Source organism: Xanthomonas hydrangeae, assembly GCF_032697525.1.
Classification (GTDB): Bacteria; Pseudomonadota; Gammaproteobacteria; order Xanthomonadales; family Xanthomonadaceae; genus Xanthomonas; species Xanthomonas hydrangeae.
Window position 1 is genome coordinate 1,326,441 of the sequence record NZ_CP103836.1, and the last position, 57,671, is coordinate 1,384,111.

At 63.0% G+C, this 57,671-nt stretch carries 47 protein-coding genes and 3 pseudogenes (2 of these 50 cut by a window edge); 26 read left to right on the forward strand and 24 right to left on the reverse strand.

The annotated features are described in order from the left end of the window. The 6 genes in view from sctN to NYR97_RS05385 are tightly spaced (at most 32 nt apart) and all read right to left on the reverse strand, a layout consistent with a single transcriptional unit that may run on beyond the window. Positions 1-402: the 5' end (the start) of a type III secretion system ATPase SctN gene (gene sctN, locus NYR97_RS05360; protein WP_316696993.1), read on the reverse strand. 927 nt of this gene lie to the left of the window's left edge; 402 of the gene's 1,329 nt are visible here — the first part of the coding sequence; the start codon lies at positions 400-402; its stop codon lies off the left edge, out of view. Beyond that, the gene (sctL, locus tag NYR97_RS05365; RefSeq protein WP_316696994.1) at positions 392-1,093 is read right to left on the reverse strand and encodes a type III secretion system stator protein SctL; all 702 of its coding nucleotides are present in this window, start codon (positions 1,091-1,093) and stop codon (positions 392-394) included. The genes sctN and sctL overlap by 11 nt, the downstream gene beginning before the upstream one ends. Then, positions 1,078-1,707 carry a type III secretion protein HrpB4 gene (locus NYR97_RS05370; RefSeq protein ID WP_316696995.1) on the reverse strand — a complete coding sequence of 210 codons (630 nt, stop codon included), beginning with the start codon at positions 1,705-1,707 and terminating at the stop codon, positions 1,078-1,080. Before NYR97_RS05370 ends, sctL begins: the two co-directional genes overlap by 16 nt. A gap of 9 nt (positions 1,708-1,716) precedes the next feature. After that, positions 1,717-2,481: a type III secretion system inner membrane ring lipoprotein SctJ gene (sctJ, locus tag NYR97_RS05375; protein WP_268213972.1), complete on the reverse strand. Its 765-nt coding sequence runs from the start codon at positions 2,479-2,481 to the stop codon at positions 1,717-1,719. 19 nt (positions 2,482-2,500) lie between these two features. Next, the gene (locus NYR97_RS05380; protein ID WP_205393521.1) at positions 2,501-2,893 is read right to left on the reverse strand and encodes a type III secretion protein HrpB2; all 393 of its coding nucleotides are present in this window, start codon (positions 2,891-2,893) and stop codon (positions 2,501-2,503) included. A 32-nt stretch (positions 2,894-2,925) separates the two neighbouring features. Next, positions 2,926-3,381 carry an HrpB1 family type III secretion system apparatus protein gene (locus tag NYR97_RS05385; RefSeq protein WP_316696996.1) on the reverse strand — a complete coding sequence of 152 codons (456 nt, stop codon included), beginning with the start codon at positions 3,379-3,381 and terminating at the stop codon, positions 2,926-2,928. Positions 3,382-3,593: 212 nt separating this feature from the next. Here NYR97_RS05385 and sctU point away from each other — a divergent pair, with 212 nt between their 5' ends. The 13 genes from sctU to xopZ all read left to right on the forward strand — a co-directional run bounded on the left by sctU (position 3,594) and on the right by xopZ (position 17,598). Continuing rightward, positions 3,594-4,667 (forward strand): type III secretion system export apparatus subunit SctU, encoded by a 1,074-nt coding sequence (gene sctU, locus NYR97_RS05390; RefSeq protein WP_316696997.1) that lies wholly within the window; start codon positions 3,594-3,596, stop codon positions 4,665-4,667. Between the two features lie 8 nt (positions 4,668-4,675). Continuing rightward, complete coding sequence (locus NYR97_RS05395) at positions 4,676-6,598, forward strand: FHIPEP family type III secretion protein (RefSeq protein ID WP_316696998.1); 1,923 nt, start codon at positions 4,676-4,678, stop codon at positions 6,596-6,598. Further along, positions 6,598-7,233: a type III secretion system protein SctP gene (gene sctP, locus NYR97_RS05400; protein WP_316696999.1), complete on the forward strand. Its 636-nt coding sequence runs from the start codon at positions 6,598-6,600 to the stop codon at positions 7,231-7,233. Before NYR97_RS05395 ends, sctP begins: the two co-directional genes overlap by 1 nt. Before the next feature lie 93 nt (positions 7,234-7,326). Further along, positions 7,327-8,280 (forward strand): type III secretion system cytoplasmic ring protein SctQ, encoded by a 954-nt coding sequence (gene sctQ, locus NYR97_RS05405; RefSeq protein ID WP_316698047.1) that lies wholly within the window; start codon positions 7,327-7,329, stop codon positions 8,278-8,280. After that, positions 8,267-8,911: a type III secretion system export apparatus subunit SctR gene (gene sctR, locus NYR97_RS05410; protein ID WP_316697000.1), complete on the forward strand. Its 645-nt coding sequence runs from the start codon at positions 8,267-8,269 to the stop codon at positions 8,909-8,911. The genes sctQ and sctR overlap by 14 nt, the downstream gene beginning before the upstream one ends. A 4-nt stretch (positions 8,912-8,915) precedes the next feature. Beyond that, the gene (sctS, locus tag NYR97_RS05415) at positions 8,916-9,176 is read left to right on the forward strand and encodes a type III secretion system export apparatus subunit SctS (protein WP_005994479.1); all 261 of its coding nucleotides are present in this window, start codon (positions 8,916-8,918) and stop codon (positions 9,174-9,176) included. Then, entirely contained in the window at positions 9,173-9,988 is an 816-nt protein-coding gene (locus tag NYR97_RS05420) for a 4-hydroxyphenylacetate catabolism regulator HpaA (RefSeq protein ID WP_316697001.1), read from the forward strand. Before sctS ends, NYR97_RS05420 begins: the two co-directional genes overlap by 4 nt. Continuing rightward, the gene (gene hrpD5 / locus NYR97_RS05425) at positions 9,985-10,932 is read left to right on the forward strand and encodes an HrpD5 family protein (RefSeq protein ID WP_316697002.1); all 948 of its coding nucleotides are present in this window, start codon (positions 9,985-9,987) and stop codon (positions 10,930-10,932) included. Before NYR97_RS05420 ends, hrpD5 begins: the two co-directional genes overlap by 4 nt. 10 nt (positions 10,933-10,942) lie before the next feature. Continuing rightward, the gene (gene hrpD6, locus NYR97_RS05430) at positions 10,943-11,185 is read left to right on the forward strand and encodes an Hrp regulator HrpD6 (RefSeq protein ID WP_316697003.1); all 243 of its coding nucleotides are present in this window, start codon (positions 10,943-10,945) and stop codon (positions 11,183-11,185) included. Between the two features lie 85 nt (positions 11,186-11,270). Further along, positions 11,271-11,543, forward strand: coding sequence for an HrpE family protein (hrpE, locus tag NYR97_RS05435; protein WP_316697004.1), 273 nt, complete (start codon positions 11,271-11,273; stop codon positions 11,541-11,543). 55 nt (positions 11,544-11,598) lie between these two features. Continuing rightward, positions 11,599-12,081 carry a CesT family type III secretion system chaperone gene (locus NYR97_RS05440; RefSeq protein WP_316697005.1) on the forward strand — a complete coding sequence of 161 codons (483 nt, stop codon included), beginning with the start codon at positions 11,599-11,601 and terminating at the stop codon, positions 12,079-12,081. Between the two features lie 269 nt (positions 12,082-12,350). After that, positions 12,351-13,379, forward strand: a complete 1,029-nt coding sequence (locus tag NYR97_RS05445) for a pectate lyase (protein WP_316698050.1) — start codon at positions 12,351-12,353, stop codon at positions 13,377-13,379. Between the two features lie 256 nt (positions 13,380-13,635). Then, positions 13,636-17,598 carry a XopZ family type III secretion system effector gene (gene xopZ / locus NYR97_RS05450; protein ID WP_316697006.1) on the forward strand — a complete coding sequence of 1,321 codons (3,963 nt, stop codon included), beginning with the start codon at positions 13,636-13,638 and terminating at the stop codon, positions 17,596-17,598. 111 nt (positions 17,599-17,709) lie between these two features. Here xopZ and xopF1 read toward each other — a convergent pair whose 3' ends face one another. From xopF1 to NYR97_RS05475, 5 genes and pseudogenes are all read right to left on the reverse strand, one after another. After that, positions 17,710-19,737: a type III secretion system effector XopF1 gene (gene xopF1 / locus NYR97_RS05455; protein ID WP_316697007.1), complete on the reverse strand. Its 2,028-nt coding sequence runs from the start codon at positions 19,735-19,737 to the stop codon at positions 17,710-17,712. Beyond that, complete coding sequence (hap3, locus tag NYR97_RS05460) at positions 19,734-20,189, reverse strand: Hpa3 family type III secretion system protein (protein WP_316697008.1); 456 nt, start codon at positions 20,187-20,189, stop codon at positions 19,734-19,736. Before hap3 ends, xopF1 begins: the two co-directional genes overlap by 4 nt. 196 nt (positions 20,190-20,385) lie before the next feature. Continuing rightward, positions 20,386-20,597: pseudogene (locus NYR97_RS05465) on the reverse strand (IS5/IS1182 family transposase); the annotation flags it as partial. Between the two features lie 183 nt (positions 20,598-20,780). Next, a pseudogene (xopAD, locus tag NYR97_RS05470) lies at positions 20,781-26,038 on the reverse strand (XopAD/skwp family type III secretion system effector). Continuing rightward, complete coding sequence (locus tag NYR97_RS05475) at positions 26,035-26,391, reverse strand: hypothetical protein (protein WP_316697009.1); 357 nt, start codon at positions 26,389-26,391, stop codon at positions 26,035-26,037. The pseudogene xopAD and the gene NYR97_RS05475 overlap by 4 nt, the downstream one beginning before the upstream one ends. A 705-nt stretch (positions 26,392-27,096) precedes the next feature. Here NYR97_RS05475 and NYR97_RS05480 point away from each other — a divergent pair. Beyond that, a complete protein-coding gene (locus NYR97_RS05480; protein ID WP_425613039.1) occupies positions 27,097-27,318 on the forward strand; it encodes a transposase in 222 nt (73 codons plus the stop codon). Between the two features lie 532 nt (positions 27,319-27,850). Here the strand turns inward: NYR97_RS05480 and NYR97_RS05485 are convergent. The 4 genes and pseudogenes from NYR97_RS05485 to NYR97_RS05500 all read right to left on the reverse strand — a co-directional run bounded on the left by NYR97_RS05485 (position 27,851) and on the right by NYR97_RS05500 (position 32,673). Further along, positions 27,851-30,697, reverse strand: coding sequence for an HrpF/NolX family T3SS translocon protein (locus tag NYR97_RS05485; RefSeq protein WP_316697010.1), 2,847 nt, complete (start codon positions 30,695-30,697; stop codon positions 27,851-27,853). 494 nt (positions 30,698-31,191) lie between these two features. Next, positions 31,192-31,621, reverse strand: a pseudogene (locus NYR97_RS05490) (transposase family protein); the annotation flags it as partial. A gap of 134 nt (positions 31,622-31,755) precedes the next feature. After that, positions 31,756-32,385, reverse strand: coding sequence for a hypothetical protein (locus NYR97_RS05495; protein WP_316697011.1), 630 nt, complete (start codon positions 32,383-32,385; stop codon positions 31,756-31,758). Positions 32,386-32,460: 75 nt separating this feature from the next. Further along, positions 32,461-32,673: a hypothetical protein gene (locus tag NYR97_RS05500; protein ID WP_316697012.1), complete on the reverse strand. Its 213-nt coding sequence runs from the start codon at positions 32,671-32,673 to the stop codon at positions 32,461-32,463. Positions 32,674-33,305: 632 nt separating this feature from the next. Here NYR97_RS05500 and xopP point away from each other — a divergent pair. Then, positions 33,306-35,468, forward strand: coding sequence for a type III secretion system effector XopP (gene xopP, locus NYR97_RS05505; RefSeq protein WP_316697013.1), 2,163 nt, complete (start codon positions 33,306-33,308; stop codon positions 35,466-35,468). Between the two features lie 310 nt (positions 35,469-35,778). On the opposite strand, the gene NYR97_RS05510 is transcribed toward xopP, so the two are convergent. The 7 genes from NYR97_RS05510 to rpe form a co-directional block, all read right to left on the reverse strand. Continuing rightward, complete coding sequence (locus NYR97_RS05510) at positions 35,779-36,705, reverse strand: hypothetical protein (protein ID WP_316697014.1); 927 nt, start codon at positions 36,703-36,705, stop codon at positions 35,779-35,781. A gap of 364 nt (positions 36,706-37,069) precedes the next feature. Then, on the reverse strand, positions 37,070-37,432 hold the full coding sequence (locus NYR97_RS22405) for a tyrosine-type recombinase/integrase (RefSeq protein ID WP_425613065.1): 363 nt from the start codon (positions 37,430-37,432) through the stop codon (positions 37,070-37,072). A gap of 242 nt (positions 37,433-37,674) precedes the next feature. Then, positions 37,675-38,742, reverse strand: coding sequence for a threonine aldolase family protein (locus tag NYR97_RS05515; protein ID WP_316697015.1), 1,068 nt, complete (start codon positions 38,740-38,742; stop codon positions 37,675-37,677). Next, entirely contained in the window at positions 38,742-40,217 is a 1,476-nt protein-coding gene (gene trpE / locus NYR97_RS05520; protein ID WP_316697016.1) for an anthranilate synthase component I, read from the reverse strand. Before trpE ends, NYR97_RS05515 begins: the two co-directional genes overlap by 1 nt. 543 nt (positions 40,218-40,760) lie before the next feature. Next, complete coding sequence (gene yegS, locus NYR97_RS05525; RefSeq protein WP_316697017.1) at positions 40,761-41,690, reverse strand: lipid kinase YegS; 930 nt, start codon at positions 41,688-41,690, stop codon at positions 40,761-40,763. Positions 41,691-41,922: 232 nt separating this feature from the next. Continuing rightward, entirely contained in the window at positions 41,923-42,414 is a 492-nt protein-coding gene (locus NYR97_RS05530) for a GNAT family N-acetyltransferase (protein ID WP_316697018.1), read from the reverse strand. After that, complete coding sequence (gene rpe / locus NYR97_RS05535; RefSeq protein ID WP_104551395.1) at positions 42,411-43,082, reverse strand: ribulose-phosphate 3-epimerase; 672 nt, start codon at positions 43,080-43,082, stop codon at positions 42,411-42,413. Before rpe ends, NYR97_RS05530 begins: the two co-directional genes overlap by 4 nt. 144 nt (positions 43,083-43,226) lie before the next feature. On the opposite strand from rpe, the gene NYR97_RS05540 reads away from it, so the two are divergent. Continuing rightward, positions 43,227-44,066 carry an outer membrane protein gene (locus NYR97_RS05540; RefSeq protein ID WP_316697019.1) on the forward strand — a complete coding sequence of 280 codons (840 nt, stop codon included), beginning with the start codon at positions 43,227-43,229 and terminating at the stop codon, positions 44,064-44,066. Between the two features lie 132 nt (positions 44,067-44,198). On the opposite strand, the gene NYR97_RS05545 is transcribed toward NYR97_RS05540, so the two are convergent. After that, entirely contained in the window at positions 44,199-44,528 is a 330-nt protein-coding gene (locus NYR97_RS05545; protein ID WP_006448472.1) for a J domain-containing protein, read from the reverse strand. A gap of 206 nt (positions 44,529-44,734) precedes the next feature. Here NYR97_RS05545 and NYR97_RS05550 point away from each other — a divergent pair, with 206 nt between their 5' ends. From NYR97_RS05550 to NYR97_RS05580, 7 genes are all read left to right on the forward strand, one after another. After that, the gene (locus NYR97_RS05550) at positions 44,735-45,661 is read left to right on the forward strand and encodes a phosphoribosylaminoimidazolesuccinocarboxamide synthase (RefSeq protein ID WP_316697020.1); all 927 of its coding nucleotides are present in this window, start codon (positions 44,735-44,737) and stop codon (positions 45,659-45,661) included. Positions 45,662-45,747: 86 nt separating this feature from the next. Next, positions 45,748-46,053 carry a hypothetical protein gene (locus tag NYR97_RS05555; protein WP_316697021.1) on the forward strand — a complete coding sequence of 102 codons (306 nt, stop codon included), beginning with the start codon at positions 45,748-45,750 and terminating at the stop codon, positions 46,051-46,053. Between the two features lie 303 nt (positions 46,054-46,356). Continuing rightward, positions 46,357-46,854 (forward strand): hypothetical protein, encoded by a 498-nt coding sequence (locus NYR97_RS05560; protein ID WP_316697022.1) that lies wholly within the window; start codon positions 46,357-46,359, stop codon positions 46,852-46,854. Between the two features lie 79 nt (positions 46,855-46,933). Further along, complete coding sequence (locus NYR97_RS05565; RefSeq protein WP_316697023.1) at positions 46,934-47,497, forward strand: hypothetical protein; 564 nt, start codon at positions 46,934-46,936, stop codon at positions 47,495-47,497. 112 nt (positions 47,498-47,609) lie between these two features. Next, positions 47,610-49,340, forward strand: a complete 1,731-nt coding sequence (locus NYR97_RS05570; RefSeq protein ID WP_316697024.1) for a peptidoglycan-binding protein — start codon at positions 47,610-47,612, stop codon at positions 49,338-49,340. 431 nt (positions 49,341-49,771) lie between these two features. Continuing rightward, positions 49,772-51,367 carry a M4 family metallopeptidase gene (locus NYR97_RS05575; protein ID WP_316697025.1) on the forward strand — a complete coding sequence of 532 codons (1,596 nt, stop codon included), beginning with the start codon at positions 49,772-49,774 and terminating at the stop codon, positions 51,365-51,367. Between the two features lie 99 nt (positions 51,368-51,466). Beyond that, positions 51,467-51,952, forward strand: coding sequence for an Mpo1 family 2-hydroxy fatty acid dioxygenase (locus tag NYR97_RS05580; RefSeq protein ID WP_115037386.1), 486 nt, complete (start codon positions 51,467-51,469; stop codon positions 51,950-51,952). 15 nt (positions 51,953-51,967) lie between these two features. Here the strand turns inward: NYR97_RS05580 and NYR97_RS05585 are convergent, their stop codons facing one another. Continuing rightward, positions 51,968-52,870 carry an NAD-dependent epimerase/dehydratase family protein gene (locus NYR97_RS05585; protein WP_316697026.1) on the reverse strand — a complete coding sequence of 301 codons (903 nt, stop codon included), beginning with the start codon at positions 52,868-52,870 and terminating at the stop codon, positions 51,968-51,970. A 166-nt stretch (positions 52,871-53,036) separates the two neighbouring features. On the opposite strand from NYR97_RS05585, the gene NYR97_RS05590 reads away from it, so the two are divergent. The 3 genes in view from NYR97_RS05590 to NYR97_RS05600 are tightly spaced (each overlapping or abutting the next) and all read left to right on the forward strand, a layout consistent with a single transcriptional unit that may run on beyond the window. Next, positions 53,037-55,865, forward strand: coding sequence for a monovalent cation/H+ antiporter subunit A (locus NYR97_RS05590; protein WP_316697027.1), 2,829 nt, complete (start codon positions 53,037-53,039; stop codon positions 55,863-55,865). After that, on the forward strand, positions 55,865-56,239 hold the full coding sequence (locus NYR97_RS05595; RefSeq protein ID WP_006451720.1) for a Na+/H+ antiporter subunit C: 375 nt from the start codon (positions 55,865-55,867) through the stop codon (positions 56,237-56,239). The genes NYR97_RS05590 and NYR97_RS05595 overlap by 1 nt, the downstream gene beginning before the upstream one ends. Further along, positions 56,236-57,671 carry the 5' portion of a monovalent cation/H+ antiporter subunit D gene (locus NYR97_RS05600; RefSeq protein WP_316697028.1) on the forward strand. 109 nt of this gene lie beyond the right edge of the window, so only the first 1,436 of its 1,545 coding nucleotides appear in the window; it begins with the start codon at positions 56,236-56,238; its stop codon lies beyond the right edge, outside the window. Before NYR97_RS05595 ends, NYR97_RS05600 begins: the two co-directional genes overlap by 4 nt.

Here is a 57,671-nt window from a genome sequence, read left to right on the forward strand (position 1 = left end):
CGCCTGTGCCTGGATCTGCACCCAGCCGTCGCCGGCGACCGGCCCCCGGCCGTCCGCCGGCTCACCCAGGCCATCGAGTACGCGCCCCAGCAGCGCCTCCCCGACCGGCACCGCCAAGGGGCGCCCCAATCCGATCACGCGCGTCTCGCGCGACAAGCCCACCAGCTCGCCAAACGGCGCCAGCAAGGCGAGATGGCGGCTGAAGCCCACCACCTCGGCACGTTGCAACAGCGTGCCGTCGCGCTGGCGCAACTCGCACACCTCGCCCAGGCTGACCTGCACCCCGGCGACCTTGAGCATGGTGCCGATCACCTCGACCACCTTGCCGTAGCGACGACCGAAGGCCAGCGCAGCCAGTTCGCGCTCGAGCGTTGCCTCCAGCACCGGCATTTCAGCAGACATCCGGCACCGCCTGTGGCGCGGCCAGCACGCGGCGGATGACCCGCTGGAGGCTGCGCAGCTGATCGCGCAGATCGGTCTCGAACACGCCGGTATCCCATTCGCACACGCAGGCACCCAAGGCCAGCGTCGCATCGCCGCACAGTTCCACCGGCATGGCCCAGCCTGCGGCCGCGGCGGCCGCATCGAAGGCGCGCCGTGCGTCGTCCAGCGCCTCGGGATGCACGCTCACCCGCAGGGCTTTCGCCTCGTCCAGGGCGCCGTCCAGCGCCTGTGCGGCGCGCGCGTACAGCGCAGCGGGGTCGTGCCCGTGGAGGACCTGTTCGCAGGCGTGCGCAACGATCTTGGCCAGACGCGCGCGGGCGCGCTGCGCGGCCTCCTCGGCCGCGAAGGCATGCCGCACGCCGCGCTCGTTCCACGCGTCGAGCTGACGGCGCAGCCCGGCTGCATAGCCCAGGCGTGCACTGCGCTCGGCCTTGTCCTGGGCATCCTGGAGGATCGTCTCGGCCTGTTGTTGGGCGTCGTCGATCAGCGCCTGCGCACGCGTCTGGGCGTCCGCCAGCGTCTGCGCGCATCGCGCGTGCACCTGTGCAGTCGCTGCGTCCAGTTCCAGCACACAGGCCAATGCCTCGCGTGGGATGATCTCGCAGTCCAGGCCGACTGCCTCCGGTGTGGACCTCAGCCAAAGACGCATGGCAGCTCCGGCAACAAGGTAGGCAGCGCCTGCAGAAACGCAGCGCTCGCGCCATCTGCCGCGATGGGCACCACCTTGGCAGCACCCAACGGCAAGGACAGCGCCAGCACCTTGGCGATACAGGGGTCTGGCCAGGCACCATCGGCCTCCATTCGACGCCAGCCATCGCCGATCCATGCCGCGTGCTCGGCATCGCGCGGCAACAGCGGCACTGTCATGCCGGTGACTGCGCGATGGCGCACATGCTCAAGCACCGCCGGCCCCACCCACTGCTCGAACCAGGTCAGGCGCTCGCGTTCGATACAGCGGCGCAACGCCAGTGCGCGCGAAAACACTGCGCGGCTCATCAACACCTTGGCGAGCAGATCCGGCGCGAGCACGACCAACCGATTGGCCAGCGGATCCAGCGCCGAAACCTGCATGCGCGAGCATCCCGACCAGGCCTGGATCACGCGCACACGGCGCTGCACCGGTGCCCGTTCCCAGCCCAACGCAGCGACCGGACCCAGCCAGTGCGCCACACGCTCTGCCTCCAGCGATTGCGCCAGCTCGCGCACGGCCGCCGTCCATCGCTGAAGCCACCGTGCCGCGTTGTCGATGCGTGCCTTGTCCATCTGCCGGCCTCACCCAGCATGTTTTCTGGACAACGCGCGCAGGCGCTGCCAGCCGCCCCAGCGGCGTGCATCGGCGCTCGGCCACCAATACAGCGCTGCCGCAGCAATCGCCACGCACAGCGCCAGCGCGCATCCGGCCAGCCACGGCCACGGCCATGCGCGCGCAGGCGCCGATACAGAGAGCTGCGCATCGCTCTCCGCCCCGCCCGGCACCAGCGTGACGCTGACGTTTTCGTAGGTCAGTCCTTCCACGCTGTGCATCACCAGGGTCTTGATGCTGGGTACCAGGCTGGTCAGATCGCTGCCGACGCGAAACTTGATGAACACCGCAGCGCTGGAGGGTTTGACCGAGGTGGACAGCGGGTCGTTGTTGGGAAGCACGATCTGCACATCGGCCGCGATCACGCCATCGATATTCGACAAGGTCTGCGACAGTTGCTGCGACACGCCGTAGATGAAGCGCACGCGTTCTTCGGTGGGTGTGGAGATCAGGCCGTCTTTTTTGAACATCTCGCCGAGATTGGCGTGCCGCTCACGCGGCATGCCATGCGTGCGCAGCACGTTCAACGCGTACGCCACCTGATCGTGCGGCGCGTTGACCGCCCAGGTCTTGCCGTCATCGGGCGTGAGCTTTTCCGCATCCACACCGGCCGTCAGCAGCACGGCCAGCATGTCGTTGGCGTCGTTCTCGGTCAGCCCGGAATAGAGCTGCTGGTCGCAGCCAGACAGTAGCAGTGCGAGCAGCAACACCAGCAGATATCTGAGCTTTCGCATGCTATTGAGCTTTCGCATGCTATTGGTTCTTGAACAGCGTCTGCACGGCGTTCTTGCCCGACTGCGCCACGCCAACGCTGACATTGAGGTTGAAGCCGACCATCGTCAGCTCGTGCATCAACTTCATTTGTTGCGAGGCCATTTCCTGCAGGCCCATGGTCGGCGCCTGCATGCTGAAGGCATCGATATGCTCGGTAATGCTGCGCACGCCATCGTTCTGCACGTCGACCATGCGGCTCATCATGCTCGGCTCGCCGACACGCTGCATGGCTGGCGGCAACGGGCTGGAGGACTGCATCAGCGCCTGGAAGCGGTTGACGAGCGCCTGGTTCGGCGCCGCCGTCGGCGACACCGCTGGCGTGGACAGGCCGGTACTGGCCGTGATCGCTGGGACAGGAGGAATGAGCGTCATGACATGTTCCGCAGGCTGGGTGTGGGTCCGGATCAGGCGCGCAGATACTGGGCGTTGGGAACTTCCATCGGCGCGGCGGATTCGGCCGCCGCTTCCAGCGGCGCGGGTGCCGGGGTGTAGCGTCCTGACAGCGCCTTGACCAGGCCAACGGCGTCGGCATCGGCGTCCTCTTCGATCAGACCGTCTGCAATGCCATGCCACGACGGGTCGCCCACCGCAAACAGGCAACACGCGTACAAGGCCTTGCACAACGGCTTGGAATCGGCATCGGCCTCCAGCTCACGCAGCAGGCGCGCGCCCTCCAGATAACTGCCGCGCTTGATCGCAATCCAGGCATCGAAGGTATCCAGCGCCTTCAACTCCGGCCGCAGTACCCGCACGGCGGCCAGCACCGCTGCGGCCTCTTCGAGTTTTTCGTGGGTCAGCCCGACCGTGATCAGTTCGATCAGCCCGCTCACGACCGAACCGGGACATTCAATCTTTTCCATACCGCACCTCGTCGTTCAATGGCTGTGGACAGCATGCGTGCGTAACGTACGCGTCGGCGCCAACGAAGACTTTTCAGAAGCGAACATCGGAATACCATCGCGAACAAACAGATCGTGCTTCGTACACCCATGCATACGTTCGCCTTGGAAGCGGATCGTCCGGCGACGGCTCGCCCAGAATCGGCGTGCAGCAACAGCGGCCGGAGATCGCCATGTCGGATGAGAAGACCGAGAAGCCGACCGAAAAGAAACTGCAGGATGCGCGCAGGGATGGGGAAGTCCCGATCAGCCCGGATGTCACTGCCGCCGCGGTGCTGCTGGCCGCGCTGTTGGTGCTGAAACTGGCAGGCAGCTATTTTGTCGAACACCTGCGGACCTTGATGTCGATCGGTTTCGATTTTACCGCCAATACGCGCGATGCAACCGCCTTGCACCGTGCGCTCGGTCGCGTCGGCATCCAGGGCGTGTTGCTGACGCTGCCCTTCGTGGCGGCCTGCCTGGCCGCGGGATTGATCGGCACTTTTCTACAGACTGGGCTCAATGCCTCGCTCAAACCGGTCACGCCCAAATTCGATTCGCTTAACCCCGTCAACGGCGTCAAAAAAATCTTTTCGTTACGCAGTCTCATCAACCTGTTGAAGCTGGGCATCAAGGCGGCTGTGATCGGCGTGGTGCTGTGGTATGGCCTTCGTGCACTCATGCCGACCATCATCGGGCTCGCCTACCAACCAACGGCCGACATCGCACAGATCGGCTGGCGCGCACTGGGCATTCTGTGCGCCCTGGCGGTGCTGGTGTTCGTGCTGGTCGGCGCGGCGGATTGGAGCGTGCAGCATTGGCTGTTCATTCGCGACAAGCGCATGAGCAAGGACGAGCAGAAACGCGAACACAAGGAAAGCGAAGGCGACCCGGAAGTAAAGGGAAAACGCAAGGAATTCGCCAAGGAACTGGTCTTCGGCGACCCGCGCGAGCGTGTTGCCAAGGCCAAGGTGATGGTGGTCAACCCGACCCATTACGCCGTCGCGCTCGCCTACGAGCCGGACGGCTTCGGTCTGCCGCAGGTGGTTGCCAAGGGCGTGGACGACGGTGCGCTGGAACTGCGTGCCTATGCGCACAACCAGGGCATTCCGATCGTGGCGAATCCGCCGTTGGCGCGTGCGCTGCATGCGGTCGAACTGGGCGAAGCGGTTCCCGAATCGCTGTTCGAAACGGTGGCGGTGGTGCTGCGCTGGGTCGATGCGCTGGGCCACGACAACGATGACGGCAGCGGTCCGCTGCCCTGCTAGGAGATGGCATGCGCCTGACACGGTATTTCTCATACACCGGTGAGGTGGCGATCGCCGCCTTGGTGGTGGCGGTCATCGGCCTGATGATCCTGCCGCTGCCCACCCCGCTCATCGATACGCTGCTGGGCATCAACATCACCTTGAGCGTGGTGTTGCTGATGGTCACGATGTATGTGCCCGACTCGATCTCGCTGTCGTCATTTCCTTCATTGCTGCTGTTCACCACGCTGCTGCGGCTGTCGTTGAACATCGCATCGACTAAATCGATCCTGCTGCATGCCGAAGCCGGCCACATCATCGAGAGCTTCGGCGAGCTGGTGGTCGGCGGCAACCTGGTGGTGGGCCTGGTGGTGTTTCTGATCATCACCACGGTGCAGTTCATCGTGATCGCCAAGGGCTCCGAGCGCGTGGCGGAAGTCGGTGCGCGCTTCACCCTGGATGCGATGCCCGGCAAGCAGATGAGCATCGATGCCGACCTGCGCGGCGGCAACCTGACCGCAGACGAAGCACGCCGCAAACGCGCGCGGCTGGCCATCGAGAGTCAACTGCACGGCGGCATGGATGGCGCCATGAAATTCGTCAAGGGCGACGCCATCGCCGGCCTGGTGATCACCATGGTGAACATCCTGGCCGGCATCGTGGTGGGCGTGACCTACCACGGCATGAGCGCAGGCGAAGCGGCCAACCGCTTTGCGATCCTGTCGGTCGGCGATGCGATGGTGTCGCAGATCGCCTCGCTGCTGATCTCGGTGGCGGCCGGCGTCATGATCACCCGCGTGGCCAACGAGAACGAGGCCAAGATCAGCTCGCTCGGACTCGACATCGGCCGCCAGCTCACCAGCAATGCCCGCGCCTTGCTGGCAGCCAGCGTCCTGCTGGCCTGCTTTGCGTTCGTTCCGGGATTTCCCGCACTGCTGTTCCTGTTGCTGGCGGCGGCAGTGGGCGCAGGCGGCTATACGATCTGGCGCAAGCAGCGCGATGTCAGCGGCAGTGATCAGCCCACGCTGCCATCCACCAGCCGCAAGGGCGCCAAGGGCGATGCGCCGCATATCCGCAAAAGCGCGCCGGATTTCGCCTCGCCCCTGTCGATGCGGCTGTCGCCACAACTGGCTGCGCGGCTCGACCCGGCACTGCTGGATCAGGCGATCGAAAGCGAACGCCGGCAATTGGTGGAGCTATTGGGCCTGCCGTTTCCGGGGATCGCGATCTGGCAGAGCGAATCACTGCAGGACATGCAATACGAAGTATTGATCCACGATGTGCCGGAAACCCGCAGCGTGTTGAGCGATACGGCGGACATGCAGAAAGCGCTGGCCCAGCAGGCCATCGCGCCGCTGCATGCACGCGCGCATCTGTTCGTCGGCATCCAGGAGACGCAGTGGATGCTGGAACAGGTGGGCGCGGACTATCCCGGGCTGGTCGCAGAGGTCAACAAGGCCATGCCCGCCCAGCGCATCGCCGATGTGTTGCGGCGGCTGCTGGAGGAGCGCATCCCGGTGCGCAACATCAAGAGCATCCTGGAGAGCCTGGTGGTGTGGGGACCGAAGGAAAAGGATCTGCTGATGCTCACTGAGTATGTGCGCTGCGATCTCGGCCGCTATCTTGCGCACACCGCGACCGCAGGCACCGGGCAGCTGCCTGCGGTGATGCTCGACCACGCGGTGGAACAGCTGATCCGGCAGTCGATTCGCGCCACACCGGCCGGCAATTTTCTGGCCCTGCCACCGGAGCAGGCCAATCAGCTCGTCGAGCAGGTGGAACGCATCGTCGAAGATCAGGCGCGGCATCCACTGGCGGTGGTCGCCTCGATGGACGTGCGGCGTTATGTGCGCCGCATGATCGAGGCACGCCTGAACTGGCTGGAGGTGTATTCGTTCCAGGAACTGGGCGCAGAGGTGCAGCTGCAGCCGATCGGCAGAGTGGTGGCCTGATGCGCAAGCCACCGGTCCGCCACGTGCGCATCCTGCCGATTGCCGGCGCACCGCTGCAGCCGCACGCAGCGGCAGCACCGGCGCGTGCGACGCAACGTGTCAGCTTCATGCAACTGCGCCGACGCCTGAGCAGCGTGCCGGCCGGATTGCCGGACACGGTGTTGCCGGAGGATGGCGACGACGATCCGACGCTGCCCGAAGTGGTGGATGCTGCCAGCGACGATCATGGCCCCGCAGCGCTGCCAAGCGCACCGCCCTGCCTGGATGACGGCAGTCGTCGACAGATCGCCCGAGGCGATGACGGCGACGCACTGGGTCGGCAGATCGCCACCGAGTGGATCCGCACCCAACGCGCGCAGCTTGCCATCAACCACATCGCGCTGCGGGTGGCCGAGTTTTGCAACGCCACGCCGGTACGCGGCGCAGGTACCTGGGAGGCATGGCTGGAGATCAACCACGACATCCTGCCGAAGACCACGCTGTTCTTGCGGCTTTCGCCAGACCAGCTATCGCTTCGCTTCGACAGCGGCTCGCCGGAGACGCGCGAGGTACTTTTGAATGCAAGAAAACGTTTGGATACTGCATTGAAGGCTGCGCTCAGCGACACGCTTCAGATCAGCGTCGAGGTCGTCTAGCGCTGCATCTGCAGCAGACCAGCCATAGCGGGGGACACCGTGTTGTCAACAAAGCCGAGCCTGACGTCGCCGGCACGCGACTTGTCGCAGGCGCTGACCCACGTGCCTGCCGTGCGCGCGCAGCTGGGCAGAGTGCTCTGCGATCCGCGTGCCGCACAGCGTTGCGGCTACACCGCGCAACGCCGCGGCATCCGGGCTGCGGATGCCGCGCGCCTGCAGCTGCAATTCGACAGCGGCAGCCTGGAGTTGCGGATCGCTGCACGCGACGGCCTGGCGCTGCTGTTGAACGAAGCCGATGACGCCCTGCGTGTGGCGATCGCCGGTGTGCTGTTGAGCGATGACCTGCGCGCCCTGGCACCACTGGGACTAGGCGCTGCCGAGGTGGTCGCCTTCGAGCGCTGTACGGATGCAGTCGATCGCCTCGATATCGGCATCACCCTGGGCGGCATCGACGCGATCGCAGAAACCGCCAGCCCGCCGCTGCTTGCCGCGCTGCAAACGGCTAGCGCTGCGCCGGCTCAGCCATCGCCACTGCCGGCCTGGCTGAGCGCACTGCGGGTGACCACGCGCCTGCGTATCGGCCAGCGCACGGCAGCGGCGGCGTTGCTGCAATCGCTGCGCCCGGGTGATGTCCTGCTGCACGCGCTCGCCACGGCTCCCGTGCGCAGCGGCGAGCTGCTCTGGGGCGTCCCTGGAGGTGCGGTGTTGCGCGCTCCGGTACGCCTGACCCTGCAACAGATGATTCTGGAGACTGCCCCCACCATGCAGCACGATATGCCCGCGTCCGACTCCTCATCGCCCGCCACCGATGTGGCGGCACTGGAACTGCCCGTACAGCTGGAAGTGGACCAGCTTGCGCTGTCTCTGTCGGTCCTCTCGGGCCTGCAGCCCGGCCAGATCCTCGAGCTGTCGGTGCCGGTGGATCAGGCCGACATCCGCCTGGTCGTCTACGGCCAGACCATCGGCATCGGCAGGTTGCTGGCGGTTGGCGAACATCTCGGCGTGCAGATCCTCAGCATGTCGGAGACTGCGCATGCAGATGCCTGATGTCGGCTCGCTGCTGCTGGTGGTCATCATGCTGGGGCTTCTGCCCTTCGCAGCGATGGTGGTCACCTCCTACACCAAGATCGTGGTCGTGCTCGGCTTGCTGCGCAATGCCATCGGCGTGCAGCAGGTGCCGCCGAACATGGTGCTCAACGGCGTCGCGTTGCTGGTGTCGTGCTTTGTGATGGCGCCGGTGGGCATGGAGGCGTTCAAGGCCGCGCAGAATTACAGTCCCGGTGCCGACAACAGCCGTGTGGTGGTATTGCTCGATGCCTGCCGCGAACCGTTTCGGCAGTTCCTGCTCAAGCACACGCGCGAGCGCGAGAAGGCCTTTTTCATGCGCTCGGCGCAGCAGATCTGGCCCAAGGACAAGGCCGACACGCTCAAGCCGGACGACCTTCTTGTGCTGGCACCGGCGTTCACGCTGAGCGAGCTGACCGAAGCGTTCCGCATCGGATTCCTGCTGTATCTGGTCTTCATCGTGATTGATCTGGTGGCGGCCAATGCGTTGATGGCAATGGGTCTTTCGCAGGTGACGCCAACCAACGTGGCCATCCCGTTCAAATTGCTGTTGTTCGTGGCGCTGGATGGCTGGTCCATGCTGATCCACGGCCTGGTCCTGAGTTATCGGTGACGCCATGGACCATGACGATCTGGTGCGATTCACTTCCGAAGCCTTGTTGCTGTGCCTCAAGGTGTCGTTGCCGGTGGTCGGCGTGGCCGCAGTGGCCGGGCTGCTGATCGCCTTCATCCAGGCAGTGATGTCGCTGCAGGATGCCTCGATTTCGTTCGCGCTCAAGCTGGTGGTGGTGGTGGCTGCCATTGCAGTCACAGCGCCCTGGGGCGCCTCGGCGATCATGCAGTTCGGTCAGGCGCTGATGCAGGCGGCGTTTCCATGATCCGGCGCATTTCGCCAGGCGCTGTGCCGCCGTCGCTGCCGAGTGCGCCCGGCGCATCGCACCACCACGCCGATGCCCCGCATGCTGGCGTGCAGCCGCTGGCGGACACGGCACATCATGCACCCCGTCTGCGCCCCGCCCCGCCGCGCAAGCGGCGACGCGGCATGCGCTCGCTGGATGGCATGGACGACGAACTCGACGCCACCGAACTGGAAGAAGCCGAAGCGGCACGCGTCTCGGCGCTGCGCGGCCGGGTCAGCATCGCAGTCGCTCAGCCAGAGGGCCAGGGACAACGCCAGGATGATCAGCACGGCGAGGGCGGCAATGCGCAGGCCGACGATCCGCAGGCGGGGAGATGGCAAAGCGCTTCGCCAGTGCACCTGGACAACAGTGTGCGTGCGAGTGTCGACGGCGTTCTCGACCGCTACGCGACGACACGCGCGGCCGACCCGATGGCCAGGCGACGCGCGCTTGCCGTTGCGCTTGTCGAATTGCGCGCGATCGGCATTGCCCATCCTGCCGCAGCACAATTGACGGCCATGGTCTGGAGGTTGATGCGCGAGCATCTGCGCTCCGGCACCACGAGCACCTCTGCGGAAAACCTGCAGGCGTTACGGAAGCTTCTGGTGGAGCTGGTGCCGGCGCAACCGGAGCCATCGCCAGCGCTGCGCAATTTCCATCTACTGCTTCCGTTGGTGCTGCTCAACGCGGAAAAACCACGTAAACGCCTTGATCGTTCCAGTGCCATCACACGTCTGAACACGCTGCTGATTGAGCACCAGGAACGGACCGCTCAGGAGATTCGCGCATGACCATGCAACTTCGCGTGCTGACGGGAATCCATGCCGGCGCACGATTAGATTTGCAGCCAGGCAGCTATACGTTAGGCGCCGATCCCCAAGCCGAAATCAGGATCGAAGATTGGCCTGATTGTTCGCTCATCATCGAGGTGGATGCAGATGGTCAAGTCCGTTATCGCAGCGAAGCGTTGCCGACGACAGCGTTTGTTGCGCTGCATCCGGTGCGCTTTGGTCCGTTGGTGCTCTGCATCGGCGACGCTGCAGCCGATTGGCCGGACGATGTTGCGCTGCTGGAGCAGCTACTGTCGCCCGCCGCGACGCCGGCAGCCCCTTTGCCACGCAGGTCCAGGCGCAACGCACTGCGTGCGGTGGTGGGCGCCATGCTAGCGCTGGCCGCGGCGGCGCTGCTGCCCTCCCTGCTCCCGGCCTTTCTCTCCGATGCGGCTCCCCCGCGCAGCCAGGACAACCAGCGCAATCAGGTGCGATTCGTGCTCAAACAGCTGGGCTTGCGCGAAGCGCGCGTGGAGCAGGTCGGTACGCGCGTGCGGGTCGAGGGCCTGGTGACAAGCAGCGCGGATGCGGCACGCCTGCGCGCACAACTGCATCGGTATCAACATGCGGTCACGGTCGATGTGGTGGTGGTGGATGAGGTACTGGCAACCCTGCGCGATACCTTGGCCGACCGCGACCTGAGCGTGCGTTACGACGGCCAGGGCGTTTTTTCCATTGCCGGCAGCAGCGAAAACGCAGAGCGTGCAATCCGGCGGATCGCCGATCTACGCAGCGATCTGGGCCCGGAAATCCGCAAGCTGCACGTGGACATCGCCCAGCAGGACCCGTCCGTGAAAACGCCTGCCAACTACGACGCCGCCTTGCTCGTCGACGGACTGCATTACGTGGAGACCCCGGACGGCACCAAGCACATGACTTCCCTGCCGCAGCAAGCGGCGCCATGAGAACCGCACCATGTTCGATGCCATGACCGACACGGTCACCCAGGATATGAGCAAGATCTTGCAGACCAAGGCGCAGGATCTCTCCGGCGAGCGACTGCGCAACATCGAGGCAGCGCTGCACGCGACAGCGCAACAACTCCGTGTGCACTGGTCCGCCGCGAGCGATCAGGCTGCGCGCAACGATTTCACTGTCTTGCACGACGGCATCAACGCTGCGCGAGACATCGTCGCGCACATCGCCAGCATGCCTTGATCATCGAGTTCCTTGGCCACGTTGGTCAAGCAAAACGCGCCGACAAGCGCTCCACGTTACTTCTCTTTAGCTAAGGAGTATTTATATGTCAGTTTTACAATCGATAGGGCCGCGATTGGGCCAGGGCGGGGATCTGCTTGGATCAGACCTTTCAAGCAGATTTGACAATCACACTGCCACTCAGACCTCGGACAATCAGATGGATAGTCTGATGGGTGGCATTGGCAAATCAGCCGCAGCACAGGAGCGCATGAACAATTACCTGACCGCGAAGAAGAACGAACTTGACTTCAACGTCGCGCTCAACAAATTCATCGGCAAGGCAGGCGACAACGCGAAGCAGCTAGTTGGCCAGTAATAGGCCCTGACATGACGCAGGGCCGGTGCATGGCCCTGCGCATGTCGTACGACAGATGAGCATTACCCGATTCGAAGCGATCGTTCTACAGATGTGCGAAGCACTGGACCTGCCGGATGTGCAGGCGGTGCTCAACAATCGCGTGCTCTGGGTGGAAGGGTTTGAAGTCTATCTACACATGCCCGCAGCCCAGACCGACGATGACGCACAGCAAGCGCCGGAAGAAGAAGCGCTTTACCTACGCATCTCCTACGGCCTTGCTCCTGCTGGACGCACCCTGACGGTCTTCCGGCTGTTGCTGGAAGCCAACCTGTCGGTATATGCGCAGGACCAGGCGCAACTCGGATTGAACGATGCCGGCGTGATCGTGCTGGTCGTGCGCGTTCCGCTGGACGACGACGTCGACGGCGCCTGGATCTGCGATCTGCTCGCCCATTATGCCGAGCATGGCCGTTATTGGAACAACAACATCTTCATTGCACACGACGAAATGTTTGAAGGAATCGCAACGGGAAATTATCTGTGGCTACGTGCGTGAGATGTTCGGCTTTGCCTGCATGCCGATTGTTTTAGCCAGACATGTACGACTCCGCAGCACGCTGCCGGCGCCTTGTGCATCTCTGCGCTGTATTGCATCGCTACGCTGTCGCGCGGTTATTTCCCACCGCAGGATTTCGTTTGCCATTCATCCTCTTGCAAGGACATTCGCCAATGAATCTCGCTATTCCCTCACATACCACTGCGAGCTTACAACCGTCTTCATTTTCCCTTTCGCAGCAGCAGGCCTTGACTGCAGTGATCATGAGCATGCTGGCGTACTGCATGCAACGCATGCTCAAGGACATGCTGCAGCCACAGGATCAGCCTTCCAGTGATGGTCAGCCAACGACCAACTCCAATCCGACACCGTCTATGCCGCCATCGAACCCGCCGTGTTCCACCAACCCCGGCGGGCAACACGGCAGCGGCAGCGGTGCCGGCAATGGCAATGGCAACAACGGTGGCAACGGTGGCAACGGCAGCAACACCTCCGGAACGGGAGCCGGCAACGGCGCATCGCCCACCCACCCGGGTCACTCGGCGACGCCCACACCCACGCCCACCGACGGTGCTCACGGCACGCCAAGCCCGACCGGCACGCAGGCGCCACTGCCTCCCGGCAAGGTCGTCACCGCGCCAGCCGGCATCCAGAACAAGACCATCGTGGTGCACAAGGGCGAGGTGTTCGACGGCAAGGGCCAGCTTTACACCGGTGGCCCAGGCCTGGGCGATGGCTCCCAGAACGAGCACCAGCAGCCACTTTTCGTCGTCGAGGACGGTGGCAGCCTCTGCAACGTCCGCATGGGTGGCACCGGCGACGGTGTGCATTTCATGGCCAGCGGCAAGATGGTCAACTGCGTCAACGAGGATGTCAGCGAGGATGCGGTCACCATCGATGGCCAGGGCAACCGTGAGCACGATGCGGGGATTGCCGGCTGCAGCCCGGAAGTCAGCGGCCGGCCGAAGGTCGAAATCATCAATTGCACGTTCAAGAACGCCGCAGACAAGGTCGTGCAGGACAACGGCGCTGCCGACGTGGTGATGTCGGGCGACACCGTCAATGGTGCCGGCAAGGTGTTCCGTACCAATGGTGGACACTCCGATGTCGACTCGCACGTTCAGATCGAAAATTGCAACTTCAATCAAGTCAAGGAAGCGGTATTCCGCACCGACGCGCCCGGCGCGACGGTCAAGATTTCCAACCTGAAGACCGATGCGCCCAACGAGGTGATTGCCCCCGAGGCTTCTCAGGCGATAGGTGCAACACGTATCGGCCACAAGACCTACAGCGGCTGATCGCGCGCGCTGCACCGTCGCAGCGCGTCGATCGCGCCCGGCAGATGCATGGTTGCCGCACCTGCCGGGCGTCAGTGCCCGCCGTCGTAGGCGATGACCGCAGACCGACTATCATCGTTGCGCCGCCTGCGCGGCACGCACTGCGTCGCGGTAAGCAGACACCGCTGCCATGTGCAAACGGGCCGCTCGTCCTGTTCGGCTTTACAGCAGCGGCGAGCACAGTCGGATGCGAACCGCCACACGCGAGAGATCGACTTTGACCCGCATTCGCCCTTCCACCGTGACAGTCGGGCTGCCTGGCAACAGCCACAGCACCGCGCATGCAGGTACGCCCTCGCCGCACAAGCAGGCCCATCACCGACTGCATCAACTGGATGGGCCCGCGGCCGAGTCCGAAGCACGCGCGGCACAAATGGATGTGGCCGCACGGGTACATCGCTACACCGCAGCTGCTGCCGACACCGGACAGGGCACGCCTGCGCCGCGCGAGACAGGCAGGCTGCGCGGCGTGCGCAAGTCGTTGCAGAAGCTCGCCCGGCTCGCCGGCACGGCGGTGGGCATCGCCCGGCAGGCCACTCCCGACCACACGCGCCTGCTGCGCTACCAGGGCACGTCTGCGCAGCCTGCACCGCCCGCTCGATCGGAACCGGGCGACTGGCACGCACTGGCTCCCTTGCAGACAGCGGCATTCTCCGCCTCGCAACGACTGAGCGATGCACGGATCGCCGTGCGCAAGGCCGCAGCGCTGCAGCGCCTGGTGCAGCTGCATCTCGATCGCCTGGAGCAGGACACCGGCTTGCATGCCAGACGCGCACCGCGCCTGGCCGACCGTGCCAACGACACCCGCAAACGCCAACAGGTGCTGGCCACCTGGAACGCGCTGCTACGCAAACATATCGCCGATTGCAGCGAGCGCCTGGCGCACACCGAGCAACAGCTGCAGCAGCAACTGGACCAACTGACGGCCATGCCCGCGCCTGCGGCAAGCGATCGTCGACCGCGCCTGCGCGACATGCTCAAGCACGAAGCCGAGCTGGATCGCATCCGCAAGCTGCACGAGCACGCGCGCCATCTGTCCGCCCTGCGCGAGAAACAGCAGGCCTCGCTGCAGCGCCTGCAAGTGCGTGCCGCTAGCCTCGACACCACCCTGGCGCAGGCGCTGCAGTCTGCGCACATCGTGGCTGGCGACCTGTTCGAGACCGCTGCGCAAGCCGACGAGCTGCGTGCACTGCTGCCGGCGCTGGCGGGCCTGACGCACTCGCTCGCGCAGGAGGTCGACACCGCAGCGGCCGACGATCTGCGCGCCAGCCAGGCGCTTCGAACCGCATCGGACGCGCTGATTGCCGCGCAGATCGCGCAGACCGCATCCAGCGCAACCAATGCCGCTGCGGCCACTGCATTGCGCAAGCGCTTGTCGACATGGGCGAGCGGGCTCTCCACCACGCGTTTCGGAGACCAGGCGGTGCCTGCAGCGGGCATCGTGGCCATCGCGCTTGGCGCGCTGCGCTCGGCAGTGGCCGGTGTGCTCGGCGACAACCGTGCTGACGCGGCGGCGCTGCTGCTTGCCACCTTCGACCATGTCCACAACAGCAGCTGGAGCGCGCTGATCCCTGCCGATCCGCAACAGCACGATGCCCGACAGGGCGCGACGATGGACGAGCACACCGGGATTCCTCGCGCAGCGATCGAGGCGGCGACGACGCGCTGGCTGGAGACCCTGGCGCGCGTGCCGCGCGGCCGCCAGGTGCTCGGCCAGTTGATCCAGGCACGCCAGGAGCGTGCCGCCGACCCGGGCCGCCAGGACATCGCGCGCATCGCATTACGGGCCGATGCGCTGCTGCGTGCCACGCCTGTGGACGATGCCGCCACGCGGTGCTGGCTGAGCGGTGCGCGGCGCGCAGCCGGTGTCGCCCTGCACGCGGCCGACCCGGCGCAGGCGCTGCAGGCCTGCAGCAGCGACGAACGCGCGGCCTACCATGCGCTGCGCAACGGCTACGAGTCGCGTGCTCCCGACTCGGCGTATGCGCGCGCAAACGCCCACCTGCAGGCATTCGGCGAGGCGGTGCGCACGGCCACCTCGCCCCATCCTGCAGGCGCACACGCGAGCGCTCCCAATCCGCTGCATGCCTTGTCGGAGGGGCTGGAGGTCGCATCGGCCACCGCACTGCCGACACCGCGTCGACGCGCCAACCTGACCCTGGAGCACGCCTGCGCTGCCTTGATCGGCTACCTGGGTGCATTGCACGCCGCCCGACCGCAGGGCTGTGTGCCATCGCAGGCCGAGTTGCACTGGCAGGCGGCGGCCGAGTTGCTGCAATGGGTCGATGAGGACGTGGACCGCAGCTGCGTGGTCTTCGATGCCGCCACCCTGGCGCGCATCGCCGAATGTGCGGCGCTGCTGCACGACCACCATCAGGCACAGGCATCCAGCACCCCGGGTGGTGCAGCGGTACAGGCAACGCCACCGGAAGGATTGCGGCGTGCCTGGGAGCAGGTGCGAAGCGGCCGCTGCACCGCGCCAGCCGCGTTCGATCTGTTGCGTACCTGCCTGTCTACCGTGCGGGCGGAGCACGCAGAGCAAGCGGCGGAGCTGCAAGCAAGCGATGTTTCGCCACAGGCCGCCTTGTGGCTCGCACATGCGGATGACTGCCTGGCGCATTTCGACACCGCCATCGACAAGACCTTGCAGTTGGCGAAGCAGACCGGTGCCGGCGCCCTGACCCATCCCGAGGCGTTGCTGGACCTGCTGCGCGACATGCTCTCGCATCTGGAATGGCGCGACCGCTGGCGGATGACCTGCCAACGGACCTGGGGCGCCAATCTCGCACCGCTTTCGGCGGCAGCTGCCGTTGCAGGATCTGCGTTCGGCCTGGGCGCGCGACTGATCGCCAGCATGCAGTGCAATCGCGATGCCTCGCTGGAGTTCTACATGGGACGTACCGGCCTGTACCTGCAGATCAGTCGCCAATCCGCGACGCAGCGCCAGCTCGGTGCGGGCGTGACTGCCGGCTATGGCATCGCTGTGGACAGTGCCTACGCGGCAGCCGGCGTGTCGGCCGCCGTGGACTGGCGCTATCGGCGCGAGACCGGCGTGGAAGACGGCCTGCAGATCCGTATCCCCCGGCTGGGCAAGGGCCGCGAGCCGGCCCTGTTGCAGGCATTTTTGCGCATGCTGGAGCATCTGGTGCGCCGCGCAGCACCCGATCATCCAGAGCAGCCACACGGCGCGGACTGGATGCATGCGTTGCTGGCCGAGCATCCGGAGGCCAGCGTCGGGCTGATCGACCAGGCCGCACGTGTCAGCCAGGGCACCGAGTGCAGTGCGAACGTCAGCGTCGGCCTGCGCGCAGGCGATGCACACGGCCGCCGCGTGGGCGGCTCGCTCGGGCTGGGCGTCAGATCGCGCCAGGACCTCGGCTGGACGTCGACGACCGTGGCCGGCTACATGACCACGCACTACTGCGACGCCACTGCCGCGCGCCGGGTGGAAGCGGCCGCACGCCTGACGGCCGGCGTGCAACTCGCACTTGCCCAACATCACCGCGAAGGTGCATCGGCGACGCCTGCAGCCAGCACCACGGTCTCGGCAATCGAAGCCGGCTATGTCGCCGAAGTGAGCGCGGACGTGGCCACCGCGTTCTGCACGCTGTTCCAGTTCGGCGGCGAAATCGATGCGGCCCGCAGCGACCGCGCAACCGACTTCGCGCAATTCGCCGCGTTCGAACGCCTGGTCCGCACCCAGTGGGAGCGCTGGGCCGATTACGGCCTGGTCAAGCTGGGCAACGATGTCGACCAGACCTTGCAACCGGTGCTGGCAGAGCTGCAACTGGAGCATTTCATGCAGCAGGCCAGGCGTTTTGCCGATGGCAACGCGCTGGCCGCACTGTTTGCCGACGAGGCGTTACGCAGCGCCGCTGCGCCGTTGCTGGACGTGCACCGGGCACTTGCACTGGTGGCGCAGGACGCGGGTGACCACGCGCGTGCACTCGCCGAGCGTACGGCCTTCGATGCCTTGCTGCAGCAGCCCGCCGTGTGGGAGCCGACATTGCTGCTGGTACGCGAGAAGGCAAAACTGACCGAGGAACGCGGCGTGGACTTCATCGTCAAGCGCCAGCGCAACCGCATCGCCGAGGCCATGCGCACGGTCGGTCAATGGCCGGCGTACGAAGCGGTACCGCGCGCCGCAGTGCCCACTCCCACTCCCACTACTCGCACGTAAGCCGCGCGCCAGGCCGGCACCGGGAGCATCAGCAAGCGACAGACGCAACGGCGGCTGCGTCTGTCCTTGCAGCGTGCAATCCGCGAGCGGATCACCCGCGCGATCGATCGCTCACGGTCGGCCGCTTTCCCACTGGCGCAGTTTCTCGCTCTCGTGCAACGCATCCCTGAGCGTCGTCAACTCGGTATCCAATGTCGCGGTGAGGTCGTTGCGTGGCACTCCGCTGAACATCGCCTTCTGCCCGGCGTGCAGCGCATCGCGCACCGTGTCGATGGTCGCAATCGAGGGAGACTGCGTGCCGATTTCCGCGCGCAATGTCTCCAGGGCTTCGCGCAACCTCCTCGCCTGCGGCCCCGGTGCAGGCGCAAGCCGCTCTCCCTCTTCCAGGGCGCGCGCAATCTGCGCCGGTGTCGGCGCCGAAAACAGTGCGATCGCCGCGTCGATGGGTTCGGCCAGCGCCTGAAGCGTGCCTGCGATGGTGCGTTGATGATCGGCGGCGCTGGCGGCGCGTTCCTGATCCAGGCGCGTCGCCTGGGTGGTGTTGGCGCCGTTCTTGGCTTTGAGCGCATTCCAGACCGTATCGTTGAACAGGGTCTGCGCTGCCTGTTGCACGACCGTGGCGGTGGAGTTGGCGGCTTCGCCTGCAACGCTGCCGTTTGCGTTGCCGCCGCGCAAGGGCGCAGCGATCAGGCGGCCGGCCCCGAGCGAAGCGAAATTGGCCAGCACGTTGCTGAGCATGTGGCGGCCCAGCATATCGCGTAGCGCAGTGGTGATCGCGTTGGTGGTGCTCAAGGCCTGCCTGGCCAACGCCATGCCTTCCATTCCGGTTTCCAGCAGGTAGTTGGGGAAACGCACAGCGTCGGACCATTGCGCCGGCCGACGGGTCTTGTCCGGCAATGCCAGCGCAAACAGATTCAGCCGCTGCTGTCCGCCAAGCAGATCGGGCACGCGCATCTGGCCGGTACGCGCAACCGCCTTGCCGGTTTCGAGCATCGCCTTCTGCACGACCCCTGCCCCGCCAATGGCGAGCGCGCTCAAGCCCAGTTGGCCGGCCGGCGTGCGCGTGCCCGGGTCGTCGGAGGTCCGCCGCGCCGCGTTGAATCCCGCGTTGATCGTCGGCTTGAGCAACAAGGTGTCCAGGGATTTGTCGTCCAGGGTCGATTGCCACTGGGTGATTCCCTGGCGGAGGTCGTAGGTCTGCGCCTTGAGCTCGGGAAGCGTTGCGCTGTTGCCCTCGCCGTGCCGCGTGAAGCGTTTGCCTTCGGCAGTGATTTCCAGCAGGGCCGGCGGCGGATCGGGCACCAGGATCTTGGGGTCGATGGCCTGGAACCGCGGCAGATTGGCAACGCGCGCACGCCGATCCATCGCCGGGATCAGCAACGTATCGCTGGTATAGGACATCAGGCCCGCCACCGCGCCGGACAGCGTCGTGCTACTCAGCGTCTCCGATCCAGGCGCACGCGCGCCGTCGTAGGCTGCGCCCGCCGCGAGACCGAACGGGGTCCGCATCGAGCCGATGACGAAGGCCCTGAGACACTCGTAGGCGATCGGCCACGCCGCCTTTGCGCCTGCCGTCTTCATATCGCCGACGATCTGGTATCCGGCATCCGGCCCGAACGCGGTGATGCGCTCATCCACGCGCGCGTCCGCCCATTCCAGATACGCGGCCTGCAGTGCCTCCTGCTCCTCCGACGGCGCTGCAAATGGCAGTTTGTCCAGGCGTGCACGTATCTGCCCCTTCAAGTCAGCGGCTGTCGACGCGCTGCGCTGCGCATAGGTCGCTGCATCGGCAGGCGCGGCAGGCGCGTCCGACACATCGCTGACCGAGGACCCGGGGCTTAGCGGCGGAGTGTAAAACGCTGCATCCGTCAGCGACGAATGCGACGAATGCGAGGACTCCGAGCGATGGGATGCGCCATGCGAGGACTCGGCATGACTTGCGTCGGTGGTCACGCGACGTGAAAACGCCGCGCGACGAGCACGCAACACCGGCCCAGGAGAGCGTAAGCCCGCAAGCGGCCCGGTTGGAGGCCGCGTCTGCGGTGCTGCAACGGCCTCCTCGGCCTGCGTCGGCTGTGTGGGGGCAGGCGAGGTTACGCGGCTGCTGGAAGAGGTCCCAATGTCGCTGGTGAGCTTCATGAGGTCACCTCCGCCGCGCTGCCGGCCTGCGTCACCAGCGCGTCCAGCACCACACGGGCGACCACTTGCCCGCGCTCCAGCGCATTGGCCACGGCATCGGGCGTGCCCTCGAGCAACAGCGGGCAGACACACAGCAGCCCAAGATCAGAGAGCGTGAGCCGCCATCCGTAATGCGTCAGTAATTGTTCCTGCAGCGCCAGCAGCGCCAGCAGCGTCACCACCTCATCGCCGCCGAGCTCGCGTGCGGCCAATGGCAGGATCACTTCCGGAAACGCCGTCATTTCGCCCTGCTGCATCTGCCCGTGGACACGGCACAGCATGCCCGCAGGACCAAGGATGGTTTCGCCTTGGCCAAGTCGCTGCGCAAGCTCCTCAGGCAACCCAAGACGGACTCCCAGGCTGGTGAAAAATGTGTCGTTCGCCGCCTGAAGATTTCCTGATTCCAACGTCATCTGAGTCTCTCCGGGGAAAAATGCGATGAGTTGCCAATGCACCAGTTCGGTAGGACGCAGTGTCTGGATCGGGATACATAGCCGAGCGAGCCGCTGCGAACCACTCGCGCCGAACACGAAGTTGGAATCCTGGAAACTGCGCAATCGCGACCTGCGTCATACGTCGCGCATGAGTACGCAAACAACAGATGGTTGGCCACTGCTTGCCTCTCTTGGTCTGATGCATTTCAGGGTCGCACGCATAGTCGAACTGGGTGCAGCGATCAGCATCGCATCGACAATCATGCCCGACCGCAGGCTCTGACCCTTGCGCGCCAGATGCGCGTTGACAGTGTCCAGCGTCCGCGCGGCGCGGCCATGGGTTTCCAGCAGGCGGCGAAAGTTGAAAATCCCGGTCTCGTCGGGCAAGCATCTTCGCCAGGAAGATCTCGCGGCGGGATGATGCATGTTTGATCCCAGGTTTGGTGGTGCCCTCTGATGAGAGCACCAACGGGGTCGGCTGTAGCGCGACTTAGCCTGCTACGGAAGGCGTTCTCTGCCATGGGGCTGCTGGCGTGACATGAACCCTTGCATCCCGATGTGTGCGTACGCCTACGCCGGATTTTGCGGCGTCGGGGTGGATACCTGGGGCTTGGTGTCCACAACCGGGGCAGTCAATGCCAAGGTCGCGACGCTTTCTTCTTCCCAGTCATCAAGCTCAGTACAACCCGGCGGCGTATCCACGCGACTAAAGGCTTCCTGCGCAGGTACCTGCAGTTCGTCCTGATCTTTCGATGGAGCGCCGTGGAGCTCGTTCTGATAGCGGCGCTTGTACTGATCGTGGAAATCTTCCTTGAGCTCGAAGGTTTGGGGCGTGTGGAACTGGACTTCCCAGAGTGCGCCTTCGGGACTGCGCAGCGTGACGTTGACTGCCTTGAAGGCCTGCCGGCGCTTGGTGAATAGGTTGGTCAGCTTGACGCGCGCATGACCCTGATCGTCCAGCGAGGCCAGCACGCCACGCAAGCCATCGGTAAAGCGCACTGGCTCCAGTACCACGCTATAACGCAGTGCATCGTTCACACCTTCCACCGCTTCTTCCAAAGTCTTTTGCTTCAAAGCTATCTGCCGCTGAAGCTTTGCCACCAGCGAGCCGAGCGACTTCAGTTGATGATTTCTTCCCCTCAGTCGCCCATCATGATCTTGGGCCAGGCGCTCAAGCATCTTGGTGACCCGGGGCTCCATCTCACTGGCGCGTGCCAGAAGGGCTTTGGCTTTCAGCGCGATGTCCTCCGGTCGTACCGCACGAAGACGCTCAGCAGGTGGCGGCGGCGGGTTGATCAGGCGTGCCTGCTGCAGCGAGTTCAGCGCATCTTTCATGACGCCTGCCGCCATCGTCGGCATACGCTGCAGGAGCACCTTGGTCTGCTCAGCGTCGAAGCGCCCGTCGTGCATTGCCCGGGCGGTCGCTTTGCTATACGGCACGATACGCACCCTGTCGGCGAACGACCGTTCCGATCGTTCGCATGACTCCACGATTTTGGAGAAGAGCGCCGTACCGGTATCGGATTTGAGCGCATCTGTCCCAACTTTGATTGCCAAGGTGAACAGGTTACGCATGCTTAGCTCCGGTTCGCCGGGAATGAGACCCGGTTGCCCTTGCGGAAATTGGGCGTGTGATAGCTGGCACACCGGATAGTTGTCGAGGATGGCGTGGATACGTGATTCGGCATCAGGCGCGGCAGCGTATGCCTCGGCAAGCCGCAGGAAGGCTTCGGCAAGCGCATCGGGCAGGCGCGGCGCGTCTGTGGAGGCGGCCGAATCCGGCTCCAGCCCGAGCAGCTGCGCGTATAGCAGTTCGGCGGCTTCACGCGCTTCGCGCATGTGGGCGCGCTCGATGGCTTCATGCGCCTGGGCGCGTAGTTCCTCCAGCATCCGAGGATCTCTGGGCTCGCCGTCGAGCACCTGGCGCAAGCCATTGCGCAAATCCCGCTCGATGCCATCGTAGGTGCCGAACATCATGCTACGGGCCATCGCCTCGCGCAGTTCGTCCGGTTGCGCCATGAAGCGCGCTGCCAGGGTGCTGGCGGTGCCCGTGATCTTGCCGCCACGCTGCAGCGACATGATCTCGGACAGCCGACCGGCCTGGTAGTGACCACTGTCAGGATCGATACTGGGCGTAGCCGTCTTCGGCGGCTTGAAGGACTGCGGCTGGCCGCGCCGTTCCTCACGATTGGCCACCTCACGCGAAATCAAGGCTGCCAGCTTTGGGTAGCCCGCGTACACAAATGCGTCATCTCCGTCGGTGTCCATATTGCGCTTGCGCAACTCCGCGATTGGCAGCGCGCCGAGGCGTCCGGGCTCCACGATCTCCTTGAGCCGCAGGCTGCCCGTGCTGGGCATGTCGCGCGGCACCGCACTACGGTTTCGTCCGGTGGTCCAACTTGACAGCGTCTTGAGATCCTCCTTGGAGCACACCAGGTCAGTGTTCACGAATTCGGCCGGCCAGTTCTCCTCAGGCACCACGATGAGCATGCCCTTGCTGTGCAACATATGGGTATCGTCACCCGACCCGTCGTCGAACCCGGTATAGCTGTATTGGATACCGAAAGACCGCGAGAGGAACTCGGCGGTGGCGTCACCCTTCGCCACCGTCGCGACCCGATCCTCTGGCACGGGAAGCAGATTCTCCTTGTCATAGGGTGGCTTGCCGATCAACAACGGGCCGCCCGCGGCGTCAAAGGCCTGGCTACTCTCGCGCACCAGATGTACCTTGTCGTCGGCGGAGGGTACCGCCCGGACTCTCTTGCCCTGGTAACCGCCACTGGTGGCCAGCTCGAACAGCGCGAGTTTGTTCACCGCGGGCGGCAGCGCCTCAAGCCGGCGCTGCATCGCCTCGTGCGCCTCCTGTAACGCCATCTCGTCGCGCGGGAAGTGCTGTAGCGCCTGCGGCGCCAGACGCGCGGAGCGCTCGTCCTGCGCAATGAGGTCACGCTGTTCTTGGGTCGCCTGACCAGCCTGCACAGCTTTCCAGGCAGAGAAATACTTACGAAAGGCTGGAATTCGCTTGGCCACCTCCAGCTTCAGAAAGCCGCAGCCATCGTTGGGGCAAAGTGCCAGAGGTCGCCCGTCCGGTGCCAAGGGCTTGAAGGGGTGTTCTGGACCACTGACATCGTCGAAGAAGCCCAAACGCAGCGTGCCCTCCACCACATGGTCGCTTGGCACCATCTCCAGCAGTGAGCGCTGCATGCGCGACCAGTCCTCACGCTGCGGCGCGAGCTTGGCGACCAGCTTCATGAGCCTGCTGCCCGGAGCAGTGTCGGCATAACGGATCGCCGGCAGTAGCGACGGACTCCCGGACTTGCCGGCAAGCAGCTGTCTTGGGCGAGCCATGTTGCCGCGCGTGGCACGGCTACCGCCAAACATGTCGAAACGCCAGGGCTCGCCCTGATATGTCAATGTGCGCGCCAGCATGAACGTTGAAATCGATCCCGGCAACTCAACTTCCACCAACGGCAGTCCGGTTAGACGCGCGAACAGCGAATACGGCTTGTTCGTCTCGGCTGCGTTGGTCGAAACTTCCTTGCCACGCAGATCGACAACGATGTGGGTCGTGCTGCCGGTGCCGGACGCCGGCGCGCGGGGCTTCCCGGGTTCCGAACGCATGCTCAGGCGCCCGGCACCCAGGTCGAAGTCGCTCGGTGGATGCGCCTGCGCAATCCTCGGCGCCTCCTTCGCCATGCGCCGGTCCAGCGCGTCGAACAGGTCATCACCGGCCTCGATCTGCGCGATCAGGTTCCAGCTCATCTCGCCAAGGTCAGCCTCAATGGCATGGCGTGTACGCTCGAGCGTCTGGCCAACCCATTCCACCAGCTGATCGCGGCGACGTTGCAGTTCCTTTCGCGTACCTTTGAGGTGCGGCGGCTTCCATTGCCGGCTCACCACCGCATAGGCCTTGAGCATTTGGAAGAACGTCAACGCCGGGCATCGCGTAGCGTGCTGTTCGGTTTCCACCGATGCACGTGAACCGCCAGATCTGAGGTACAAGTCGATCTTGCGCTCCAAGATCGGCTGCAACGCGTTGAACACCCCAAGGGCGCGACTGCGATGACGAGACACCAGTTCCGGATTGCGGATCAGTGGCAGCAGACCCAGGCACAGGTTTCCCAGGCCCTCGAGAGTCGTCTCGCGTAATCCATCATCGCGCATGAGCGCTGCGATCCGCTCGAGTCCCGGTAGCGCCAAGGGGCGCATCTGGCGGTGAAGCTGCGCCGACGAAAGGGCCTTGAATATCTGTGCAATCTCCGAGGCCGAGGCAGACTCGAAGCGTTCGCGGTGCAGCTCCAGATGCCCGGCCACTGCCTGCAACTTGGCGTGCCCCAGTGCGTCGAACTCTTCTTCTTCAACCCGCAACAGGCGGGACATTGCATTGGACACCAAGGCGACCCCACGCATGCCGAACCGCTGCCATGGCAGCTCGGTCGAGCCTGGGCGCTTCGCGAGCAGCGATAACGCCTGTCGACAGACCGTCTCTCCAAGCATCTTGCTGAGCGCGTTGAGCGACAAGGCCACATGCTGAGGGTCAAGGGCGTTGCGCAACGCACTATCATCCACGAGCCGCTTGGCCAGAACGCTGGCGGCGGCATCGCAGAACTGCGCTTTGGACCATTTGCTCAGCGCGTTCAACGCGTTGGCCACGCCTTGCGGTTCGAGGGCTGCACACAGATCAGGATCCTCGGCCAGCTGCGTAGCCAGAGTGCCGGCGGCTTCCGCGCAGACCGGGGTGTCCGCTCGGCCAGAGCTTCGGCGCCCGCCTCGCAGAAGTTGGCTTCCGGCCATTTGCTCAACGCGTTCAACACGTTGGACACACCTTGCGGCTCAAACGCGTTGCACAAAACGGGATCTTCGGATACTCGCGATGCTAGAGCGCTGGCAATCTCCTCGCAGATCTTCTTTTCGGGCCATTTGCTCAGTGCATTTAGCGTGTTGGCTACGCTTTGAGCGTCCATCTCTTGGAGCAAATCAGGATGCTCGGCAAGCCGCAATGCCAGAACGCTGGCAGCCTGCTCGCAGACCTCCACATTGGGCCATTTGCTCAGTGCGTTCAGCGTACTCGCGAGCTGCGTCTCAGTTAGCGCATTGCGTAAGCGATTGCTGCTGGCAAGTCGCTTGGCGAGCGAGTGCGCCATGGTCCGGCAGTCCTGATCATCGAACCACTTGCTAAACGCATTGAGTGCCAGGCTGATGCCCAGAGGGGTCAGGTAATGCTGGTCTTGGCTGTCATGCAGACGACGAGCCACGCGAGCCACGGCGCGCCCACACCTACGGCTGTCAGTGTTTTTGGCAAAAGCATTCAGAAGCAGAGCATAAGATTTTCCATCGAGCCGCAACGGTGCCTTGGCCCGCTCCAGCTGCCCTACGATCCACGCGATCGCCTCCATGCATGCGGGAAGGTTAAGGTGCTTGTTCAGCTTGTTGCCCACATGAGCCAGCTCCCTCAGCGAGGCACCATCGAACCACCCGGTCTTGTAGAGATACTGCGCCGCCAGGGCGGTACAACGATCCAGATCCCCTTGCCCCACGCTTCGGAGTCGCCTTGCATTGGCAATCATCAGAAGATACGTGCTGAGCCACCCCGTGTTGTCGTTCGCCTCGGCGCGCCCATCCAGGAAGGGCAGGGCCAGCTTGCAATCGATGCGATGCGCCAGCTCGTTGCGCTGTGCCATTGGCAGGCATAGATCAGCGCTACGCGACCGAGCTCTCCGCCTGAGATCATCCAATTGTTGCCGTTGCAGTTCCCGCTCTTGACGCAGCCGTTGCTGCGCTGCCGGGCTGAGGTTTCGTTCGGCCCGCTGAAGATCTTCTACATTCAATTCCAAACCACGAGTTTGACCGTGCGCATGCCTTGGCCGCTGTAGCGGCCGATACGGCTCTTGCCCATCTCGCGCCCGCTTGCTTCCTCGATTGGCACCGCGGCCACGCCAATATCTTCTGTCGTCAGCTCCAATCCAAACGTTGGTTGCTGTGGCATACGACGCGAGGACGTGCTGGCGTAGGCAGGCGCCCTGTCCGTGCGCGACTCGGGTACCCTACGGCGTCGGTCGGCGGCATCATCGCGCCGATGCAGATGACTGGCCGTCTGTTGCTGGGAGCGCCTGTTCAATTCGCCGCTATCGGCAGCATTTTGCAAATTCACCGACAACCGCTCTCTGCGTTGCGGTGCCATTCCGGATTCGTCCTGTTCTACCCTTCGCCGTTTGGCCGGCTGCCTTCCAAGCCGCTGCTCACTGCCACTGGCGCTCACGCTGGTTGCAGCCTGCTCCCCGGCTGGCCTGGGCTGATCCTCTTGAGAGAGAGACCAATTTTGCTCGATGGATTTTGAGTGAGGTTAGAGGTTTTCATGCCGGCAATTTATTTCGAATCACCTGCCAGCGGCCTGCTCGCTGCGAAGTCTTGATATTTTTTGCGATGCGCTGGTGCAGCTTGTCTATCAGAGCGTCATCCGCAGTGTTTCGCATAATGAAAATAATGTGCAGATCATTATCGTCATATAGCAAATTTAATAATCATCGATGCATACGTTGCCATGCAGAACATTGACGCGTCGTTGGACAAGGATAGAGAGCACATACACGCAGCAGATGGGTACAACGAGTCGATTTTCACTACCATCAGGCTGGATAAATTCGCCGCCTTTCAATTTCCACCTCGCATCACATTTGCGGCGCGTGAAAATCGACTCCCCCACAACTGATCACCTGATCATTCCATAAAAAAAGTCACTGAAATTCTCTGTACTCATGCAAACTGTTACCAGTCATGGACTTACTGTGCTCCAGCGCTTGGCGAAGCTTGAGCTCGCGCGCGCCCTTGATCTGTCTCAGCCTCAACGGTTTTCGTTCGTCAGGTACAAAGCGGTCACGGAATAATCGTGGATGCAACGATTGTCGGAGTACCGAGATCGACAAAGAACGCGAACAATGCCTGCTATCCGCAGATCCACCAGATCCGCAAGAGTCAGCAGCGGCACTTCGGCATGAAGCTGCACATCGGCGTGGTTAGCCGGACCGGGCCGGCGCATAGAGGCGCGATGACGACGTCGAACGCGCACGACAAGCAGGTGCCGGAAGACCTGCTGCACGGGGACGCGTGACGGGCGAACCGGAATAGCGACTATGCCAACTAGAGGGCCCTGCTTCGGAAATACGCTCTGCATGCGCAGGGACTTCACGAACAAGTAGGGGCGCAAGCGCGACAAGGTGGATGACGTAGAACGAAACAGGAACCGCACCACATCGAAGATCCGGGCGCGAGCGGAGTACATGTTTGCGTCGGTGAGTCGGTTACCGGATTCTGCCAAAGTGCGTTACTGAGGCCCAGAGAAGAGCGCCAACCCAGCCTCGCGGCGCTGGCGTTGGCGAACCCATCTACGGCGCGCTGTCGATTGGCGGCATCGAGACAGCTGCTGGCGCCAGCATATCGAAAGCGACCTCAAGCGCGCCAATACGATCTTGATCAGGCGAACAACGCAGCGCAACTGTCTCGGCCCAATCCTGCACCAGGACATAGCGACTTGAGGAGCGTTGCTGTGAAGTTACAAATTCTCGGTCCGCATTTGCCTGGCCAATCGAGCGATTCCTTTGATTGCAGCTCCGTTGCACAAGGTCATCGCTCGAAGACGTTCGCTACCTGCGGCGCGCCCTCAAATTCCTGAGGTTTTCCTTCGTGTCCGCCTCGAAGTTGTCCGCAACTTCCTTCGGAATAATCTGCTTCCCCAACGGCACTCCGCCCGTGCCCTCCAGATTCTGGCGGATTTCGCCTTCTTTCTTCTCTTTATCCAATCGCACCTCTTCATAATGCAAGCCCGCCAACACAGGCGCCTTGAGCATGTCCGTCGATCGATTAATGTCGTTGCCTACTAAATACCCTTTGACACCGTCAATGCGCTTTTGACGCTTGGCTGCCCCCTTGCCTTCCCCTTTGACTGCGCCCTCGCCTGCACCCTTGGCCGCACCCTCGCCTGCACCCTTGGCCGCACCCTCGCCTGCCCCCTTGGCTGCGCCCTTGCTCGCCCCCTTGGCTGCGCCCTCGCTTGCCGCCTTGGCTGCGCCCTCGGCGACCCCTTTGGCGGCCCCCTTGGCTGCGAGCCTGGCCGTAGGTCCGCCGACTGCGCCAACGACCGCCCCCGCCATGTTGATGCCGGCGAGTTTCCACGCGAGCGACATGTCGCCACCTTGCAGTGCGGTGTCGAGGACCTGTGCCGCCTGCGCTTCGCTTTCCAGTGCCACCGCTGCTACATCGGCAAACTCGCCAATGATGGGGATGCCGTTCAACGCACTCAGTCCTACGGACGCCCAGTCCATGATCTTGCTGTCCCACTTGAGGAACTCATGCAATCCCTTGCCGAAGGTGCCGATGTCCTTTTTTTTCTTCTTGATCTCGGGTTGATCGGCTTTGCCCATCAACATGTCCGCGACAGCCTCCTTCTGGTCGGGCGATGTGGCCGCGTGCGTGGGCGATTTATCCACGGTCTTGTTAGCCGCCGTCATATGCTCGTAGAACTGCTGAAAATCCTTCTTGCTGATCTTGCCTGAGTCGACGACATGGCCGCCGCCGAAGAAGCTGTGGGGCTTCTTGTAGCCGGTGATCGCGTTGTTCAACAAGCCGAACAGCAGCGGGTCGCCCAACAGCTGTTTGGCGGCGTCGCGAACTGCGGGGTCGGTTTTATCGTCTTTGACGATCGTGTCGAGCTTGTCGCGGGTCACCTCTTTGCCGTCGCCGAAGAACGCGTCCTGGTGGCTGTTGATGGTGTCCAGCGTTTTCAGCTCGGGCGCGGTCAGGTGTATCTGAGATACGGATTTCTGCAGGAGATCCGCGGTGCTCATCTGGCCCGAGTCTCCCGCCAGCGCCTTCCACTGGTCGGGGTGCTCGCGAAAATACTGCGCGGCGGCGATAAGCTGCGGCGGGTTCTTGGTCTTGGTGTTGCCTTCGACCAATTGCTTGAACGCGTCCTGGTTTAGATCCTTCGGCAGATAGTCCGAGTAGCGATAAAGTTCGCGCATCGCGTCGCTTTCGGTCATCACCGTCGGCTGGGCGTTGTCGGGGCTGTCCGATGGCACATAATTCTGCGTGTAGCTTTTGGCATGCTGTTCGGCATACTGCGCGATCTGCGGATGCTTTTCAGGTGCCGAAAAGCGAGTGAGATCCTTGGCAGTAAATTTGCCATCGCAACTTCCCTTGCTGCCCTGAGCACCGATTGCATGGAACAAAGCCGGGTCTTGTTGCAGGTCTGCGAACGCTTTCTGCAGATCCGGCGGCGTGGCGGGGTCTTTTGACCTGGCATCGAGATCTGTCCACTTAACCGGGCACTTGTCCTTGTGGCGATTAAGTGTCGCGACAATGTCCAGTTCGCTCTGGGAGAGCGTGCCGCCATCCCACGTCACCGACGACCCATCGACTGGCGGCGGCAGGCCGCGCCCTTTGATTTTTTCTGGGTTATAGGTCGCGTTCTTCCCGCCCAGCGCAGTGACCTGCGGATGGCGATCGGCAAAGTCGTAAAGGTTGGCCGCAATGAGCGTGCCGTTGCACTTGCCCTGATCGTCGTGGTGGTGCTTGCCGTGCCCCTGAGCCGCCATCGCGAAGAACAGGCCAGGATCCTGCTGCAGGCCTTGCAGCGCTTTCTTCAGGTCGGGCGGCGTGGCTGGGTCGTTGATTTTTTTATCGAGCTTGGCGAACTCGATCGGCGTCATGTCGCGATGCTGATTGAGCGTGGAGACGATCTCAAGCTGGGACTGCGTGAGCGTGCCGCCGTCCCAGGTCACCGATGACCCTTCTGCGGCAGGCGGCGGCGTCGCTCCCTTGATGTTCCTGGGATTGAACTCGGCATTCTTCCCGCCCAGATCGGTCACCTGTTGATGGCGGTCTGCAAAATTCCACAAATCGTCGGCCTTGATCTTGCCGCCGCATTTGCCGTCGCCCTGCGAGCCGATGGCGAAGAACAGACGCGGGTCTTTCTGCAAGCCTTGCAGCGCGCTCTTCAGATCGGGAGGCGTGGACGGGTCGTTGATCTTGTCGTCGAGTTTTGCGAACTCGAGCGGCATCTTGTCCTTGTGCTGATTTAGTGTCGAAACAATCTGAAGCTCCGATGCGGTGAGCATGCCGCCGTCCCATGTCACCGATGATCCATCCACCGCAGGCGGCAGCCTGGATCCCTTGATGTCCTTGGCATTGAACGGAGTCGGTAGCGTCGGCCAGGAGGTGCGTTTCTCGATCGGCTGGCTGGCCTGCATATCGTCAGCCGAAGGCGTGGACAACCCGGGAATGCAGCTGCCTGATCCATCGTTTGGCGTGTTGCCGTAGATGGCGGCAATCAGCTGGTAAATCTGCTGCAGGAACAGGTTGTCCATCGCCAGCAACAGATCGGAGTCAGTCATGGCCGAATCGGATCCGGGCGCCTCCGGCGACGACGTGTCATCCGTGAGAGGGAGAAAGAGACCGGTGGCACTCCCGGTCGAAAGCGTGTTGAGCGACATGTGCGGCCTCGTAGTGGCAGAGCAGTGACAGAGCGGCTGCATATGAGTACATGCTCATACGGTCACACGGGCATGTCTCACGCGGCGAGCACAAATGTTGCCACCGCCGGTACAGGACGCATGCACCGATGAACTATTTTGGCGAAAAAAGCGCAGGAATAAGGTCACGAGGGCGATACCCTACCCAACATCAGCTTAGGGATGGTCTGATCAACGCTACCCGAGGACAGGAAGTCGTCCGCCAGCAAAATTCTCTCCCCATCGATGTCATTTGAACTTCGAAGATCCAGGCTGGGCATCAGCCGTCAGGCCGCTTTGGCGCACGACCTAGTCCTGACCATTCCCCCGGTACCACTGGCGTAGTGGACACTGGCGTGGCCGGCGGGCCGCCCTGGTCTGTGCTTGCAGCATCGAAATGGGCTTTCGGAGCACTCCAGAACAATTTTCTCAGCACGACGATTCTCTCTCTTCCATTGAGGCGGCAGCCCTATTGAGTACAACCACGCCCCACGCTTGTAGTTCACGATGCGTTTTTGCCGTCGCAACTTGGGATCGATCATCCCAACGCCATAACGGCGACGGCGGTGCGCCAACGCACCAAGGCGCCAGCGCAGTTCGAAATTACTGTCGTCGCGCAGGCAATAGCTCAGCGCACTGGTGCCAATGCCGATCGCTGCCAAGGTGCGGCGCTCGCTGGCACCACTCCCGATCCACGCGTGCACCGGCGCGCGGCGCGCCAATGCGCTCACAACCTTTCTCGTAGCGCATCCTTGACCAGAACGTTGAATCGCTTGGCATCGGGCACGCTCATTACGGCGAGCCTTGCTACGCGACGGGGAGCAAAGACGCCCCACTGAAGCCATGGCGCCCGCATAGGTCCTTGATCGCGACGCCCGCGTCGGCTTCGCGCAGAAGCCTGATGATCTGTTCTACGGGGAAAACGCTTCTTCACGTCAACTTCCTCGGAGTAGGAAATCAGACTCCAAACCGGGGCGCTAATCGAATCGGGGGGATGTCGGGTTCACTTGCGCGGGCGGATGGCGGGCTCCTCCATCGACCTACCACCTAAACCCGTTGCCACGCCAGGCAGCATCTGCATAATTTTCTTTCTCGATTGTGCAGTACATAATCTTATCGAACGACTTTGAGGAGAGTGCTGAGGATTGATATCTGGTGCTTGGGTCGCCAACCGAAACGCGTTCGTTGAAAAATTTGCTTGTATCCACATAGGCATCAATGTGCCTTAGGAGCGGCTGCCCAATTTCAGGTGCGCCTCTCTGCTCAAGAAGATATTCATTGACATTCTCAGTCGATACTGGGCTTACGTTGGCAAGTGCAGCGGTCGCTCTGGCATCTGGCTGAGCCCGTGGAGGCCGTTGGAACAAGGGAGTAGGCTGCGGATTTAAGCCTTTTGATTGGTCTAACGTCATTGCTGTTGGATGTGTCACCCACGCATCCACAACGACCGTATCTTTCTCGCCCCACGTGGGGTCACGGGGATCACCGATCAGCACGTAAGCATGGTCTTCATCTGCGTCGCTTACTCGAAGTAGAGGCGCATTGAGTGAGCTGGCCGCCAATAGCGTATAACCCACATTTGCATGTTCGTTGCAGTTTCCGGCTTGGTAAGCTACAGCCCTACCCGCATTCTGAATGGGATCCTGGTTATACTCATTGTCTCGCAGCATCGCCCGCCTTGCCCATGACTCTCCTTGGGTGTAACTGATGTCAGTTTTCTGGTTGCCTGCACCATAAGGTAGCAATTATTTTACTTTCAGCACTGTATCTTCAGCGAGCTTCAAGTTTTGCATAGTGGAGGCGTTTACTTTCTTCTTTTTCGAACTGAACTTACTCAACCCGAGGAACTCAGGAGCTGTATATTCATGAAGTTTGACAATGGACTCTTGATCGAAGCCTGCCAAGCCATTGGGTGAAAGGGATTCGTGTAAGCCATTGGAACGATGGATCTTTGGCATGTCAACGTCCTGGATACGGGACGGAAGTCTGATCCTCTTGGCACCTTAAGATTTCTCGAAGAGCGAACCTTTATTTTCATGTGCGAAATAAGCGAGTTAATCGACCGTCGTTCTGGATGTCGTCTAACGCGCGATGGAGCATAAGCGTGGGCTAATCAGTGTCACTCAAGGACAAGAAAAAATCGGATCCACCGCCGCATCGCAAATGCACGCTGGGGAGCAGTGCGGAGCTTCGGACCAATAGCCATCCGTTCGCATCTTTTTGCGCAGTGCCGGATCGGTTCTGACTTACTTGTTGTCCCCGCGCTTTTTTCGACGAGTATGTGAATATTTACACAAAGCTAGACAGGGCGAGCGCACCCATACTCATTGGCAGCCCGACCACATGCTTCAGAAGGATCCTCTTCGAGATCTTTTCGAAGGGGCGAAAGCGCCACTTTTAATCGCGGAAGCTGGTAGAAAATCGGAGCTACTCCTAATCCTTCGATTGACTAATTGTGCGCTGGCAGGGCAATCGGCAGTATTCAGCAATTATTTTCAGTTGCCGGCGACGTGATTAATAATTGTGAATAGAGCGCACCGAATAGTTAATCAGTGACGGCGTTATGAACGCCAGAACAAAGGAAGAAATCATGCATCGTGTCGAAATGATCAAGCAGCGCTCTATAGAGTTGGCTGAGTCGACGAACCTTACCATTGTGCCGACAGATTCCGCGACGGCAACAAACACTACTGGCGGCCGCCCTGCTAAGCAGTCGCCGCAACTACACGGACTTGCCGCCAGGCCCCCCAAGCCCGTAAGGCAGACCGTTGTGGGTTCGTCTGATGTGTTGCCGGGGCCATCAAGCCCTGTGTTATTACCCGCGGCTGCCATGCAGCTTCAGCGCATTGACCCAGGCGAAATGCTGAGAAAAGCACTTGGCAAGGCCAGGATCTTTAGAGATGTGATCGGCAGTAATGAAGGCCCGCAGGGACAACGAGGGGCTGCGTCAAAAGTGGCCCCGGAACAGAAGGTCAAGCTATCGCTGGCTGCCATGAAGTCTGCCCGCGAAGGATTGCAGGCTGTCGCCGATTTGAAGGTGCAGGGGCGGTTGCAGTCTAAAGCCGCAGTGGAGCACGAACATGCATTGTTGACGCTTCTCGGAACGTCCGCTGCAGGCGGTTATGCAGCACGTGACGAATTGCTGGAAGACAAGTGGATGCAGCAATTTGGCCTCATTCAACCGATTGAGCCGGCGATCGGCGCCATCACTGTGCAGGCGGAGCTACACAACAGTGATGTTGAGCGTCAGCAAACCGAAGAGTGGCAGGGGTATTTGAGCGAAATCGAACAGTACCGGGGAGCAATGGATGAGTTGCTGAGACGCATGAAGGCGCCGGATACACACAAGAAAATACGCGAAAATGTCTCAGCCATGGTGCCGTTGATCAGGACCAATTTGGGTTTTTGTCATGAAACGATGCAGTCAATCCGGAGTCTGCTCGTCGATATCCATCGTCTGCAGCTGGAGCGTCAGGTCGAGGCCAATGGCATGCCGGAAGTCATGGCTAGATTGCACGAATTGGACGAGGCCAAGAACTATCGCGGCGATAGCGTAGCAGCGGCGTTTACGGCGCTGAGCCAAGTCGTGATCGAATCGGTATGCCCCTCGGAAGCCGGGGTTGCCTTGATACCGCAGGTGGTGGCACAGCACAAAGACGTTCTTGAGGACTATGCAGAGCACTTTGGTCGCATCGGTCTGAAGCTATGCGTGGATGTCGCTGCTCTCATTGATAATGATTGCGACGATCATATCTGGCGATCGATGCTCGATTTGGCGAAAGCACTGACCGATTATCGACAGTGTGTGCTTGACCTGACCAGTTCCGTTGTCGCCGGAAAACGCGAGGTCGTTACGTCGCCATCTGCAACGATCGAGCAGCTGCCCGTGCCGAGGGCGTCGCCGAGGCCGGCCCGCAAGCATCGCAAACCGGGCAATCGAGCGGCCGAAGAGTCTAGCCTCGTCCCTGCAACCCCTGCCATCTTTAGCGATACACGGACGCTTGTACAAAAACAGGCGGACGCGCTGTTGAAGAGCGTTCCGTTGGAACGATCCATGGTGACCGAACTGGACGCGGACTTCATGCTGATTGCGAAAATGCTGGGAAAAGACACCAGCAGCGTCGACAGTATGATGCATCGCTCCGGGCAAGATGCGGCGATTGCTTTCACGTTCGTACGCGCGTCGGTCCGGGACTGGTTCGCAAGGGATCGGTTGCTGCAGACAAAGGCGAAACTGTCGCCAGAAGACGATCGGGTTGCCCAACTCACCGAGCGTTTGCAGCTGGTGGACATGCTCGAGCAGCGTGTGCAGATCCGCGAAGCAGATGCGCTGAAGAGCGACCCGCAGCCCCGTTCGCCGCATCTTTCGCGCTTGCTGAAGATGAGCGAGGTTGCCCGCGTAACTTCACCAATTCGATTGCCCTCCGACCACGACAATGGAGATCGCGGCACGCTGTTTGAGATACGCATCGACCACGCACCGTTGTCCAACGGCAAGCGCCCTGCGCCATGGTTCGTACACCTGCATACTTCCGAGCCGGTGACGGCGGACGCGTTGCCTACCCTGGGCTACAAGGCTTTTAACGCCGTCCATCTGAAAACGGCAAGAGAGAAAAATCTAGGGAAGCGCTGGGAGATGCTCATGCGAGCGCTCGGTCATGCCGATGCGAAGGTACACCGCTCCACGATCGATTCGGCGCTGCTCGCCTCGTTGTTGCACATGGGAAGTGGTGGTGAAGCCGCAGTCGGATAGTTCTCAAACCAGTAGTGGCGACTGCCGTTAGCGCCATGCTTCGTTCAAGATGACAGGGCTCCGGGGAGCGCCTGTCACATGGCCATGCGTGCCGGCAGAGTGTCAGTTGTTATCGCGATTTGTTCGCACAGAACTTGGTAGATCAGAGTGCGGTTAAATGCCGTTTAAAGATGGAGAAGGCGGCAACGCGACCTGGCACCTTGTGTCTCAGAGCCAGCGCAATGGCGGACAGCGGGCACATGACGGCTCGGCGTATGCACAGCGCAAGCAGCAGCTTCGCGCCCCAACATGTGTGCTTGGCGTGTGGCGTTCAATCGCTGTTGATGCGCCCCAGCGCCGCAATTCCTTCGCGCAAGTGCTCCACCGTACTTGATGAGACCTCGTCAAATGTCTGACTTCTCGTGTCATCTGTATACACAGTGGCTGGATTGGTGCTCAACCGAGAGTCCCACATTGAATCTTTGTCGACTCTGAACGCATGCACTGCCAATTCGTCCCCAAGAGACAATGCCGGCTGTTTACGCATCGCTTTGCTTCGGCTCAGTTGCTCTTCAACCTGCTCCGAAGTCATCGGCTGAATCACTGTGGCGTTGTCGGCCATCCTATGCCACTCGGAACTACCGGGCGCAAACGTATTAACAATCATGCCGTCATTGGGCCGGAACGGAGTCCAGGTGTCTTCCCTGGCGTCGTGTAGCTTTGCTTCGGACAGCGTCATTGCAGAGGGAACGACAGGCCAAGGATCAACCACGACAGTGTTCTTGTCTCCCCACGTCCTGTCTCGTGGGTCGCCGATCATAGTATACGTGTGGTCCAATTGCCGAGCCTCCCAAACACGCACGACTGGTGCATTGATCTCGGTCTCGGGCTCGCTGCCCATACGAAGCAATATGGCAGCCGCCAAGGATGCATGCACTGGGCAGTTGCCACCTTGCGAATACTTGGCCCTCTGCAACTGAGCTTGCATGTTGCCATGTGGGGCAAGTTCGTCGCCGAGCCTGAGCCGAGCCCAGCTTTCGCCACCACTTGCTGCGACATCCACAACTTGGTTACCAGCCCCGGTGTCCAAAACATCCTTGACAACCCGATTCGCCATTTGCCCAACTTGCAGGTGAGCCATGGTCTGCGAGTTAACCTTGACAGACTTGCGCGGGAGGCCTGCCAGGACACCTAGTTCGGTGCTCGATAATTTTTCGTGGGCCCGCACCGACGGTGCATACTGGACACCCGATGCCAATGGGTCTATTCCTTCATCGAGGCGCGACGAAGTCGAATAACCGACGCCGCCATCAGACTTTATACAATTTCCCATAATTTTTCCTTTTCGCTATAAATTCGTTCTCAGCGGGCTGCTGAAATAACGTTTCAAAGGCGACCGGCGAAAAAAGCATACCGCTTAGAACCGTCTACAACCCATTTCTGAGATTCGGGCACCACGGACACGCATCAAGAATCGCCTCTTAGTCTATGTAAGCGTTTATCGAAAGAGGTTGGGTGGACGCGAATCCATAAGACTAAAAACGAAAAAATCCGGCGCGCGACAAAAAGATCCGCAGTGTGAAATATCGGATCATCGCGATGCCGAGTAGAGACGCGTGGGGCTAGCCATTGCCCTTTCTATATCTACATCTTCGAGATGTTTGAGCACATCTAGCCCGAACTTTATTTCGCTTAGCATGCGCAAGCTGGCGCTCGATGGCATCGGGACGAAAGCCCATTTCGTTCAAGAGCGTGGATGCAGTTGTACGGGAGCCATGCGCAGAGAAGCAGATGCTGTCCTTTCCGTTGAATCCCATACGCTCAAGCGTGCGATCCAACATGGTGGCCGTCATGGACTCTTGTGGCCTCTTATAGTTGGGCAACAGGAAGCCGCGTCCACCTGTAGACGTCTGCGATTCCTTCAGCAATTCGAGGTCCAGCCTGGACAGCGGAACGATGTGCTGTTCACGGGTCCCGGTGGGCAGGTGCTCGGCCTGGCGACTATTAGATCAATGAAGGGGCTGCTTTAACGGCGCGCGTGCCTTGTCATGCTCGGCACGTGCAGAGGGCAGCAATATCTCCGGATACTCGCCATGACATAGACACCTTCCTTGCTGACGATGCGGATTGCAGGAACTCACTGCGCAATCAGGAAGACCGCGTAGATGTTTTCAGCGTAGGTGCCGGCAATTTGCTTCATCCGGTTCTTCCTTGATGAGAGAGGTGGTTATGGACGCATGGCGGAGTGGCCGAGCACTGCGAAGTCCGCACACAGACGATCGACAGCGGCTGCCATGGTCGCCCACGAAGTCACGAAGCGGATCACGTGACTGCCATCGGCGCGGACTTCCCAGCGCTCGAAGTCGTAGCGTTGCGCCAGCTGCGCGGCCTGCTGCGCGCTGACGGCGACGAACTGCTGATTGGTCGGCGAGTCGCTGGTGAACTGCGCGCCAGCGGCCAGCAATCCCGCGCGCAAACGCTGCGCCATCGCATTGGCATGCGCAGCCAGCTCGAAGAACAATGCATCCTCGAACAAGGTGGCGAACTGCGCGCCCAGCACCATGCCCTTGGCCAGCAGCGCGCCGCGTTGCTTGATCAGATAACGGAAGTCGGCCTGCAAGGCAGGAGTGAGGATGACCAAGGCTTCGCCGAGCAAGGCGCCGTTCTTGGTGCCGCCGATGTAGAACGCATCGGTCAGCGCAGCGATCGTCGGTAGATCCAGATCGTTGCCATCCGCTGTCAGCGCTGCGCCCAGGCGCGCGCCATCCAGATACAGCAGCAAGTCGTGCGCGCGGCAGAAACGCGACAACGCGTCGAGTTCGGCACGCGTGTAGATGGTGCCGCTCTCGGTGCTGTTGGAGATGTAGACCAGGCGCGGTTGCACCATGTGTTCGTTGCCGTGCACGCCGAGCACCGGCTGGATCAGCGCCGGGGTCAGCTTGTCGTGCAGCGCGGGCACGGTGAGCACCTTGTGGCCGGTCGCTTCGATCGCACCGGTTTCGTGCGTGGCGATATGGCCGGCTTCGACTGCGATCACAGCCTGATGCGGGCGCAGAAACGCGGCAATCGCGGTCAGATTGGTCTGCGTGCCGCCGACCAACAGATGCACCGCCGCCTGCGGTTGCGCGACCGCCTGCCGGATCAACGCAATCGCACGTTCGCTGTGGCGATCGGTGCCGTAGCCGGCGTTCTGCTCGGCACTGGCCTGCACCAGTGCCTGCAGCAGACGCGGGTGCGCGCCCTCGCCGTAGTCGTTGCGAAAACTGATCCGTACGGCGCTGCCCTGCCCGTCCATCACAACCCCTTGGCAGCCTGCGCAACTGCACGAAACAGCGCGCGGCCCTTGTTCATGGTTTCCTGCCATTCCAGGTCGGGATCGGAGTCGTAGACCACGCCGCCGCCGGCCTGCACATACAGGTAGCCGTCCTGGATGACCGCGGTGCGGATCGCGATTGCGGTGTCGGCATCGCCGTGCCAGCCGATGTAACCGACTGCGCCGGAATACACGTTGCGTTTGACCGGCTCCAGCTCGCGGATGATTTCCAGCGCGCGGATTTTCGGTGCACCGCTGACGGTGCCGGCCGGGAACGTGGCACGCAGCACATCGCTGTAATTGAGCCCGGCCTTGAGCGTGCCGGTCACTTCGCTGACGATGTGCATGACATGGCTGTAGCGTTCGATCACGAACTGCTCGCCGACCTTGACCGAGCCCGGTTCGGCCACGCGGCCGACATCGTTACGCCCCAGATCAATGAGCATCACGTGCTCGGCACGCTCCTTCGGATCGGCCAGCAGTTCGGCTTCCAGCGCCTTGTCCAGCTCGGGCGTGGCACCACGCGGGCGGGTGCCGGCGATCGGCCGCACGGTGACCACACCATCGCGCAGGCGCGCCAGGATTTCCGGTGAGGAACCGACGACTTGCGTGCCGCCGACATCGAGAAAATACATGTACGGCGATGGATTGAGCGCGCGCAAGGCGCGATACACATCCACCGGGCGCGCGCGAAACGGCACACGCAGGCGCTGCGACGGCACCACTTGAAAAATATCGCCGGCGCGTACGTATTCCTGCGCCTTGCGCACCACTGCGTGATATTCCTCGCGGGTAAACGATGAGCGGAAATCCGACTCATCGATGGCATCGGAAATCTGCGCCTGCGGATACCCCGCACCGCCCTGACGCAGCCGGTGCGCCAACTCGTCCAGGCGCCGGTTGGCGCGCACATAGGCCTGCGGCTGGCGCGGGTCGGCATGCACGATCAGGTACAGACGGCCCTTGAGATTGTCGAACACCGCCAGCTCTTCGGAGAGCATCAGCAGGATGTCGGGCGTACCGAGTTCGTCGGGCTTGTCGCCGCCACCCAGGTGCGGTTCGATGTACTGGATGCACTCGAAGCCGAACCAGCCGACCAGGCCGCCGGTGAAGCCGGGCAGGCCGTCGAGCTGCGGCACCGAATGCTCGGCGCGTAGTGCATCGACTTCGGCGAGGGGGTCGGCAACCTCGCGGGTTTCCAGCACTTCGCCGTGCTCGCTGATTTCCAGCGTCTGCCCGCGGAAGCTGTACACGCGCCGCGCGGGCAGGCCGATGATGGAATAGCGCCCGAAGCGTTCGCCACCTTCGACCGATTCGAACAGATAGGTATAGGCGCCGTCGGCGAGCTTCAGATAGACCGACAGCGGCGTGTCCAGATCGGACAGCACTTCGCGGACAACGGGAATACGGGTGTGACCTTCAGCGGCCTGGCGCTGGAACTGCTCTGCGGTGATCAAGACGACTTTCCTTCCGGGACTCTGTGGCGGGGCGGACGACGGCAACGGGCCACCATCGCCACCAGCGGCGAGCGGAAGAGAAGGAGCGTGAAGTCGTCAGGCGGGACACGCCGCTACTGTAGCGCAACTGCTGCGCAAGGGCAGCAGGCGGAGGCGAAAGCCGTTCCAATTGCGAAGGTGGCTTGGGCCGGCGTGGGCATGGCCTCTCGGCTGACTGACTTCGGGCCCGGACAGCATTACACGCGCTACATGCGACGTCTCGGCGTGGGGCGATGTCGGGGCGAGGTGCTTGGTGGCGGCCTGTGTATCGGCACAGGGACCCTCACCCCAACCCCTCTCCCGCAGGGAGAGGAGCTTGCAGCGGCGCGATGGCCGGTGCTGCGCTTGTAATCGGTGTTGTAGGCGTTCCGTAGGCCCTGGTCTCTTCGATAGAGACGACGTGCTGATGACTTCTGCGAAGGCATCGACCCGGCGGCGAAGCGCAGCGCTGCACGAGACGCTGCTCTTCCGATTCCCGATTCCCGATTTCCCCATTTCCTGCCTTCAAGCGCTCCGCAGCGGGCACTCCACCGGCAAATGCATGCGCAAGCGCGCCGGCACGCATTCGATGCGGAAATGCTGCGAGGTTTCCGGTTCGCCGTCCAGATTCAAGGTCAGTGGTTGGTGCGAGACCATCTCCAGCCAGGGCAGCCGGGCGCGCACGGCGACGCGTTCCAGTGCGGCCTGTTTGCCGCCGGTGACCAGAGTGCCGAGGGTGGCGGCCACTTCGCCATTGAGCGCGGGCACGATGGTGACGTCGAGCAGGCCATCGTCGATCAAGGCTTCCGGGCACAGCGCCTGGCCGCCACCGGCCTGGCGCCCGTTGCCCAGGCCGAGTGCGATGAACTCGCCCTCCCAGCTGAAATCCGGGCCGCTGAAGCGGGCGCTGATCGGGTCGATCCGGCCCAGCCGCGACATGCCGGTAATCAGATAGGCCAGGCCGCCGAGCATCTTCTTCAAACCCTCGTCGGTTTCCACCGTGACCTGGGTACCGAAGCCGCCACTGGCGACGTTGGCGCACCAATGCGGGCCGTGCTCGGCGTCGATGCGCAGCAGGTCGATCGGTTGCGCCGGGCGTTCGGCGATCAGCGTCAGCGCGTCGAGCGGCTCGAGCGGGATGTTGGCGGCGGTGGCGAAGTCGTTGGCGGTGCCCAGCGGCACCAGACCCAGCGAAGGCAGCGTGGCGGCATCGGTGTCGTGATGGGCGAGTGCGGCGGCCACTTCGCTCAGGGTGCCATCGCCACCGGCGGCGACCACGGTGTGCACGCCATCGGCGACGGCTTCGCCGACATAACGCTCGGCATCGCCCTCTTCCCAGGTGACCCGTACATCGAGCTGGATGCCGCGCTTGCGCAGCGCTCCCACCGCCTCACGCAGGTCCAGATTGTCGGTGGACTTGCCGTTGAGGATCAGACGCCAGTGGGACGGGGCCATGCGCGCTGCCAATGCTGTGGGAGTGATGCGCGCAGGCTAGCAGCGGGCCGCTGCGTGCATCGTGAATACGCACTGCCACCGGGCTGTCATTGGCATGTCATCGATGACCCGGAGGATGGAAGTCCATAGCAGGGACGACGGGCGGGGGCAGGATCAGCCTCCAATTTTCTTGAAGGCCGCTCCAATGGGAGCGGCCTTTTTTTATGCGCCGCTGGTGCGCGCCGCATTTGGCTCAAGCACCAGCGGCAAATGCCGTCAGGCGCTCGCCGTCGAGCCGGTACACCGTCCAGCCCTCCATCGGGCGCGCACCGACGGCCTGGTAGAACGCGATGGCCGGCGCGTTCCAGTCCAGCACCGACCACTCGAACCGCCCGCAGCCACGCTGCACGGCCAACCGGGCCAGATGCCGCAGCAGCGCCAGGCCAGCGCCCTGCCCGCGCGCTTGCGGACGCACGAACAGGTCTTCCAGATACAGGCCATTGCGGCCAAGCCAGGTCGAGTAATTGAAGAAATACACCGCAAATCCCAGCGCCTGCCCGTCCTGCTCGCAGATCAGCGCATGCGCGGTGGCGCCGTCGCCGAACAGGCTGGCGCGCAGCTCCTCCGGGCTGGCCTTGACCGCATCGGGCTCGCGCTCGTACACCGCCAGTGCGGTGACCAGTTCGTGCAGCAGCGCGGCGTCATCGGGCGTGGCGCTGCGGATCTGCAGCGGGGCCTGGCTCATCGCACCGCATCCACCGCCGCACGCATCTGCGCGATCACCTGCGCATAGTCGGGGGCATTGAAGATCGCCGAGCCGGCCACGAAGGTATCGGCACCGGCGGCCGCGATCGCGCCGATGTTGTCGGCCTTGACCCCGCCATCGATCTCCAGCCGGATCGGCTTGCCGAGCGCATCGATCTTGCTGCGGATCGCGCGCAGCTTGTCCAACGCCGAGGGAATGAAGGCCTGCCCGCCGAAGCCGGGGTTGACCGACATCACCAGCACCAGATCCAGCTCCGGCAGCACCCAGTCCAGAATGTCCACCGGCGTGGCCGGATTGAGCACCAGCCCGGCCTGGCAGCCGTGCGACTTGATCAGCTGGATCGTGCGGTGCACGTGGCGGCTGGCTTCGGGATGAAAGCTGATGGTGGTGGCGCCGGCATCGGCGAAGTCCGGCACGATGCGGTCCACCGGCTCGACCATCAAGTGCACGTCGATCGGCGCGGTGATGCCGTGTTTGCGCAGCGCCTGGCACACCATCGGGCCGATGGTGAGGTTGGGCACATAGTGGTTGTCCATCACATCGAAGTGCACCCAGTCGGCGCCGGCCTTCAGGACGTTGTTCACCTCTTCGCCAAGACGGGCGAAATCGGCGGACAGGATGGACGGGGCGATCGCCGTCGGTTGCATGGGCAGCTCGGAAGGTAACGGAGCGCACATTCTCGCAACCGGGATCGCAGGATGAAAGCGTCAGGATGAAAGCGTCCTGCATCCGTGCGCCGCCATCGTGCGTACACACAGAACTGGCGCGCTGCGCCCGATTAAGGAGAACGCATGAAAACCACCCCGCTCGCTTCTGCTGCCATCGTCCTGTTGGCCCTCGCCCCGTCCGCCTGGGCACAAACCGGCCCGGCCGACTGGTCCGGCTTCTCCATTGGCGCCAATGTCGGCGGCGCCGACGTCAGTGGCGTCTCCGGCGGCCGCTTCGGCTTCGACACCAATCTGGATGGCCGCGACGGCGACCAGGTCAGCACCGCCACCGGCGCCGATGCGTTCTCGCCCGGCTTCTGCGGTGGCGCCGCCGCCGGCCGCACCCCGGCCAGTGGCTGCAGCAAGGACAAGGGCGGTGCCGAATATGGCGCGCGTCTCGGTTATGACTGGCAGGCCGGCAACTGGGTCTACGGCGTGGTGGCCGAGTACACCCGCAACGACCTGCGCGACAGCGTCAGCGCCTTCAGCACCACCCCGGCGTTCTACACCTTCACCCGCAAGCTCAACCGCACCGCCGCCCTGCGTGGCCGTATCGGGTATGCCTTCGGCGAGCAGGGCGATTTTCTGGCCTACTTCACCGCCGGCGTGGCACGCGGCGAGTTCGACCACAGCTTCTCCAGCAGCAACACCGCCAACAGCTTCACCGGCAGCGGTGGCGACAGCGCCGACGGCTATCAGGCCGGTGTTGGCCTGCAGCGCCGGTTGAGCGACAACGTCTCGGTGGGCGTGGAATACCTGTTCACCCGCCTGGAGGACGAAGACACCCGCGTGCGCGTCGGGCCGGGCACCGCACCGGCGACCAACCCGTTCCTGCGCGTCAATCCGGCCGGTACCGATCTGCGCCGCACCGATACCGATTTCTCGGCCAATGCGGTGCGGTTGACGGCGACCTATCGTTTCTGAGTCTTGGGTGTGTGAGTGAGCACGACGCCTGGCCTCAATGGTCAGGCGTTTTTGTTATGCGAATTTTTCTGCTTCGATTCCTGAGCAGGCCGCTGCATCGCCTCGCAGCGAGACCAGATGCGCAGCGTTCGATCAGCGTTTGCGCAGCCGCTGGATGCGATCGTAGGCGGCGTTGATCTGGCTGGCCTTCTTTTCGGCCTGACTGCGGGCCTCCGGGCCGGCATTGGCCACCTTGTCGGGATGGTAGCGCGACATCAGCCGGCGATAGGCCAGGTCGATCTCGGCAGTGGTGGCGTCCGGCTCCAGCCCCAGCGCTTCGTACGGGTTTTCGGCGCGGCGTTTGAACCAACCGGCGTCCACCGCGTGGCCGATCGCCAGGCCGATCATCAGCCCCACCACCGGTGCCCCGCGAAACAGCAAGGCGCCGGCCAGTGCACCGAGCAGTTTTCCGTACCAGGACATGGGCGATCGGGGGCGGGGAGGCGGGTTGGCGATAGTACCCGAACGCCCGACCGGCCTGGCTGACACGGCCTGCACGCGGCCGCGCGGTTGCCTCCAATAAATCCAGCGGCGCGCACCGAAGCGCCGTACACTACGCGGCCCGCTGCCCACCCGCGGGCCCGCCGGGTCCCGGGGACAGCGTCATTGCGACGTCCTTAGGAGTGCCTGTGTCGACCACGCTGTTGCAATCCGATCTGCCCGGCCTGCCGTTGCGTCACCGTGGCAAGGTCCGCGATGTCTTCGACATTCCCCGCGAGCGCCTGCCCGCCGACGCGCCGCCGGGCGACTATCTGCTGATGGTGGCCACCGACCGCCTGTCCGCGTTCGACGTGGTGCTGCCCGACCCGATCCCCGGCAAGGGCGAGATGCTGTGTCAGGTCTCCAACTTCTGGTTCCACAAGACCGATCATCTGATGCCCAACCATCTGGTCGACATCCGCGTGGAGCAGGTACTGCCCGAGGGTGTGGACCCGGCGCTGTATGCCAGGCGCGCAGTGGTCACGCGCAAGCTCAAGCCGGTGCCGGTGGAAGCGATCGCACGCGGCTACCTGATCGGCAGCGGCTGGAAGGATTACCAGCGCACCGGCAAGATCAGCGGCATCGAACTGCCCGACGGCCTGCGCCAGGCCGAGAAACTGCCCGAGCCGATCTTTACCCCGTCGACCAAAGCCGCTGTGGGCGACCACGACGAAAACATCGACTTCGATGCGATGGTCAAGACGGTGGGTGCCGAGCTCGCCGAGCGCGTGCGCGATGCCACGTTACGCATTTACCGATTCGCCGCCGATTTCGCCGCCGAACGCGGCATTCTGCTGGCCGACACCAAGTTCGAATTCGGCACCGACGCCGATGGCCGCCTGTACATCATGGACGAGATGCTGACCCCGGACTCCTCGCGCTACTGGCCGGCCGACCAGTACGAACTCGGCACCAGCCCGCCCAGCTACGACAAGCAGTTCGTACGCGATTATCTGGAGACCCTGGACTGGGGCAAGACCGCACCCGGCCCCAGCCTGCCGGCAGAAGTGATCGAACGCACGCGTGCGAAATATGCCGAAGCATTGCAGCGGTTGGCGGGTATTTCGGTTGATTGATGTTTGAAGCCCCGGTTGCGGGGCTTTGAAGTTGCACCATTGCAGCGATGACCTGAGCGCCAAGCGACTTACTTGGCGCACGCGTTTTGACCACCGGCAGCAATGCGGCCGCCAACGCCAATCTGGCGCAGGGCCAACTCGTCTGCGTACAAGGCATCGGCCGCGCAGGGCAGAATCCGCTTTACTATTATGTCGTCGCAATCCCTGCAAGCAGTGTCGCAAAATGCAAGAACAATGCGTTGTGCGAGAAGTACGGCGACAGGCCGATCAAACGCTTGGCGCCTGCCGCCGGTGATGCCTGCCATGCAGCCGCACCAGGTCAGTATGTCGGCGATTGCGTGCAGGGGTGGGTGAGTGCAAATGCGCTCGACGTGTTTTCAAACGGAATCTAGTTGCTGGCAATCAAACTCGGCAAACTCACGACTTTAATTACTGCCACTTAGTTATTATCGACGGCCGTTTTGAAACACGCTTGCGCCCGAGGGCAACGGGACGAACAGCGAAATGACCAAGCGCACTTCTTCAAGGGCTTCGGCACGACGGTCAGGCGAGCAGATAGCCAGGCCGATTGATCTGCCTGGTGCCCGCCAGCTCGTGCAAACGGTGAAGCCGCAAGCCTTCACATATCTGCAAGCAGCACACGAATAGAATCGCGCCCGCGCTTTAGCTGCCCCCGATACGATCAGGAGGATCCGTTGGCCCTTTTCCGAATTTCCCTGCATGCCCTGGCACTGTGCCTGGCGCTTGCTGCCTGCACTCAACAGGCGGGTCCAGCTACCGTTGCGACGCCTGCCGCACCTGCAGCCTCAACGCCCGCCGCCGCCCCGACAACGCCCGCCCCGGCGACAAGCTGTTCCGATGCCGACTTCCCCGCCTTCCTGAAACGCTTCAGCGCGGACATCGCAGTACAGGAAAAGGCCACAGCCGATCCGCTGACGATGATCCAGCTCGATCCGGACGCGCAGCCCGAGCCTGCGCCGGTGACGCGCACGGTTCCGCTGGCCAAGGTCGAGTGGCCGGTGATCCCCAACCTGGAGGCGGCCCGCAACGGCGGCCGCGAAATCACGATCTCCGAGGAGGCTGAAGGCCGCCAGGTGCTGGTCCGCACACCGGACACCGGCGACCAGCAGGTCTACCACTTCGCCCAGCAGCCCTGCTGGACACTGGTGAAGGTGGACGACCAGTCGTTATGAAGCAATGGGCCACCGGAAGCGTTTTCCTGCAAGTGTAGATAACTGGCCCTGTCACTCTTATCTCCAAGGAAGCGAACTGATGCGACGCTTTATCTCCACCCTGCCCGCCCTCGGTTTGACACTCTTGCTTGCCGCATGCGGTGATAAGCAGGGCGTCGCAGATAACACTGCCAGCGCACCGGTCGCACCAACTTCCAACGCCCATTCCCCCGCTTCGATGGAAGCGGCTAAACAGGGACAGAATGACATGATCAAGGAATGCTCTGGCGCGCGTCTGCACCTGACCGCGCTACCGTCCAAAAGCGGTGATTCCCCCAAAACGCGCGTGGAAATAGAGCGCAATGGCGAGCGCCAGGAATTGGCACCGCCTGCAGAGATGGTTGACTACACGGCGGTCGGGCTGGGCTGCGCCGAAGACGGAAAGGGAACCAATTACTTCGTCATCCAGTATGGCGAGCTTCCCTATGGTTGCGAGTTCTGCGAATGGTTCTTCCTCTATGACGCAAAGGGTCAGTTGCTGAATCACGCGGCACCACCGCTTCGCGAGCAGGACGGCCAGCAGAGCCCGAATAACGACGAATACGAACACAAGCTCGAAGAGTTGGGACTAAAGCACCCGGAACTGGTGCCTTTCCAGCCCTGAGCAAAGGATGCTCATGCACTGCTAATGCCGGTGCATGGCGAAGGTAGTACGCAGTACATGGAGCAGCACCCGTTACAAGGAAGAATCTGTCTCATAGAAAGGAACGCACGATATGACCGACAACACGATCTATACCGAGATGCTTCAGCCACGCGGCGCTGCGTATAGCAGCGACCGGATCAAACCGTGGAGCCATTATCGCGAGCCCATCGACAGCGCAGATGGCCGACTGCACGGCGAATCGCGTCGCTGGGGCGATGCCAGTCCACAGACCCAATCGCGGGTGATCGATAGCCTCATCGATGCCTCGCAGGATGCCGGGCTTTCATCGCGTGAGACCGCTTATGTTCTAGCCATCGCCCGGGTCGAATCGGGCTTCAATCCTGACGCAGCTGCGGGGACCACGTCTGCTTCGGGTCTGGGTCAATTTATTGATCGCACCGGTGCACATTACGGGGTCACCACGTCCAACCGCTTCGATGTGCAGACGCAATCGCAGGCATTGGTGCAACATTTCATCGATAACCGCGATCTCGCGCGTAGCCGCGGCCAGGACGAGGATTACATTTACAAGTATCACCACGATGGTCCCAGCAAAGATTATGGTGGCCTTGCTCTATCCCGGCGCGAAATCGCCCCTCACCTGGACAATTACACCCAGTTCGTAGATCAGCGCCTCGCCCAGACGCAGGGAAACGCAGTGGATCGCTCGGCGCCAGCGGCGCACCCAGCCGAACCCAGCCATGCCGCTCGCAGTAACTTCCAGCAGACGATGGAACGCATGCTGCCGGGCCGGGGCAGTACCGATCCGCATATCACTGGCCATTACGGCGAGCACCGCGGCAGCCGTGGTCCGCACGGCGGTACGGACTTCAATTACGAGGGTGGCCAGGCTGGTCGCAATCTGCAGCATCCGACCGTGCATTCTCCGGTCGCGGGAACCGTCACGTTCGCCGGTGGCAACTACGGCACCGTCAAGATTCGCGATGCGCAGGGCAACTCGCACGAGATCCTGCATCTGGAAGGGCTCAAGGTCAAAGAAGGCCAGGCGCTGTCTGCGGGCGATGCCATCGGTACGATGGGGGGACGCGGCCCGAACGGTGCCAACCAGTACGCACAGCATGTGCATTACCAACTGCGCGATGCCAACGGCAAGCTGACCAGTCCGGAGACGTTCTGGAATCAAGGCCATCATCAGGAATCAGGCGCTCGTCAGGCTCAAGCATCGACACACGCTGGCAACGGCACGCTGCGTCAGGGCGATCACAATCCCGATGTCGGCAAGATGCAGCAGGATCTCAACCGACTCGGCGTGCGCGATGCGCAGGGGAACCGGCTTGCCGAGGATAGCCGCTTCGGCGACAACACGCGTGAGGCGGTGATCGCATTCCAGAAGCAGCATGGGCTGCAGCCCGACGGCGTGGTGGGCCCCAATACGCAGGCCGCCTTGTCCGCGTTGCCGGCGCAGGCCCAGACGCAGGCAGGCCAGACGCAGCAGGCCGCGCCGAAGGGCCCATCGTTGAACGATGCCTCGCATCCGGACCATGCGCTGCACACCGCGATCCGCAGCAGGCTGCCAAGCATGATCTCCAACGAGACGGCGGCCCATGTCACCTTGCAGGCCAAGCAGAACGGCATCGATTCTGCCGACAAGCTGCAGGACGTCACGGTACAAAACGGTAAGGCGTTCGTCATGGGAACCACGCCAGGCTTCCGTGCGGCAGTGGATCTGAATCAGCCCGCTCCCACGCTGGAGCAGACCAGTGCGCAGTTGCTGGCTGGCCAGACGCAGCAGCAACAGACGCAGGACGAGCAGCACAAGGTCGCCATCGGCGGCCGCTGAGGGTGCAGTAATGCATCAAAAAAGCCGGCCAGTTTTCTGGCCGGCTTTTTTTGTGCGCGCGCCCTACATCGCCATCGTCGCTCACGACTGAAAGCGATGCCGCAATCGAACGCCACTGCATGCTCCCTGGCGCACCACGTGTCACTGGGCGCCGACACATTCTTGTAGAAACAGCGATCTTGTAGAACAGCGCTGCGATATACGTCTGCAGCGCGATGAGCGCCGATCATGCAGCGTGTCTTGCATCTGTCTGCGATGCGCTCCACAACGCAAAGTGGCGCGGCGCACAGAACGCGACACAACTGTAATTTTTACTACTGCGCTATCACAGACTGTGCAAGGTTGGCTGCCGGCACCCTGCTGCCATCGCGATCGGCTGATGCTCGTCGCCGCCGATCTTTGCATTGCACGTTTCCTGGGAGAGAGTCGTCATGCAATTCCATGTGTTGGGCGCAGCGATCTGCTGCGCGCTATCGTTGTCTGCCGTCGCCAGTGCTGCGGATCTTTCCGCCGATGCCGCGGTAGCGCGCGCGCAATCGTTGTTGGGCAACAACGCTGCGGCGTTGGCCAATCGTGCAGCCGCCGATACGTTTGTCGCGCGCGACAGCATTGTCGATGCCGATGGCACCGAGCATGTGCGCTTCGATCGCACCTATCAGGGCTTGCCGGTCATCGGCGGCGATGTGGTGGTGCATTCGCGGCGCGGGGTAATGCGTCAGTTGAGCCAGACCATGGACACCAACGTGCGCCCGGCCATCGTACCGGGCATCGATGCCAACACGGCCATGCGCGCGGCCGGTGCGCAGTTCGATGTGGAACAAGATGCCGCACCGCGCGCAAGTCTGGCGCTGTATGCCCGCCAGGGTGCACCGCGACTGGTCTACGAAGTGATCTACAGCGGCATCAAGCCCGACCAGACGCCCACCGAGATGCATTACATCGTCGATGCGGTCAATCAACGCATTCTCGACTCCTGGGATACGGTGCACACCGTGTGCAGTGGCGGCACCAGCGCGACCGGCGCCGGGCGTTCGCTGTATGCAGGCAACGTTGGATTATCGACAACGCGCTGCAGCAGCGGTTACGAGCTGACCGATCTGAGCCGCGGTAGCGGTGCCACTTACAACATGCGCAACAGCACCTCCGGCAACGGCACGCTGGTCACCGATGCCGACAACGCCTGGGGCAGCGGCGCCAACAGCGATACGGTGACGGCAGCGGTGGATGCGCATTACGGCGTGGCCTTGACCTGGGACTACTTCCGTACCGCCCATGCGCGCAACGGCATCGCCAACGATGGCGCGGGTGCGCGCAGCCGGGTGCATTACGGTAGCCGGTACAACAACGCATTCTGGCAGGACAGCTGCTTCTGCATGACCTTCGGCGATGGCGACGGCAGCACCTTCACGCCGCTGGTCTCGGTGGATGTGGCCGGCCACGAGATGACCCATGGCGTGACCAGCCGCACCGCACGGTTGGTGTACTCGGGCGAGTCCGGCGGTTTGAACGAAGCCACTTCCGACATCATGGGCGCGATGGTGGAGTACTCCGCCAACAACAGCGCGCAGCCGGGCAATTATCTGATCGGCGAAAAGATCGTCCCCGGCAACAGCAGCGGCACGCTGGCGTTGCGCTACATGTTCAAGCCCAGCCTGGATGGCGATTCGCCCGATTGCTACAGCAGCAGCCTGGGCTCGCTCAACGTGCACTACAGCTCGGGGGTGGCCAACCATTTCTACTATCTGCTGGCCGAGGGCGCGGTGGTGCCGAGCGGCTTTGGTGCGGGCACCAGCTGGAACGTGACGCCGGCCGGGCTGGTGTGCAACGGCAATACCGCGTTGACGTCGATCGGCCGTGCCGCAGCCAGCCGCATCTGGTACCGCGCGTTGACGGTCTACATGACCTCATCGACCAACTATGCGGCCGCACGCAGGGCCACGTTGAGCGCGGCCACCGATCTGTATGGCAGCACCTCCACGCAATACCGCGCGGTTGCCGCAGCGTGGAGCGCGGTGTCGGTCAACTGATGCATGCCGGCCCTTGCCACGCGACCGGCGCGTGGCAAGGTGCCCGGCTGCCACAGCGCCATCCGCGCGCGTATGCTTGGGTCATTCCTGGGAGGGAACATGACCGAACGCACCACGACCGCGCGACCGATCGACCGCTATTTCGCCAGCTATTCCGACGATCATCAAAACGCCACCAACCAGCAGATCCATGTGCTGGCAGTGCCGGCGATCCTGTGGTCGGTAGTGGCCTTGCTGTGGTGCATCCCGGTGGGCGGCACCTGGTTCAGTAGCGGCGTGTGGGCGGCGCTGTCGATGTTCGCGGTGTGGTCGTACTACAACCGGCTGTCGCGCCCGCTGGGGTTGGGCATGCTGGGCATCTTCTTCTTCTTCGGCTGTCTGTGCCGCTTGATCGAGAGCAAGCTTGGCCTGGGCGGCGTGTTCACGTTGGGCGTGGCGGTGTTCGTGCTGGCCTGGATCGCACAGTTCGTGGGCCACAAGATCGAAGGCCGCAAGCCGAGCTTTCTGACCGATCTGACCTATCTGCTGATCGGGCCGATCTGGGTGTTGGCCAAGGTGTATCGCCAGCTGGGTTGGCGCTACTAGCTCGACGCACCAAATTCACTCGCGAACGCCGAGTTCTTCCGGCAACGGACGAAACGCACGCGGCGCGTAACCGAAATCGCGGCGCGCCGGCTCCAGATCGAACACCAGGTCATCGCGCATGCGCTGCAACGCCGCTGCATTCATGCCACGCAGGCGGCCCAGCCGTTGCGCAGCGCTCAGCGCCAACCCGAACAGCGTCGGCGGCATCTGATACAACCGCGCCGGTCGTGGCAACGCAGCCAGCACGCGCTCCACCATCTGCATGTAGGCCAACACTTCGCCACCGCCCACCGCATAACTGCGCTGCTGCGTGGCCGGCTGGGCGACTACCGCCAGCGCGGCGCTGGCCAGATCGTCCACATGCACCGGCTGACGTAAACCGGTGGCGTTGGCCGGCAACACGAACGCGCCGGTGCGCTGCGCCAGGCTGGCGATCTGGGTGAGCGTGCGGTCGCGCCCGGCGCCGTAGACCAACGTCGGGCGCAGCACCGTTGCGGTTGCGCCGCGCGCCTGCGCTGCAGAAAACAGCGCCTGTTCGGCGTTTGCCAGGCGCCGGGCCACATCGCGCTCAGCCGCGTCGATCGAATGTTCCTTGACCTCCAGGCTGGTGGAACCGAACGCCACAATGCGCGGGGCGACCACCGGATTTTCGGCATACCAACGTGCGAAATGATCCAGCGGGCCGCAACTGAAGATCACCTCGAACGCCTCGCCTGCCGCTGCCGGCACAGCCAGATCGCCTTGCCGCCAGATCAACCCGGTACGCGCCGCACGCGGCTGCCGCGACCACGCCGTGACCTGCCAGCCACGGCTCAATAACCGCGTCAGCAGGCGTTCGCCAATCTGCCCGCTGCCGCCGAACATCAGGGCGCGTGGCGCAGAGACAGCAGTGGACGGAGCGGGATTGGCGGCAGTCACAGGGCTCGGATGCAGTCTGGGTGAGCCCAGCATAGCGAGTGCAACGCAGCGATGCGACGCCGATCCAGCGGCGATTTCCGCATGCGTGCGGCGGCGACGTTGACACGGACGTCAGTCAACGTTTTGTTAAGCTCTCTGGCCTGCTCGCGAATCTTGTGTTCCCTGCATGCCTTTTTCGTTGGAAATCCTGCTCGCGCTGCCCTTCGTGATGGCGGCCGCCACCGCGCTGTTCTGGCGCACCTCCCGTTCGATCACTGCGTGGTTGGCTGCGGCCGCGCCGTTGGGCGGGCTGCTGATCCTGGCAATGCTGACACCGGCGGTACTGCGTGGTGAAGTGATCCGCAGCGAACATGCGTGGTTGCCGCAAATCGGTTTGCTGTTCTCGCTGCGGCTCGATGGCCTGGCATGGATGTTCGCATTGCTGGTGCTGGGCATCGGTGCGCTGGTGGTGATGTATGCGCATTACTACCTGAGCGCACGCGACAGCGCCTCGCGCTTTTTCGCCTATCTCATGCTGTTCATGGGCGCGATGCTCGGCATGGTGTTGTCGGGCAATCTGTTGTTGCTGATGGTGTTCTGGGAACTCACCAGCATCAGCTCGTTCCTGTTGATCGGCTTCTGGTCGCACCGCAAGGACGCGCGTGAGGGTGCGCGCATGGCGTTCGTGCTGACCGCCGGTGGCGGCCTGGCGTTGCTGGGCGGCATCTTGATGATCGGCCGCATCGTCGGCAGTTTTCAGCTGGATGCGGTGCTGGCGGCCGGCGATCTCATTCGCGCCAGCCCGCTGTATCCGTATGCGTTGGGCCTGGTGCTGCTGGGCATCTTCACCAAGAGTGCGCAGTTTCCGTTCCACTTCTGGCTGCCGCATGCGATGGCCGCGCCGACGCCGGTCTCGGCGTATCTGCACTCGGCCACGATGGTGAAAGCCGGGGTGTTCCTGCTGGCGCGTCTGCACCCGGCACTGGCCGGCACCGACCTGTTTTTCTACACGGTCACCAGCATCGGTGCGATCACGCTATTGCTGGGCGCCTGGCATGCGATCTTTCAGCACGATCTCAAAGGCGTGCTGGCGTATTCGACCATTTCGCATCTGGGCTTGATCACGATGCTGTTCGGTCTGTCCACGCCGATGGCGGTGGTGGCCGGCGTGTTCCATATCCTCAACCATGCGGTGTTCAAGGCCTCGTTGTTCATGGCCGCCGGCATCATCGACCACGAAACCGGCACGCGCGACATGCGCAAGCTGGGCAATTTGCGCCGCCTGATGCCATTCACCAGCGCGCTGGCGATCATCGCCTCGTTGGCGATGGCCGGCGTTCCGCTGCTCAACGGCTTCCTGTCGAAGGAAATGTTTTTCGCCGTCGCACTGGAAACCGAAGCGCCGCAGGCGATGCGCGTGTTGGCCAGCATCGCTGCGCTGCTGGCCGGCCTGCTCGGCGTGGCCTACAGCCTGCGCTTCGTGCACGACACCTTCTTCGGCCAGGGCCCACGCGATCTGGACACCACCCCGCACGAGCCGCCGCGCTGGATGAAGATTCCGGTGGAGGTGCTGGTGTTGATCTGCGTGGCGGTGGGCATCGTGCCGGCATGGACGATCGCGCCGGTGCTGCGCGCCGGTGCAAGCGCGATCCTGGGCGACAGGTTGCCCGACTACAGCCTGGCCCTGTGGCATGGCTGGAACTGGCCATTGGCGATGAGCATCGCCGGCATGGTGGGTGGCACGCTGTTGTACATGGCGCTGCGCCGCACGCTGGACCTGTATGCGATCCAGAACCGCTCGCCGGGCAAAGCGCTGTTCAACTGGAATCTGCGCGCACTGTATGCCGCCACCGCGCGCATGACCGATGCGGTCACCAACGGCAATCTGCAACGCATGCTGATGTTGCTGGTGTTGAGTGCGGTGGTGGTGGCGCTGGTCCCGTTCCTGCAGGGCGGCACGCTGCCGGCCTGGCCTGCACCCACGCCGATGCCGCTGCTGGGCTGGACGGTATGGCTGCTGATGATCGCCTGCGCACTGGGCAGCCTGTTCCTGTACAAGCAGCGCCTGCTGGCGGTGCTTGTACTGGGCGGCACCGGCCTGGCGGTCAGCCTGACCTTCGTGTTCCTGTCGGCACCGGATCTTGCCTTGACGCAGTTGCTGGTGGAGATGGTGACGCTGGTGCTGATGCTGCTGGCGATGAATTACCTGCCCGAGCGCTCGCTGCCCGAGCCTGCGCGCCTGCGCAAGATCCGCGATGCGGCCCTTGCGATTGTCGGTGGCGCCGGCCTTGCGGCCCTGGCCTACACCTTGATGACACAGCCCAGCCACACCGTGGCAGGGGAAATGCTGCAGCGTGCACTGCCGGAAGCGTACGGCCACAACGTGGTCAACGTGATCCTGGTGGATTTCCGCGGGTTAGACACCTTCGGCGAGATCACGGTGTTCGCCATTGCCGGGCTGGTGGTGCATGCCCTGCTGCGGCGCTCGCGCATGGCGCCGGAGCGCAGCATGCCGGGGCCGCCGATCAAGTTGCCGGTGCCCGCCGATCTGGCGCAGATCATGTTCCCGCTCACGCTGACGGTGTCGTTGTTTCTTTTCCTGCGCGGGCATAACGCGCCCGGTGGCGGCTTCATCGCCGGCCTGGTGCTGGCGGTGCCGCTGCTGATGCAGTACGTGATTCAGGGCACCGCCTCGGTGGAATCGCGCTTCGGTTTCGATTACATCCGCCTGATCGGCATCGGGCTGTTGTTCGCACTGGTCAGCGGTGCGGGCTCGCTGCTGTTCGGCATGCCGTTCTTGAGCAGCGGGCATGTGGAGATTCCGTTGCCGCTATTGGGTGAGCTGGAACTGGCCAGCGCGCTGGGTTTCGATATCGGCGTGTATCTGGTGGTGTTCGGCGCGGCGATGTTGATGCTGTCGATGATGGGCACGATCAAACCTTCGCGCACGCGCAGTTCGCAGCGCGGCGAGATCGACCCCACCCAACGTTCGACACGCACTGCGGAGCAGCATTGATGGAATTGGCACTGGCAAGCGCGATCGGCGTTCTCACTGCATTGGCGATCTACCTGCTGCTGCGCGCGCGCAGCTTCGATGTGATCCTGGGGATGACCTTCCTGTCGTATGCGACCAACCTGCTGATCTTCGCCGGTGGGCGCGTGCGTAGCGGTCAGGCGCCGGTGTTGCGCGACGACGTGCCCGCCGATTTGATGCACTACACCGATCCGTTGCCGCAGGCGCTGGTGTTGACTGCGATCGTGATTGCCTTCGCGATGACCGCGGTGAGCCTGGTGCTGGCGATCCGCAGCCGCAGCGACAACGGCAGCGATCATGTGGATGCACACGAAGATGCCACCACCGGTGTGGACACGCGCGAGGCGCGGCGATGAATCATCTGCTGATCCTGCCGATCCTGATTCCGATGCTGGGTGCGTCTGCGTCGCTGTTTGTCGAGCATCGTCGCTACGGGCCGCGCGTGCAGCGCACGGTGGCGTGGGTGAGCATGGTGTTGCTGGCTGCGTCCGTGATCGCACTGTTTGCGCGCGCCGCCGAAGGCGAGGTGCTGGTGTATCTGCTGGGCGACTGGCCGGCACGCATCGGCATCGTGCTGATGGGCGATCGCCTGTCGGCGTGGATGCTGTTGACCACCTTGATGCTGGGCTCGGCCTGCCTGCTGCATGCGTGTGCCGGCTGGGACCGCCGCGCGCCGCATTTCCATGCACTGTTCCAGTTCCAGTTGATGGGCTTGAACGGTGCGTTCCTGACCGGCGACATCTTCAACCTGTTCGTGTTCTTCGAAGTGATGCTGATCGCCTCCTACGGCCTGTTGCTCAGCGGCGGGCGCGGCTTGCAGATGCGCGTGGGCCTGCATTACGTGGTGTTCAACGTGTGTGTGTCGACCTTGTTCCTGGTCGCGCTGGGCCTGTTATTCGGGGTGTTCGGCACGCTCAACATGGCCGAGCTGTCGCAACGTATCGCCGAGCTGCCGGCGCAGGATGTGCCGCTGGCCAAGGCCGCATTGGGATTGTTGCTGCTGGTGTTCTGCAGCAAGGCCGCGTTGCTGCCGTTGTATCTGTGGCTGCCGGAAACCTACTCGCGTGCGCCGGCCGCGGTGGCGGCGTTGTTCGCGATCATGACCAAGGTCGGGCTGTATGCCACGCTGCGGGTGTCGTCGCTGTGGTTTGGCGCCGGTGCCGGCGCACTGCAGGGCTTCGGTCGGCACGCGCTGCTGTGGCTGGGTATCGCCACGCTGGTGATGGCCGCCATCGGGGTGATGGCGGCATCGCGGCTGCGGGTGATGGTGTCGTATCTGGTGGTGTTTTCGGCGGCAACCTTGTTCATCGCGTTCTCGCTGGACGATGCCGGCGCCTTGGGCGCGGGGCTGTATTACCTGCCGCATAGCAGCTTCGTGGCCGCCGCCTTGTTCATGGTGTCGGATCTGATCCGCCGGCGGCGTGGCAGTGCCAGCGATCGCAAGGAAGTGGTCGCGCCACTGCCACGGCGTGGGATGCCCGGCACGATGTTCATGATCGCCGCAGTGGCGGTGGCCGGCTTGCCGCCGTTATCCGGATTCCTGGCCAAGGCGGCGTTGCTGCAGCATGTGCCCGATGGTCTGGTCGCGCCGGTGTGGGCCGCGATCCTCGGCAGCAGCCTGTTGGTGGTGATCGGCCTGACGCGTGCCGGCGTGCGCCTGTTCTGGCGCGTACCCGAAGCGGTGGAAGATGCGCCGGAGCTGCAACCGCAACGGCGTGGCCGCATGCGCCCGGTGGAAACCGCCGCCACCGTGTTGCTGCTCAGTGGCCTGGTGGCGATGACGGTGGG

Excerpts from the sequence above, each read along its gene's own strand:
- sctL (WP_316696994.1), bottom strand. The coding sequence starts at position 1,093 with ATGCGTCTTTGGCTGAGGTCCACACCGGAGGCAGTCGGCCTGGACTGC.
- NYR97_RS05370 (WP_316696995.1), bottom strand. The coding sequence starts at position 1,707 with ATGGACAAGGCACGCATCGACAACGCGGCACGGTGGCTTCAGCGATGG.
- sctJ (WP_268213972.1), bottom strand. The coding sequence starts at position 2,481 with ATGCGAAAGCTCAGATATCTGCTGGTGTTGCTGCTCGCACTGCTACTG.
- NYR97_RS05380 (WP_205393521.1), bottom strand. The coding sequence starts at position 2,893 with ATGACGCTCATTCCTCCTGTCCCAGCGATCACGGCCAGTACCGGCCTG.
- NYR97_RS05385 (WP_316696996.1), bottom strand. The coding sequence starts at position 3,381 with ATGGAAAAGATTGAATGTCCCGGTTCGGTCGTGAGCGGGCTGATCGAA.
- sctU (WP_316696997.1), top strand. The coding sequence starts at position 3,594 with ATGTCGGATGAGAAGACCGAGAAGCCGACCGAAAAGAAACTGCAGGAT.
- NYR97_RS05395 (WP_316696998.1), top strand. The coding sequence starts at position 4,676 with ATGCGCCTGACACGGTATTTCTCATACACCGGTGAGGTGGCGATCGCC.
- sctP (WP_316696999.1), top strand. The coding sequence starts at position 6,598 with ATGCGCAAGCCACCGGTCCGCCACGTGCGCATCCTGCCGATTGCCGGC.
- sctR (WP_316697000.1), top strand. The coding sequence starts at position 8,267 with ATGCAGATGCCTGATGTCGGCTCGCTGCTGCTGGTGGTCATCATGCTG.
- sctS (WP_005994479.1), top strand. The coding sequence starts at position 8,916 with ATGGACCATGACGATCTGGTGCGATTCACTTCCGAAGCCTTGTTGCTG.
- NYR97_RS05420 (WP_316697001.1), top strand. The coding sequence starts at position 9,173 with ATGATCCGGCGCATTTCGCCAGGCGCTGTGCCGCCGTCGCTGCCGAGT.
- hrpD5 (WP_316697002.1), top strand. The coding sequence starts at position 9,985 with ATGACCATGCAACTTCGCGTGCTGACGGGAATCCATGCCGGCGCACGA.
- hrpD6 (WP_316697003.1), top strand. The coding sequence starts at position 10,943 with ATGTTCGATGCCATGACCGACACGGTCACCCAGGATATGAGCAAGATC.
- hrpE (WP_316697004.1), top strand. The coding sequence starts at position 11,271 with ATGTCAGTTTTACAATCGATAGGGCCGCGATTGGGCCAGGGCGGGGAT.
- NYR97_RS05440 (WP_316697005.1), top strand. The coding sequence starts at position 11,599 with ATGAGCATTACCCGATTCGAAGCGATCGTTCTACAGATGTGCGAAGCA.
- NYR97_RS05445 (WP_316698050.1), top strand. The coding sequence starts at position 12,351 with ATGCTGGCGTACTGCATGCAACGCATGCTCAAGGACATGCTGCAGCCA.
- xopF1 (WP_316697007.1), bottom strand. The coding sequence starts at position 19,737 with ATGAAGCTCACCAGCGACATTGGGACCTCTTCCAGCAGCCGCGTAACC.
- hap3 (WP_316697008.1), bottom strand. The coding sequence starts at position 20,189 with ATGACGTTGGAATCAGGAAATCTTCAGGCGGCGAACGACACATTTTTC.
- NYR97_RS05475 (WP_316697009.1), bottom strand. The coding sequence starts at position 26,391 with ATGGCACCGCAACGCAGAGAGCGGTTGTCGGTGAATTTGCAAAATGCT.
- NYR97_RS05485 (WP_316697010.1), bottom strand. The coding sequence starts at position 30,697 with ATGTCGCTCAACACGCTTTCGACCGGGAGTGCCACCGGTCTCTTTCTC.
- NYR97_RS05495 (WP_316697011.1), bottom strand. The coding sequence starts at position 32,385 with ATGCTGCGAGACAATGAGTATAACCAGGATCCCATTCAGAATGCGGGT.
- NYR97_RS05500 (WP_316697012.1), bottom strand. The coding sequence starts at position 32,673 with ATGCCAAAGATCCATCGTTCCAATGGCTTACACGAATCCCTTTCACCC.
- xopP (WP_316697013.1), top strand. The coding sequence starts at position 33,306 with ATGCATCGTGTCGAAATGATCAAGCAGCGCTCTATAGAGTTGGCTGAG.
- NYR97_RS05515 (WP_316697015.1), bottom strand. The coding sequence starts at position 38,742 with ATGGACGGGCAGGGCAGCGCCGTACGGATCAGTTTTCGCAACGACTAC.
- yegS (WP_316697017.1), bottom strand. The coding sequence starts at position 41,690 with ATGGCCCCGTCCCACTGGCGTCTGATCCTCAACGGCAAGTCCACCGAC.
- NYR97_RS05530 (WP_316697018.1), bottom strand. The coding sequence starts at position 42,414 with ATGAGCCAGGCCCCGCTGCAGATCCGCAGCGCCACGCCCGATGACGCC.
- rpe (WP_104551395.1), bottom strand. The coding sequence starts at position 43,082 with ATGCAACCGACGGCGATCGCCCCGTCCATCCTGTCCGCCGATTTCGCC.
- NYR97_RS05540 (WP_316697019.1), top strand. The coding sequence starts at position 43,227 with ATGAAAACCACCCCGCTCGCTTCTGCTGCCATCGTCCTGTTGGCCCTC.
- NYR97_RS05545 (WP_006448472.1), bottom strand. The coding sequence starts at position 44,528 with ATGTCCTGGTACGGAAAACTGCTCGGTGCACTGGCCGGCGCCTTGCTG.
- NYR97_RS05565 (WP_316697023.1), top strand. The coding sequence starts at position 46,934 with ATGCGACGCTTTATCTCCACCCTGCCCGCCCTCGGTTTGACACTCTTG.
- NYR97_RS05570 (WP_316697024.1), top strand. The coding sequence starts at position 47,610 with ATGACCGACAACACGATCTATACCGAGATGCTTCAGCCACGCGGCGCT.
- NYR97_RS05575 (WP_316697025.1), top strand. The coding sequence starts at position 49,772 with ATGCAATTCCATGTGTTGGGCGCAGCGATCTGCTGCGCGCTATCGTTG.
- NYR97_RS05580 (WP_115037386.1), top strand. The coding sequence starts at position 51,467 with ATGACCGAACGCACCACGACCGCGCGACCGATCGACCGCTATTTCGCC.
- NYR97_RS05590 (WP_316697027.1), top strand. The coding sequence starts at position 53,037 with ATGCCTTTTTCGTTGGAAATCCTGCTCGCGCTGCCCTTCGTGATGGCG.
- NYR97_RS05595 (WP_006451720.1), top strand. The coding sequence starts at position 55,865 with ATGGAATTGGCACTGGCAAGCGCGATCGGCGTTCTCACTGCATTGGCG.